The organism is Bradyrhizobium sp. Ken51, from assembly GCF_055807435.1.
The window spans coordinates 221,189-269,863 of record NZ_JBVVPB010000007.1 but is presented as its reverse complement, the minus strand read 5'-3'; the positions used below and the strand labels follow the sequence as shown (position 1 = coordinate 269,863).

Sequence of the window (48,675 nt, the reverse complement as noted above, 5' to 3'; positions counted from 1 at the left end):
TTGAGCGCGGCCCAGAACTCGCGATAGGCCGTGCCGTCGCGCTCGGCCTGTGGCACGAAGAGGCTGTGATGCTTGCCTTGGATCTCGGTCAGCGAATAGCCGAGCGCGTTGCAGAAATTCTCGTTGGCGGTGACAATGGTGCCATCGAGCGTGAACTCGATCACGGCCTGCGCACGGCTGATGCCGGCGATCTTGGAAGCGTCCGCCATGCTGCGGATCTTCTTCCCGGTGATGTCGGTCGCAATCTTGGCGACCCTCACCGTCTTGCCGTTGTCGTCGAGCACCGGATTGTAGGATGCTTCGATCCAGACCTCACGGCCGCCCTTCGCGATCCGCTTGACCTCGCGCGCCTGATACTCGCCATGGTTCAATGCGGCCCAGAACGCCTTGTACTCGGCGCTATCACGCTGGTCGGCGGGAACGAACATGGAATGATGTTTGCCCTGGATTTCATCGAGCCGATAGCCGAGGGCGTCGAGAAAATTCTTGTTAGCCGTGATGATCGTCCCATCAAGATTGAATTCGATCATGGCTTGCGACCGGCCGATTGCCTCAATCTGAGCTTGTGCATCGACACGGGATTTACGACCGAACATTTCATCGCTCCGAAATTGATGGCCCGTTTGCAGCGCGTGGGCTTGCAAGCGATCGCAGAATTCATGATCTCGCTCGGAATCTCACGAGGACCGACCGTTCGTCGGCTCCGCGACCCAGCACATGAACGAGCTATACGAATCGAATTATCAGAGTATTTGTCCGATCGAAGACACAATGGCCGGATTCCGCCAACGCGATTAGCCGGACAGAAACTTCCCGACCTTTGCTGACTCGCCGAACAGGCCATCGGCTTTGAATTGCGAAGAAAGGCCTAAAGATCGTTCTCGATAGTCGGCAATGCGGCCGGCAACGATCGATCACGAGTCCGTGGTCCCGAGGATCAGGTATGCGTATGGGGATCGGACAATTGGTCGCAGCCGACATGAGCGCGTTCATGCCTCCTCGAGTGATCCAGCCACGTCCGACAGCCGTTTCATTCAGTCTCGCATTGGCAGCGCCGGGGAGGCGATACGCTAGTCTCTGCGGGGAGGAATCTGATTTGGGCGGCGTCTCTTATCTCGACCGGTATCCTTTGCTTCAGTCGCGCGACAGCGAGTTCGCGCGCGACCGCCTGTTCGCCGAATATGGCGCCGACCGCTTCGACAAGCACGGCGGCGAGTTCGGTATCCACGCCAATTTTGCTCGCTTGCAATCGATCGGCCTCGCGTTCTGCGGCTACGACGGTGCGGCGTCGCTCTCCTTTCCAGAATCGCAGATTCTCCGCCAGTTCTTCTCCATCCAGGGGGCTGCGAGCTTCAGGACCAATGGGAGCAGCGAGCTGATTGAGGCCTTCAGTCCGATCATCTCCGGAGACGCCAGGCTGGATCTCGAGTTTGCGCCGGGCTATCGCCAATTGGTGCTGAGGATCGATGCCGGCGCACTCGAGCGGTTGCTCAAGACAATCCTGGGCGATGATAGCGACACGGAGCTGCGTTTCGCCCCGGGCGAAGCTGATCCGTCGGTGATGACTCATGTTCGTCAGGACGTCTTTAGATTCGCGGAGGAGTTGGACAGGTTCGGCCAGGATTACTCCCCCATAGCCATCGGCGAACTTGAGCGGGCGCTGATGGTTCGAATTCTTCTGGCGCACCGGCACAATTTCACTGACCGGTTTCAGGGCCCGGCACCGGGCGCCAACCGATCCGTCATCGACATCGTCGAATCCTACATCGAGGCTCATTGGGACGAACCAATCGATCTGGAGAAGATGGCCGCAATCGCCAACGTCAGCGTGCGGACGATTTATCGGGAATTCTCCCTGGCGGGGCGGGGATCACCGGGTCAGTTCGCGCGGCGCTTCCGGCTGCAGCGGGCGACGGAGCTCTTGCGCCATCCCGATGAGCAGACCAGCGTAGTTGCCGTCGCGTTCAAATGTGGCTTCCAGAATCTTGGGCGCTTCGCATCGGAATATCGGCGAGCGGTCGGTGAGCTACCATCCGAAACCTTAAAGAATGCGAGACGAAGGCAGTGACGCGACGACGCAGTTCCTGAATTCGCAGCAAAGCGCTGTCGCAAGCGGCGAACCTCAACCCTTGCCCATCGCCGCAATCGCATCCGCGATCTCGATCGTGCGCCGCGCCATGTCGGCGTGCAGGCGCTCCACCATGGCGCCGTCGAGACGGATCGCGCCGCGCGAGACGTTCTCCGGCAATTCGAACGCGGCGATGATCTTTCGGGCGCGCGCGACTTCCTCTTCGGGCGGGGTGAAGATCGCGTTGCAGGCTTCGATCTGCGCGGGATGGATCAGCGTCTTGCCGTCAAAACCGAGATCGCGGCCTTGCGCGCATTCGGTGGCGAAACCGTCGGAGTTGGCGATGTCGCTGTAGGGGCCGTCGAGGATTTCGAGGCCATGGGCGCGCGTTGCCAGGATGCAATGGGTGATCATCGGGACCATCGCGGCGCGGCCGGGCAGCATCTTGATGCGCGTCTCGCGCGAGATGTCGTTCGGGCCGAACACGAAGCCTGACAGGCGCCGCGCGGGATCGCGCCCCGCGGCCGCCAGCTCTTCGGCATGCAGCACCGCGCGTGCGGTCTCGATCATGGCCCAGACCTTCACGGTCGGCGCCGCGCCGAGTTCGGCGAGGCGGCGACCGATCGTGTCGAGGTCCTCCACGCTTGAAACCTTTGGAACCAGGATGCCGTCCGGCGAGGCCTTCGCCGCCATCGCGACATCGTCGGCCCACCACGGCGTGTCGAGACCGTTGGTCCGGATCAGGATCTCGCGCTTGCCGAACCCTTTGGCGGCGATCGCGGCGGCGATGCCGTCGCGCGCCACGGCCTTGGCATCGGGCGCGACGGAATCTTCCAGATCAAGGATCAGGCCGTCGGCGGCGAGATTACGCGCCTTTTCCAGCGCGCGGGGGTTGGAGCCGGGCATGAACAGATGGCTGCGGCGCGGGCGGGTCATGCAAGCGTTCCTTCCGTTTCCTCGTCTCACTTCCGACCGAAGCGGATAGCATCTGGCCTGCCTATTCGAAAGGCTTGTTCGCCCCAGCGGTATATGATTAGGCATAAGCCATGACCACATTCCCAGAGCATTTGCTGGAAGGCTACAAGGCCTTCGCCACCCAGCGGCTGCCGACCGAGCAGACCCGCTACCGCGAGCTGTCGGTGAAGGGGCAGTTCCCTGAAGTGATGGTGATCGGCTGCTGCGATAGCCGCGTCTCGCCCGAAGTGATCTTCGACGTCGGACCGGGCGAACTCTTCGTTGTCCGCAACATCGCCAATCTGGTGCCGGTGTATCAGCCCGACGGCAACGCGCATGGCGTCTCGGCGGCGCTGGAATATGCCGTGACGGTGCTGAAGGTGAAGCACATCGTGGTGCTCGGGCACGCCCAGTGCGGCGGCATCCGCGCCTTCGTCGACAAGATCGAGCCGCTCACGCCGGGCGACTTCATCGGCAAATGGATGCAGATGTTCATCAAGCCGGGCGAGGTGGTGGAGCAGCGCGACCACGAGACCATGGCGCAATTCGTCGAGCGCATCGAAAAGGCCGCGGTGTTCCGCAGCCTGGAAAACCTGATGACCTTCCCGTTCGTGCAGAAGGCGGTCGAGAGCGGCCAGATGCAGACCCACGGCGCCTATTTCGGCGTCGCCGAGGGATCGCTGTTCGTGCTGGACAAGGACGCGAAGGAATTCAGGAACGCGCGAAGCGTGGCTTGCATCCGTGGTTCGTAGGGTGGGTTAGCCGAAGGCGTAACCCACCGCTTCTGTCGCCGCGGAGCCGAAAGAGGTGGGTTACGCCTTCGGCTAACCCACCCTACGGCGGCGGAGTTACGCCGCCTTCTTCTTCGCGCTGATCAGCTTGCGGTTGATCAGGACTTCCGCGATCTGGATCGCGTTGAGCGCGGCGCCCTTGCGTAGATTGTCCGACACGCACCACAGCACGAGGCCGTTCTCCACCGTCGCGTCCTCGCGGATGCGGCTGATATAGGTGGCGTCCTCGCCGGCGGCTTCATACGGTGTGGCGTAGCCGCCAGGCTCATGCTTGTCGATGACGAGGCAGCCCGGCGCCTTGCGCAGGATGTCGCGCGCTTCGTCCACGCTGATCGGATTCTCGAACTCGATGTTGACGGCCTCGGAATGACCGACGAAAACCGGCACGCGCACGCAGGTCGCGGAGAGCTTGATCTTGGGATCAAGAATCTTCTTGGTCTCCGCCATCATCTTCCACTCTTCCTTGGTGTAGCCGTCCTCCATGAAGACGTCGATCTGGGGAATGACGTTGAAGGCGATGCGCGCGGGAAACTTGTTATTGACCAGCTCCTGGTTGGTGTAGACGGCCTTGGTCTGCGAGAACAATTCGTCCATCGCATCCTTGCCGGCGCCCGACACCGATTGATAGGTCGAGACCACGACGCGCTTGATCGTCGCCTTGTCGTGCAGCGGCTTGAGCGCGACCACGAGCTGCGCGGTCGAGCAGTTCGGGTTGGCGATGATGTTCTTCTTCTTGAAGCCGGCGGTCGCGTCCGCATTCACTTCCGGTACGATCAACGGCACGTCCGGATCCATGCGCCAGGCCGAGGAATTGTCGATCACGACCGTGCCGGCGGCGCCGATCTTCGGCGACCATTCCTTCGACACCTCGCCGCCGGCCGACATCAGGCAGATGTCGACGTCGGAGAAGTCGTAATGCTCGAGCGCTTTGACCTTCAGCGTGCGGTCGCCGTAGGAGACCTCGACGCCCATGCTGCGGCGTGACGCCAGGGCCACAACCTCGTCCGCGGGGAATTTGCGCTCATCGAGGATGTTGAGCATTTCCCGTCCGACATTGCCGGTCGCGCCGACGACTGCGACTTTGTAACCCATCGTTCACTCTCCGACGAAAAAGCTCGTTCCTGAAGCTGAGGCTTAAACAGGAAGAGCAGCGCTTCTATGCGAGAACCGGCCTCAAGACAACGTTGGACCATGCCTTAGGGACGTGAATGCAGTCGCCCGAGGCCAGCTCGGCCGCAAACCCCACCCAGATCCATCTGGCGCTTGCAGCCTTCGCCGACGAGGTCGTCGGCACGCTGGCACGCTTGTTCGCCTATGTGGGGGCTTTGGTGCTGTTTGCCATCCTCGGCCTGGCGGCACTCGGCCAGCTGCCAAACTTGCGCGACGACGAGCCGGCGCTGAAACCGAATTGGAGCGTGGCCGACCGGTCGCCTCCGGCCTTCGCCCTCAGCCGGCTCGATTCGTCAGAAAAAACAGCCTCTTACACCATCCTCAGGCACCCCGAAGGCGGCCGCAGGGACGTGATGCGCTGGGCGGGCGAGGCGGACGAGGCCGTGGCCGAGCTCGAGATTTACCGGGAAGGCGGCGAATTCGACGTGGCGCGTCCGGCAACGATGGACCTGGCCGTCCGGATGGGACTGGGCACCGCGAACCCGCTGGAGCAAGCCGGCCTGATCGACACGAAGTTCGGCCCCGTCGCCCTGTTCCGGCCGACCGGCATCCCGGAAGGCACGCGGGCCTGCCTCGGCTACCTCAAGCGCAGCGAGGAGCCGGCGCTCCAGATCTCCGGATTTTCCTGCCAGGGCGACAGCCTGCCCGCCCGGCGCGCGGCGATCGCCTGCACGCTGAACCGGCTGACGCTGTTGACCTCGGGCAACGAGCCGAAGCTGGCCGAATTGTTCGCCCATGCGGAGCTGAAGCGCCGTCCCTGCGCACCGCCGGGATCGTCGGACTGGCTGCTCGGCGCCGCCAATGCGCAATTGCGCGGAGCGCTTTGACCGGCATCAAGCTCAAGTGGCTGTATCCATGCAACTTTTGCCGGCGCGCACGATTATTCAGCGCTGGTGTGACCCAATAGACCTAGTTGCAGCCGCCCCGGCCGGGTTAGTATGAGGGTGAAATTGATTGGCGGCTTGCCGCCTGAAGGGGACGTGATGAGCTCGAATTTCTCTGCCGCGAACAAACTGGCGATGTGGCTTGCGGCCGGCGCCGTGATTGCCATGTCCTCAGCCTTCGCGACACCCGCCTCGGCCGATACCAAGAAGCAGCGCTATGACAACGGCCGTCCCTATTACGGTCCGAGCGGCCCCAACGCGACCTATCAGCAGGGCCGCACCCGCATCTATGTGAGCAAGCGCTCCTGGCTCGACGGCGGCACCGAGGTCAATCCGGGCGACCGCAAGTTCTCCGACTACGCCTTCCCGCCGGCGGTGGGCTATCCGACCTTCGCGCGCGAAAATCTCAACCGCCCGATCGATCGCCAGCCGCTGAGTACGCCGCAGGATGTTGGCGGCTATCCGCAGAATTTCCCGCTGTACTGAGGCGGACATATCGACCGAATCAAAATGGCCGGGCTCGCGCCCGGCCATTTTTGTTTCGTGCCACACCGTCATTCCGGGGCGGCTCGAAGAGCCGAACCCGGAATCTCGAGATTCCCCGGTGCGCAATTGCGCACCTGTGGTCTGGTGCTACGCACCATCCCGGAATGACGGCACTCATGTTACGCGTGCAGCTTCTGCAATTCCTTCAGGATCGCTTCGCCCATCTGCGTGGTCGAGGCGGCAGTGGTGCCTTCCGACTTGATGTCGGCGGTGCGCAGGCCGCTGGCCAGCACGGCGGCGATCGCGGCGTCGACCTTGTCGGCGAGCGCGCCCATGTCGAAGGAGTAGCGCAGCGCCATGCCGAAGGACGAGATCATCGCGATCGGATTGGCGAGGCCCTGGCCTGCGATATCAGGCGCCGAGCCGTGCACGGGCTCGTACAGCGCCTTGCGCTTCTTGCTCTTGACGTCGACCTCGCCGAGCGAGGCCGAGGGCAGCATGCCGAGCGATCCCGTCAGCATCGCAGCGATGTCGGACAGCATGTCGCCGAATAGATTGTCGGTGACGATGACGTCGAACTGCTTCGGCCATTTCACCAGCATCATGCCGCCGGAATCGGCGAGCTGATGCTCGAGCGTGACATCGGGATATTCGCGCTTGTGGACCTGGGTCATGACCTCGTTCCAGAGCACGCCCGATTTCATGACGTTGCGCTTCTCCATCGAGGTCACCTTGTTCTTGCGCTTCTTCGCAAGCTCGAAGGCGACGCGGCCGATGCGCTCGATTTCATAGGTGTCGTAGACCTGGGTATCGATGGCGCGCTTCTGGCCATTGCCGAGATCGGTGATGGTCTTGGGCTCGCCGAAATAGACGCCGCCGGTGAGCTCGCGCACGATCATGATGTCGAGGCCCTCGACCGCCTCGCGCTTGAGGCTCGAGGCCTCCGCGAGCGCCGGGTAGCACACGGCGGGACGAAGGTTGGCGAACAGACCGAGGTCCTTGCGCAGACGGAGCAGGCCGGCTTCGGGGCGCACCTCGTAGGGCACCGCGTCCCATTTCGGGCCGCCGACCGCGCCGAAGATGATCGCGTCGGCGTCCTTGGCCTTGGCCATATCGCCTTCCGAGATCGACACCTTGTGCGCGTCGTAGGCCGAACCGCCGACGAGGCCGGTGTCGGTCTCGAACTTGGCGATTCCGGCCGAATTGAGCCAGTCGATCAGCCGCTTCACCTCGCCCATCACCTCGGGGCCGATACCGTCGCCGGGAAGCAGCAGCAGTTTGTGGGTCGCCATGGTCGTTCTTCCTCCGTTTCGTCATGGCCGGCATAGCCGGCCAAAGGACGGCGTCGCTTCCGCTCGCCTATGTCCCGGCCGTCCACGTCCCTGCTTATGGCGCGAAGAACGTGGATGCCCGGCACAAGGCCGGGCATGACGGCATCTCGTGAATTTCGGCCGGAGTGCTAGAGCGGCGTTGCGTGCTTGGCAAGACACCATTGCCGCTTCGGTTCTGTGCAAGGCGGGCAGGGCCTGCCACACTGCGCATGCCGGAGTACCCCCTTGCACGCACCTGACTTCCCCCCGCCCGCCCACCCCGCGCGGCTGATCCTGACCCTGTCGCTGGCTGCGACGGTCGGGCTCGGCATCGGCCGCTTTGCCTATGCCCTGGTGCTGCCGGACATGCGGGAGGACCTCGGCTGGTCCTACTCGGCGGCCGGTTTCATGAACACCATCAACGCCGTCGGCTATCTCGTCGGCGCCCTGGTGGCATCCCGGTTGATCGAACGGGTCGGCTGGTCGGCCGCGATCCGCGGCGGAACCCTGGCCTGCGTCGCGGCGCTTGCGACTTGCGCGCTGACCGGGAATTTCGTTGCGCTGAGCCTGGCCCGTCTCGTGCTGGGCGTTGGCGCCGCAGCCGGCTTCGTCGCCGGCGGCGCGCTGGCCGCTTCCATCGCGCAGTCGCGGCCGGAGCGGGCCAATTTCCTGCTCAGCCTGTTTTATGCCGGGCCCGGCATCGGCATTCTCGCCTCAGGGCTGATCGCCCCGTTCACGCTGCAATATTTCGGGCCGGGCTCGTGGTGGGTGGTGTGGTGGGCGATGACCCTGCTGTCCGTTGTGATGACCGTGCCGCTGTTCCTGGTCCGCATCGAGAGCGGCGTGCGTTTCTCGCAAGGCAGCCACGGCGCTTTCGAGATTCTTCCGGTGCTGATCTATCTCGCCGGCTACTTCCTGTTTGGCGCGGGCTACATCGCCTACATGACCTTCATGATCGCCTATGTGCGCGACGGAGGCGGCGGGGCCGCGGCGCAGGCGGCGTTCTGGAGCCTGATCGGCTTGAGCGCCTTCGTCACGCCGTGGGCCTGGCGCCGCGTGCTCGCGCTCGATCGCGGCGGACTGGCCACCGCCATCATCCTCGGCACCAACGCGCTCGGCGCCGCCCTGCCGATGCTCGGGCATTCGCCGGCATGGCTCGCGGTGTCAGCCGTCGTGTTCGGCGTCGCGTTCTTCGCCGTGGTCGGCTCGACCACCGCCTTCGTGCGCTTCAACTATCCGCCCGAGGTGTGGCCGACCGCGATCGCGGCGATGACGATCTCGTTCGGCGTCGGCCAGACGCTCGGCCCGATCGTGGTCGGCGCGATCACGGATGCGCTGGGGAGCCTGAGTTACGCGCTGAATGTGTCTGCAGCGCTACTGGCGCTGGGCGCTCTAGCAGCGCTGTGCCAGCGGAAGGTGGGGCCCGCCAAAAAAACGGTTCAGTAGGGTGGGTTAGCCGAAGGCGTAACCCACCACGTCTGTCGCCGCGGAAACCAAAGAGGTGGATTACGCCGAGCAGATGCGCTTCGCGCATCTGCAGGGCTAACCCACCCTACTGCAGCTTCGCCGGAGCGACGATCAGCTCCCGCTGAACGAATTGTACCCCTGGTCTTCCCAGTAACCGCCCTTGTAGTCGTTGGTGACTTCCATCGACACCACGTATTTCGGGTTCTTGAAGCCGAGCTTGGTCGGCACGCGGATCTTCATTGGAAACCCATACGCGCGCGGCAGGATTTCGCCGGCGTATTTGAACGTCATCTGGGTCTGCGGATGCAGCGCAGTGCGCATGTCGAGCGGAGAGTTGTAGCCGTCCTTATCGGCACACTGGAACCAGACGTATTTGGCGCGGGTTTCGGCGCCGATCAGCTTGAGGAAGTCGCGCATCGGCGTGCCGGTCCAGCTGCCGATCGCGCTCCAGCCCTCGACGCAGATGTGACGGGTGATCTGTGTGACCTGCGGCAGCTTGTACAATTCCGGAAGCGTCCATGACTTCTTGTTGTCGACGAGACCGCGAACTTCGAGCTTCCAGTCGGCACCGTCGACATCGGGCGCGTCGTCGAGATCGTAATAGGCGTTGAACGGAAACGGTTTTGTGATCGCGCTCTCAGGAAACGTCGGCGCCAGGGCGTCGGGATTGAAGATGAAATCCTGCACGGCATCGTTGAACTTCGAGACACTCTTCAGCATCTCCTCGGCGGAGGAGGAGTCGATCACGTCGCAGCCGGTGAGCAGCGTCAGCGCCCCTAAGCTGGCGCCGCCCGCGATGAAGCGGCGGCGGCTGACCTCTGGCATCGTCTTGATGGAGTCCTTGATCAGCAGCCGCTTGTCGACGCCGGGGATCAGGAATGAGCGCTTGGCCATGGTTCTTGCTCCGCTCTAGCGGCCGATGATCATCGCACGCAGGCTCTTCGGCACCAGCAGCGCGAGTAAAACGTGAATGACGAGGAAGGCGCAGATGGCGGCCATGCAGAAGAAATGGATGTAGCGCGCGGTTGGATAGTCGCCGAACAGGCTCACGAGCCAGTGCAATTGCACCGGCTTCCACATCCCCAGCCCCGACAGCACGATGATCACGCCGACCAGGATGATGCCGGCATAGAGCGTCCGCTGCACGTAATTGTAGACGGTGAGATCGGCATGGCCGAGCTTGAAGGTCAGGGCAGCCCTGACATCATGGAGCACGCCGGACGGGGTGATCGGCAGCAGTTTCTTGCGGAAGCGGCCGGTGGCGAAACCCGTGACGAGATAGGCAAGGCCGTTGATCATCAAGAGCCACATCGCCGCAAAGTGCCAGAGCAGGCCGCCGCCGAGCCAGCCGCCGAGCGTGTACTCGCGCGGAAAGCTGAAACCGAACAGCGGCGAGGCGTTGTAGATCTGCCAACCCGACAGGATCATCAGGATCATGGCGAGGGCGTTGATCCAGTGCATGACCCGGACCCAGGCCGGCTGGATCACTTTGACCGGGGTGGCGCTGACCTGCTCGTCGGTGACAGTGAGGCTCGACATGGCGGTTCCGTCCTGAACATCGTCTGACAGCAATTATACGCCGATGCGTCCGCTTTCGTTACGCCCTGCCCGGCATCGAATCCATACCGGCGGTCTATCGTGGTCACAATAAAGCGAGCCGGGTGCCCCCGGCTCGCCATTTCGTCGCATCCGGCTCGGGGATGAAGCCGGACTGCGCGGTGTTACGTCGCCGGCATCAGCACGGTGTCGACCACATGGATCACGCCGTTCGACTGGTTGACGTTGGAGATCGTCACCATCGAGGTGCCGCCCTTGGCATCGACGATCCAGACCTTGCCGTCCATCTTCTTCACCGTCAGCTCCTCGCCTTCGGCGGTCTTCATCTTCTTGCCGTCGATGAGATCGGAAGCCTCGAGCTTGCCGGGCACAACATGGTAGGTCAGGATCCTGGTCAGCGTCGCCTTGTTCTCAGGCTTGACCAAGGTATCGACGGTGCCGGCCGGCAGCTTGCCGAAGGCGGCGTTGGTCGGCGCGAACACCGTGAACGGGCCCTTGCCTTCCAGCGTCGGCACCAGGCCGGCCGCCTTCACCGCCGCCACCAGCGTGGTGTGGTCCTTCGAGTTGACGGCATTCTGGACGATGTTCTTGGACGGGAACATCGCGGCGCCGCCGACCATGACGGTCTTTTCCTCGGCGCGAACAGGCGCGACGACGGTCGCGGTGATGGCCAGCGCGCTGAAAGCTGCAGCGGTAAGATAGGCAATGCGCTTCGACATGGAGAGTCTCCCGATTGGATGGTGACCGGCGGTCGCCGGCGTTGGTTGGGCAACAACGGTGGCTGCGACCTGTGAGCGTGAAGCAGCAGCGACGTCGTTGGCTCGAATTACGGGAGGGTTTGCGAAGCGGTTTCGGATTAAACTTCTTTGTGATGCGTGAAACTAAGTGCGGGTTTGCTCGTGGGGTGAGGCGAGCGCACCACACACTCCGCTGTCGTCCCGGACAAGCGAAGCGACGATCCGGGACCCATAGCCACAGGGAGACATTTGGCGAAGACTCGGAGTGACCGTCTAGCGCGACAACTTTTCCCTGTGGTTATGGATCCCGGGCTCGCGACTTCGTCGCGCCCCGGGACGACGAGGAGAGATTGCGGCGGCGCGCTACACCTCAATCCCTGTTGTGCGGCGTCTGAATGAACCCGCGATTATGCGTCGGGCTGATCAAGAGCTCGTTGATGCACACTCGCGCCGGCATGCTCGCGATGAACGCGATGGTGCGGCCGAGGTCCTCGGATTGCAGCATCCTGGCCTGCTCCTCCTCACTCGGCACCACCGGGCGCAGCTTCAGGATCGGGGTCGCCACCTCGCCCGGCATCAGGCAGCAGGCGCGCAGACCGTTGACGCATTCGTCCATGTTGAAGGAGTGGGTCAGAGCCAGCACCGCATGCTTGGTCGTGGTGTAGGCGGGGCCCGGCATTTTCGAGACGTGGCGGCCGGCCCATGACGAGACGTTGATGATGGAGCCGTCCTGCTGCTTGCGCATCGTCGGCAGCACTGCGCGCATGCAATAGAGCACTCCGTTGAGATTGACCTGGACCAGTTGGTCCCAGCCCTCCAGTTCCATGTCCTTCCAGCTGCGCTTGGGGACATTGATGCCGGCATTGTTGACCAGCAGGTCGATCCGGCCGTGCTTCGCGACGATTTGATCGGCCGCCTTCTGGGCCGCGGCGGCGACGGACACGTCCAGTGCGATGGCCTCGGCGGCCCCGCCCGCCCCAGTGATCTTCGCGACCACGGTATCCAGGGCGTCCTTGCGCCGGCCGGAGACCACCACCGTCCAGCCGTCGGCCGCGAGCGCCTCGGCGCCGGCCTCCCCGATCCCACTGCCCCCGCCTGTCACCCAGGCCACGCGTTTCCCGTTTTTGGTCATGCAAACTGTCTCCGTTGCTTCATCGGGGCGGTTTTTGCTAATCCAGCCCTCGGTTTTGACCGGCTTTGTATGACGAGCCTTGCTTATGAGCCTTGCGGTCAATCCTTGCGGTCGAGGAAATCTTGCATGAACCAAGCTGCCAACGCCAATCTGTTTTCCCGCCTGTTCGACGGCCTCGACGATCCCAAGCGCCTCGCGATCGAGACGCATGACGGCGAGCGCATCAGCTATGGCGACCTGATCGCCCGGGCCGGACAGACGGCCAATGTGCTGGTCGCGCGCGGCGTGAAGCCCGGCGACCGCGTTGCGGTTCAGGTCGAGAAATCCGTGGCCAACATCGTGCTGTATCTGGCGACGGTGCGGGCCGGCGCGGTCTACCTGCCGCTCAACACCGCCTATACCCTGAACGAGCTCGACTATTTCATCGGCGATGCCGAGCCCTCGCTGGTGGTCTGCGATCCCGCCAAGGCGGAGGGCCTCGCCCCCATCGCCGCCAAGGTGAAAGCGACAATCGGGACGCTCGGGCCTGACGGCAAGGGCTCGCTGAGCGAAGCCGCCGACAAGGCGAGCAGCGAATTCACAACCGTGTCGCGCGCAAACGACGATCTCGCCGCGATCCTCTACACGTCCGGCACCACCGGCCGCTCCAAGGGCGCGATGTTGACCCACGATAATCTGGCGTCGAACTCGCTCTCGCTGGTCGGCTTCTGGCGTTTCACCGACAAGGACGTACTGATCCACGCACTGCCGATCTACCACACCCACGGCCTGTTCGTGGCGACCAACGTGACGCTGTTCGCGCGCGCGTCGATGATCTTCCTGCCGAAGCTCGACCCGGATCTGATCATCAAGCTGATGGCGCGCGCCACGGTGCTGATGGGCGTGCCGACGTTCTATACCCGCCTGCTCCAGAATGCCGCGCTGTCCCGCGAGACCACAAAGCATATGCGGCTGTTCATCTCGGGCTCGGCGCCGCTGCTGGCCGAAACCCATCGCGAATGGTCGGCGCGGACGGGGCATGCCGTGCTCGAGCGTTACGGCATGACCGAGACCAACATGAACACCTCGAACCCCTATGACGGCGAGCGCGTGCCCGGTGCGGTCGGCTTTCCGCTTCCCGGCGTCTCCGTGCGCGTCACAGATCCCGAGACGGGCAAGGAGCTGCCGCGTGACGAAATCGGCATGATCGAGGTCAAGGGCCCCAACGTGTTCAAGGGCTACTGGCGCATGCCGGAGAAGACCAAGGCGGAATTCCGCGACGACGGCTTCTTCATCACCGGCGACCTCGGCAAGATCGACGCCAAGGGTTACGTCCACATTCTCGGTCGTGGCAAGGATCTCGTCATCTCCGGCGGCTTCAACGTCTACCCCAAGGAAATCGAGAGCGAGATCGACGCCATGCCCGGCGTGATCGAATCCGCCGTGATCGGGGTGCCCCACGCCGATTTCGGCGAGGGCGTCACGGCCGTGCTGGTCTGCAACAAGGGCGCCGATGTGACCGAGGCCGCGGTGCTGAAGGCACTCGACGGCCGGCTGGCAAAGTTCAAGATGCCCAAACGCGTCTTTGTAGTCGACGAGCTGCCGCGCAACACCATGGGCAAGGTGCAGAAAAACGTGCTGCGGGATATTTACAAGGATCTTTACGCGAAGAAGTAGGGGCTGTTGTTCGCAGCACTCTCGTCGTCATTGCGAGGAGCCCTTGTGACGAAGCAATCCAGACTGCCGCTGCGGAAAGACTCCTGGATTGCTTCGCTTCGCTCACAATGACGGAGTTTGGGGCGCTCACTGCCCGCCTAACAAACTCAGCACAAACCGGCTGCCGACAATAAACAGATAACACCCGAACGCCAGTTCCAGCGTCCGCTTCGACATCGCGTGCGCGGCTCTCACGCCAAGCGGCGCGGTCACGAGGCTCATCGGCATTACCAGGACCGCACCGATCAGGGAGACGTAGCCAAGCGCGAACGGCACTTGCAGGGCTGCAACGCCGGGATAGCTGGCCGCCGCAGGCCAGCCGGCGTAGATGTAGCCGAGCGCGCCAGGGATCGAGATCAGCACTGCGAGCGCCGACGATGTCGCCACTGCCTGATGGATCGGGCGACCGTAGAACGTCATCAGCAGATTCGAAAACAGGCCACCACCGATACCCATCAAGGTCGACAGAATGCCGACGCAGAAACCGTAGAATCGCATCAGCGGCCCCTTTGGCAAGTCATCGCCGAGCTTCCAGCTCTCGCGCGCGAAGATCAGCCGCACCGCGGCCGACCAGGCGACGGCGACGAACACGATCTTGAACAGCCGCTCCGGCGCGTAGCGCGCGACCACGCTGCCGGCGACGACGCCGATCAGGATCGGCAGCCACCAGACCCGGAGGATCGCAAGATCCACGGCGCCGCGCTTGTAATGCGCCTGGAACGAACGGATCGAGGTCGGAATGATGACGGCGAGCGAAGTGCCGATACAGAGCGGCATCCGCACCTCGAGCGGCACACCGGCGATGCGGAAGCACTCGTAGAACACCGGCACCAGAATCGCGCCGCCGCCGATGCCGAACACGCCGGCCAAAAATCCGGAGAGCGCGCCGGTTGCGATCAGCAGCAGCGCGAGTTCGACGATCTCCTTGATATCAAGTCCTGCAATCACCCCTGACCTGCCCCGGCGATGGCTCGCAACTCCTCCGATGCATCGCTCGGACAGCTGGCCGCAATGCTCTAGGCGATCTGATTTGTCGGGTCGACCGGTGGGTTGCCGTTCTGGGGTGGGATGCAGGCTGCGCATATCCGCCCGTCTCGCGAAAAATCGGTACACTTGGCGGAAATTGGCGATTGCTCGCCCACATCCCTGCCGGTTCGAGCGTCATGAACCGACTGGTTCGAACCCTGGCCGGCCCGCGGCGGCTTAGAGCCGTTCCAATAGTAATTTCAATGCGTCTCGGCTCTCGTACAAAATATGAATTTAAGTTCTTTCTTTCGTCGGTGCGCCATCGCCCTGGTATACCAAGCCGCTGATTGGCCTTGTTACATCAAGGGCCTAGAGCTGAACCCAGGTTCGATTGATGGCGATTTGGTGATTGCGCAGGTGAAATCGACTCCGTAAATAGAGCCGACCTTTCGCGATCCCCGCGCGCCCCATGCTGGGCCGCAATAAAGCAATCGAAGCCCATGACCGCACGGATCGACCGACCGCTTTCGCCGCACATTCAGACCTACCGTTGGACCCTGACGATGGCGCTCTCCATCGTCCATCGCGCCACCGGAATTGCCCTCTACGCCGGAACGCTGCTTCTGGCCTGGTGGCTGATTGCGGCGGCCTCCGGCCCCGCCGCCTATGGCCACGTCCAGGCCTTCACCGGCAGCATCATCGGCCGGCTGATCGTGTTCGGCTACACCTGGGCGCTGATGCACCACATGCTCAGCGGCATCCGGCATTTCGTCTGGGACCTCGGCTACGGCTTCAAGGCCAACGAGCGCGAAGCGTTGACCTGGGGCGCGTTGATCGGCGGCATCGTGCTGACCGTCCTCGTCTGGATCATCGCCTACGCGATCGGAGGCGGACGATGAGTTTCGACGAATCCCACGGCTCTCCGAAGGGCTCCTCCATGCGCACCCCGCTCGGCCGCGTCCGCAATCTCGGCGCGGCGCATTCGGGCACGTCCGATTTCTGGCGCCAGCGCATCACCGGCGTCGCCATGACGCTGCTGATGATCCCGGTGATCGTGATCGTGATGATGCTGCTCGGCCGCAACCAGGCCGGCGCCGCACAGATCCTCGGCTCGCTGCCAATCGCGGTGATCCTGCTGCTCTTCATCTTCGCCAGCGCCTGGCACATGAAGATCGGCATGCAGGTCGTGATCGAGGACTACATCCATAACGAGAAGCTGAAGCTCATCTCGATCATGCTCAACAACTTTTTCTCGTTCGCCGTGGCGCTGGCCTCGACCTACGCGATCCTGAAACTTTCCTCCGGAGTGTAAGCCATGGCCACAGACACCAATGGCAAGGCCAACGGCGCTCCCGCCACCAACGGCAAAGCCTATCCGATCGAAGACCACACCTACGATGTCGTCGTGGTCGGGGCCGGCGGCGCGGGCCTGCGCGCCGTGGTCGGCTGCAGCGAAGCCGGTCTTCGGACCGCCTGCATCACAAAGGTGTTTCCGACCCGCTCGCACACCGTCGCGGCGCAGGGCGGCATCTCGGCGTCCCTCGGCAACATGCACAAGGACGACTGGCGCTGGCACATGTACGACACCGTAAAGGGGTCCGACTGGCTGGGCGACCAGGACGCGATCGAATACATGGTGCGCAACGCGCCCGAGGCGGTCTACGAGCTCGAGCATTGGGGCGTGCCGTTCTCGCGCACCGAAGACGGCAAGATCTACCAGCGCCCGTTCGGCGGCATGACGCTGGACTACGGCAAGGGCCAGGCGCAGCGCACCTGCGCCGCCGCCGACCGCACCGGCCACGCCATGCTGCACACGATGTACGGCCAGTCGCTGCGCCACGCGGCCGAGTTCTTCATCGAGTTCTTTGCCATCGACCTGATCATGGACGACCAGGGCACCTGCCGCGGCGTCATCGCGCTCAAGCTCGACGACGGCACGCTGCACCGCTTCCGCGCCCAGACCGTGATTCTGGCGACCGGCGGCTATGGCCGCGCCTATGCGTCATGCACCTCGGCGCACACTTGCACGGGCGATGGCGGCGGCATGGTGCTGCGTGCCGGCCTGCCGATGCAGGACATGGAGTTCGTGCAGTTTCACCCAACCGGCATCTACGGCTCGGGTTGTCTCGTCACCGAAGGCGCGCGCGGCGAGGGCGGCTATCTCGTCAACTCGGAGGGCGAGCGCTTCATGGAGCGCTATGCGCCCTCCGCGAAGGATCTGGCCTCGCGTGACGTCGTCTCGCGCGCGATGACCATCGAGATCCGGGAGGGGCGCGGCGTCGGCAAGAAGAAGGACCACATCTTCCTGCATCTCGACCATCTCGATCCTGCGGTACTGGCCGAACGCCTGCCGGGCATCTCGGAATCCGCAAAGATCTTCGCCAATGTCGACGTGACGCGCGAGCCGATCCCGATCGTGCCGACCGTGCACTACAACATGGGCGGCATCCCCACGAACTATCACGGCGAAGTCCTGACCAAGAAGGACGGCGACGACAACGCCATCATCCCAGGCTTGATGGCGATCGGCGAAGCCGCTTGCGTCTCCGTGCACGGCGCCAACCGCCTCGGCTCCAACTCGCTGATCGATCTCGTCGTGTTCGGCCGCGCCGCGGCGTTGCGCCTCGCCGAGAAGCTCACGCCGAACGCCAGCCAGCCGGAGTTGCCGGCGAACTCGTCCGATCTGGCGCTCGGCCGGCTCGACCACTACCGCTACGCCTCCGGCGGCACGCCGACAGCCAAGCTGCGCGAAGGCATGCAGCACGTGATGCAGAATAATTGCGCGGTGTTCCGCACCGGCGACATCCTGAGCGAAGGCCAGAACCTGATCGAGAAGGTCCACAGCGGCATCACCGACATCGCCGTGTCCGACCGCTCGCTGGTGTGGAATTCCGACCTGATCGAGACGCTCGAATTCGACAATCTGATCGCGCAGGCGGTGGTGACGATGAACTCGGCCGCCAACCGCACCGAGAGCCGCGGCGCGCATGCCCGCGAGGACTTCTCCGACCGCGACGACAAGAACTGGATGAAGCACACGCTGGCCTGGCTGGAAGATTCCGGCAAGGTCAAGATCGAGTACCGCCCGGTTCACGACTACACCATGACCAACGACGTCCAGTACATCCCGCCGAAAGCTCGCGTTTACTAAACGGCGCGCGTGTCCTGAGCGAACAGCGAAAGCTTTATCGAAATGGTTGAATTCGCACTTCCGAAGAACTCCAAGATTTCAGGCGGCAAGACCTGGCCGAAGCCCGCGGGCGCGACTGAAACTCGCGAATTCCGCGTCTATCGCTGGAATCCCGACGACGGCAAGACTCCGAGCGTCGACACCTATTACGTCGACACCCAGGATTGCGGGCCGATGGTGCTGGACGGCCTGATCTGGATCAAGAACAACATCGATCCGTCGCTGACCTTCCGCCGCTCCTGTCGCGAAGGCGTCTGCGGCTCCTGCGCGATGAACATCGACGGCCAGAACACGCTGGCCTGCACCCGCTCGATGCACGACGTGAAGGACGGCGCGGTGAAGATCAATCCGCTGCCGCACCAGCCTGTCGTGAAGGACCTCATCCCCGATCTCACCAATTTCTACGCGCAGTACGCTTCGGTCGAGCCGTGGCTGAAGACGACTTCGCCGACGCCGCAAAAGGAATGGAAGCAGAGCCACGAGGACCGCGAGAAGCTCGACGGCCTCTACGAGTGCATTCTCTGCGCCTGCTGCTCGACCTCGTGCCCGAGCTATTGGTGGAACAGCGAGCGCTATCTCGGTCCCGCCGCGCTGCTCCAGGCCAACCGCTGGGTGTCGGATTCGCGGGATGAGGCGACCGGCGAGCGGCTCGACAATCTCGAGGACCCGTTCCGCCTCTATCGCTGCCACACCATCATGAACTGCGCCAAGGCCTGCCCGAAGGGCCTCAACCCGGCGGAAGCCATCGCCGAGCTCAAGCTCAAGATGGTCGAGCGCCAGATCTAGGCGTCATTCATGCTGCGATCCCCGGCCGGCACGGCCGGGGCATTCTACGGCAGGCTCCTGTTCGAGTAGATTTTGCCTCCGCCCCTGCACGGGCAAGCCGGCAGGTTGCAACCTCTGGTTCCAGCTACAAGCCGCTTCCTTCCCGGCGCGAAACTCAAGTAAGCTCTCCGGCGTGGGACCGGAGCGACCGTGCAGGGCGCACAACGCAATTCGCTGAGATTGCTGCAGTGGATGATGGCTGCGTCCCTGGCGCTGCCGATTGCGCTGTTCGCAATCGCCTCCTCGATCTCCTACAGCTCGACAAAAGATATCGCCGACCGCGAGATCCAGCGCACCCTCGATGTCGCGCATGAGCATGCGCTCAAGGTGTTCGAGACCATCGACCGCAGCCTCGCCGAGATCAACGAGGTGGTGCGCGGCATGCCCGACGAAATTATCCGCTCGCGCGAACCGGCCCTGCACCGCCGCCTGAAGCAGCTGACCGATTCGCTGCCGCAGCTCAAATCGGCATGGATCTTCGATGCGGACGGAAAGTCGCTGGTCAACAGCCTGGCCTCGCCGCCGCCGGCGCAGAGCTTTGCGGACCGTGACTACTTTGCGGCCCATGTCGACCAGACCATCGGCAGCTACATCGGTATTCCCCTGACGCCGCGCCAGCCTTATCAGGGCGCGCGCTTCTTCGGGGTCAGTCGTCGCCGCAGCTCCGATGACGGCAGCTTCATCGGCGTGATCCAGGCCTCCGTCCTGCCGGAATATTTTGAGAACTTTTACGCCAGGATCGGCTCCGATCCCGGCAGCTTCCTCGCGATGGGACGCACCGACGGCGTGGTGCTGGCGCATCTTCCGCGGCTCGATCGCGACATCAGGCTCGATCCTAACGGGCCGGTCGGCCAGAGCATCGCAGCTCAGCCCGAGCATGGCCTCATCACCATCGCCTGGCCATCGGACGAGGTCGAGCGGCGCATCGGCTACCGACGCATCGCCGAATACCCGATCTATGTCAGCGCGGGCTTGGAGACCTCGGCGATCCGCGCGCGCTGGTTCGCTACCATGGGCCAGCATCTGGTGTTCGGCATTCCCGCCACCGCGTTGCTGTTTCTGCTGCTGGCGTTCGCGTTCCGGCGCACCCAGCATCTCCAGGCCGAGGCCGCCGCGCGGCGCGAAGCCGAGGAGGCGCTCAAGCACAGCCAGCGCCTGGAGGCACTCGGGCAGCTCACCGGCGGCGTCGCGCACGATTTCAACAACCTCCTGACCGTGATTCGCGCCTCCGTCGACCTGCTGAACCGGCCGCAGCTGAGCGAGGAGCGCCGCCAGCGCTACATCACCGCCATCGCGGACGCGGTCGGACGCGCGGCCAAGCTGACCTCGCAGTTGCTCGCCTTTGCACGGCGCCAGACCTTGAAGCCGGAGGTGTTCGACGTCGGCGCGCGAATGCAGTCGCTGCACGACATGCTCGCGACGCTGCTCGGACCCGCGATCGAAATCGCGATGCGGCTGCCGGCCGAGCCCTGCCTCGTCAATGCCGATGCAAGCCAGTTCGAGACGGCGTTGATCAACATGGCGACCAACGCGCGCGATGCCATGCACGGTAAGGGCAGGATCGTCTTCAACGTCGAGGCCGCGGCGACCATTGCGAACACGCGGGCTCCCGTCTCCGGCAACCATGATCTTTCAGGCAACCATGATCTTTCAGGCAAGCATGACCTTGCTGACAAACACGGCTTCATCGGCATTGCCGTCAGTGACACCGGTATCGGCATTCCGGCTGCGCGGCTCGAGCGCATCTTCGAACCGTTCTTCACCACCAAGCAGGTCGGCCAGGGCACCGGTCTCGGCCTGTCGCAGGTGTTCGGCTTCGCCCGGCAGTCCGGCGGCGAGGTGACGGTCACCAGCAAGGTAGGCCAAGGCAGCACCTTCTCGCTCTATCTGCCACGCGTGGCGCCGCATTTGCTGCCGCAGCGGCAGGCACCGAACACGGCCCCGGCCATAGCCGGCAGCGGCATGTCAGTGCTGCTGGTCGAGGACAACATCGAGCTCGCCAATTTCGCAGCGGACGGCCTCACCGAGCTCGGCTACAGCATCACACTGGTCGACAATGCAACCGACGCCCTCGCCGAGCTGGTCATGGATTCCGATCGCTTCGATGTCGTTTTCTCGGACATCGTGATGCCTGATATGACCGGGCTCGATCTCGCGCAGGCGGTCCGCGACCGCGGCATCGGCGTGCCGATCGTGCTGACCACCGGCTACAGCGAGGCGCTGTCCCAGGACGGCAAGATCGATTTCGAGCTCGTGCAGAAGCCCTATGCGATCGATCAGCTGTCGCGCGTGCTGCACCGGGTCGCACGGCTGCGCCGGGTGCGCGACGGCGCCGCTGAATGACCCGGCACTGGGAACTCGTAGGAACCTTTTGATTTATCTTGCGTTATCCGGCCATGCAAAAGCCGGCCGCAAAGCGCGAAAAGAGCAAGAAGCCGCCCATCGTCGAGATCGTAGGCGAGGCCGGCGAGGAAGTGGCTCCGCCGCCGCCCGAGCTGGTCGAGCCCGATCCGGAGCTGTCGCCGGAAGAGGCCGAACAGGCCCGCAAGGACTATCTCCTCACCCGCTTCTGGATCAGCGCGCGCGGCTTCTGGGGCCGCAACGGCGACCGGCTGGCGTGGCTTTATTCCATCGGCCTCGGCGTACTGATCGTCCTGACTGTCGGCTTTCAATACGGCATCAATGTCTGGAATCGGGCGATCTTCGACGCGATCGAGAAGCGCGAGGCGTCCACCGTCTTCCATCTCACCGCGGTGTTCTTCCCGCTCGCGATCGGCAGCATCGTGCTCGGCGTGGCGCAGGTGTTCGCGCGCATGGGCATCCAGCGGCGCTGGCGAGCCTGGCTGACGGCAAGCGTGCTGACCCGCTGGCTCGGCAACGGTCGCTATTACCAGCTCAATCTCGTCAGCGGCGACCACAAGAATCCGGAATACCGGATCGCGGAGGATCTGCGCGTGGCGACCGATTCGCCGGTGGATTTTCTCGCCGGCGTGACGTCCGCGCTGCTGTCGGCCGCGACCTTCATCGTCGTGCTCTGGACCATCGGCGGCGCGCTCACCGTCACGCTTGCGGGATCGTCGGTGACCATTCCCGGATTCCTGGTGATCGCCGCGATGCTTTATGCGGGAATTGCATCGGGCTCGATCCTGGTGATCGGCCGCCAATTCGTGCAGGTCTCTGAGGACAAGAACCAGGCCGAGGCCGATTTCCGCTACACGCTGACGCGCGTGCGCGAGAACGGCGAGAGCATCGCGCTGCTCGGCGGCGAGGAGGAAGAGCGCGACGGCATCGACCGCAATTTCACGAATGTACTGCGGCAATGGGCGCGGCTCGCGGGTCAGCACATGCGCACCACGTTGGTGTCGCAGGGATCGAGCCTCGTTGCGCCGGTCGTGCCGCTGCTGCTCTGCGCGCCAAAATTCCTCGACGGCAGCATGACGCTGGGGCAGGTGATGCAGGCGGCTTCCGCCTTCACCATCGTGCAGAGCGCGTTCGGCTGGCTGGTCGACAATTACCCGCGGCTCGCCGACTGGAATGCCTGCGCGCGCCGCATCGCCTCGCTGATGATGTCGCTCGACGGCCTTGAGCGCGCCGAGCAGGGCGACGGCTTCGGACGCATCAAGCGCGGCGAGACCAGTAACGACGCCATGCTGGAGCTGACGGACCTCTCCGTCACGCTTGACGACGGCACGGCCGTGGTCGGCGAGACCGAGGTGGTGGTTGAGCCTGGCGAGCGGCTGCTGGTTGCCGGCGAATCCGGCACCGGCAAGAGCACGCTGGTGCGCGCCATCGCCGGGCTCTGGCCATGGGGCGGCGGCAGCGTCAATTTCCGTCCCGACCGGCGGCTGTTCATGCTGCCTCAGCGACCCTACGTGCCCTCCGGCTCCCTGCGCCGTGCGGTCGCCTATCCCGGCGCGGAAGACGACTGGACCGTGGAGGAGATCGGCGAGGCCCTGCACAAGGTCGGTCTCGACCATCTCAAGGAGAAGATCGAGGAAGAAGCACCCTGGGACCAGACCCTGTCCGGTGGCGAGAAGCAGCGCCTCGCCTTCGCGCGGCTCTTGCTGCACAACCCCGACATCATCGTGCTGGATGAGGCGACCTCGGCGCTCGACGAGAAGAGCCAGGACAAGATGATGAAGATGGTCACCGACGAGCTGCCGAAGGCGACCATCGTCAGCGTCGCGCATCGTGTCGAGCTGGAGGCCTTTCACAGCCGCAAGATCGTGCTGGAGCGCCGCAAGGGCGGCGCAAAACTCGTCAGCGACATCGACCTGATCCCGCGCAAGGGCAAGCGCAAGCTGCTCGGCCGCTTCCTGCGCCAGCGCAAGGCGCCGAAAAAGGCGGCGTGACGTTCTCTCCGTCGTCCGGGACAAGCGAAGCGCAGATCCGGGACCCACACCCATAGCGAGCAGTTTGGCGAATACCCGGAGTGGGAGCCTCGTGTCACACTTCTGCCTGTGGTTATGGGTCCCGGGCTCGCTTCGCGCCCCGGGACGACACTGAGATTGGAGTCCCCGGCAAAACCGGCTATGCATGCGCCGCTTGCAATGAGGACTCCCGCTTGACGCCCGACAATGCCCCTCCGTCAGCGCCGTTCGGCGCGTTTGCGCCGAACGCGGCGCAGGCCGCGATCATTCGCCTCGCGACACAATCGGGGCTGAAGCGCGGCGCGTTCCGGCCGTGGATGTCGCGGCTGGTGAACCTGCTGCGCGGTGGTCCCGTCGACGTCCAGTACCAGGGCGCATCGTTTCGCTTCTATCACCAGGGCAGCGCGACCGAGCGCGGCGCGCTGTTCAATCCCGACTATAATCTCGACGAGCTCGACTTCCTGCGCCAGCACACTCCGGAGGGCGGCGTGTTCGTCGACGTCGGCGCCAATGTCGGCACCTTTGCGCTGGTGATGGCGCGACAGGCCGGAGCATCAGGGAAAGTAGTTGCCATCGAACCGCATCCGATGACGTTTGGACGGCTCTCGTTCAACCAGGCCGCATCGAAAGCGACGCAGGTGCGCCTGGTGCAGGCGGCTGCCGGCGACAGCGACGGCGAGCTGATGATCGAGAGCGGCGGCGGCAATCTCGGCGCCACGCACGTCGTCACCGGCACAGCCAGCGCGGAGGCGATCAAAGTGCCCTCGCTGCGGTTGACGCGCATTCTCGACGAGGCCGGCGTCACGCGCGTCGATTCGATCAAAATCGACGTCGAGGGCTTCGAGGATCGCGTGCTGATCGGCTTCTTCCGCGACGCGCCGCAATCGCTATGGCCGCGCGCGGTGGTGATCGAGCATTTGTCACACAAGGAATGGCGGGAAGATTGCATCGCTGACATGGTCGCGCGCGGTTTTGTGGTTGCGCGCAAGACGCGGAGCAATACGTTCCTGTCGCGCTGACGACGAACGACGGAGTTACGATGATCGACCATATGGGCTTCCCGGTCTCCGACTATGAGCGCGCCAAGGCGTTCTACGCCAAGGCATTGGCGCCGCTCGGCTACAGCCTGATCATGGAGGTCACGCAGGAGCAGACCGGACACGATCCGGCCGCCGGCTTCGGCGCCGAGGGCAAGCCGGATTTCTGGATCGGCGGCGAGGGCGCGCTGAACAAGCCGGTGCATGTCGCGATCCTGGCAAAGGACCGCGCCACGGTGGACGCGTTCTACAAGGCGGCGATGGCGGCGGGCGGGCGCGACAACGGGCCGCCCGGCATCCGTGCGCACTATCACCCGACCTACTACGGCGCCTTCGTGCTCGACCCTGACGGCCACAACATCGAGGCGGTTTGCCACGCGCCGGAATAGATAAGTTCCATCCTTCGGCCGGAACCTCGTTCCGCGCGAGCCGTTGTCGTCCCTTGCAAGAAGGAGCACGACATGGCCAACGACAATGCCCGCGACGTCGACCGCGTATGGGATCTGATGAAGTCGATCGGATTTGCGATGCTGGTGACGCGCGATGGCGACAAGCTCCGCGCGCGGCCGATGAGCGCCTATCTCGATCGCAACGCGGACACGATCTATTTCCTCACCGACGCGCGGCGTCACAAGGACGAGGAGATCGCGCGCAATCCGTCCATCAACCTGTCGTTCGCGGATGCGGGCAGCCAGAAATACGTGTCGCTGACGGGCACCGCCGTCGTCTCCAACGACCGTGCGAAGATCAAGGAGCTGTTCTCGACGCCCGCCAAAGCATGGTGGGATTCTGCGGAAGATCCCAACATCCGCGTGCTCAAGGTCACGCCTGACGATGCCGAGTTTTGGGACTCGCCGGGCACCGTGATCTCCTATGTGAAGATGGCGGCCGCGGCAGTGACGAACACGCGGCCCGATTTCGGCGACAACCGCAAGGTCTCCATGTAATGCCGATCGAGCCGCCCGAGATTCCGCCGTCAACGCCGGGCACGCCGACCGAGCCGCCGCCGGGGATTCCGCCGGGCAATCCGCAGCCTGAAATCGCGCCGCCGGTGCGCGAGCCCGGCTCGCCAGCACCGCCCGACGAATTGCCGGGCCGCATGCCTGAAGAGATTCCATCACGCGGACCGAACGGCCCGCTCACGCCGAATCCCGCGACGGACGCAAGTCCGCCGCGGGATCGCGCATGAGGCGACGCATCACATCCGAGGCAATTGCAACCTGCGTCTGAATGCGCAATGAACGTCACCATAGTGAGGTGATTTGCGTGCAGAAATAAATCGGGCCGCGTCCGCTTCGCCCGCCACAATCCGGCCTAACGCGTAGCTGTTCATCCCAACACTTCGTCAAAGAACCTTCCGGGGAAGTTCACCATCATGACCAACCTTCGTTTCGTGCTGCTTGCCACCACGGCTCTGACCGCGATGCAATTCGCAAGCTCCGCATCGCATGCGCAAAGCGCGCCGCCGCTCGTCGTCGCGCAGGCGCAGCCACAAGAGACCGGCCCTGACGGAAAACCGAAGCAGCCGCCGAAGGGACCGCCAGCGGCCGCGCCGCCTGCGGCGCCCGCGCGCCCGGCCGCACCGCCGCCCGCAGCTGCACCGCCCCATCCGCCCGCGGCACCCCCTCCGGCTGCCGCACCGCCGCGTCCAGCGGCACCGCCGCCGCCTCCGCCGCCACCTGCAGCCCGTCCGGCACCGCCGCCGCCCCCACCACCGCCTGCCGCCCCGAAGCAGCCTGCGCCGCCCCCGGCTGCGGCTCCGCAACAGCATGCGCCCCCTCCGGCACCGCCTGCCGCGCGCCCGGCTCCCACGCCGCCAGCACCGCCGCCCGCCGCAGCTCCGCAGCAGCACGCACCAACACCGCCGCCCGCGGCTCGCCCAACGACTCCGCCGCCGCCGGCAGCAACTCCTCAGGGCCGTCCCGCGCCGGCGCCCACGGCGACACCGTCACCTGCGCCTGCGGCACCAACGGCGAGACCGGGCGCGCCCGCGCCGGCCGCCACCCCTGCACCTACAAACACACCTTCACCGACAGCGACTCCTGCGCCGACCGCGACGCCGGCTCCGGGCAGCCCGCCCGCCGGACGCCCCGGTACGCCCCCGCCAGGTCGTCCCGGCGCGCCTCCGGCCGCGGGATCACCAACACCGGCTCCGGGTGCCACGCCCGCTCCAACGCCGACACCGGCGCCAGGGGCCACCCCGACGCCGCCCGCCGGGCGTCCCGGTCCCGCACCGGGCGCAACGCCCGCGCCCGGCGCAACCCCCGCTCCGACAGCGACACCAGCTCCCGGCGGCGCTGGCACGCCGCCGCCTGGGCGCCAGGGTGGAGCTCCTCCTGCTGGCGCACCCGCTGCCGGAGCTCCGCCGACCCAGCCGCAGGCAGGTGCCCCGCCCCAGCCACCGGCTCCCCCCGCCGGCGCTGCGGCACCGAGCACCGTCCCGGGCTCCGCGGCCGCAACGCCTCCGCCCAACAGGGCGCAATACGCGCCGCCGACGGTTGCGCCGGCCTTCCGAACCGCGCCGACGGTCGCAGCACCGCTGCCGCCAGCACCACGTCCGCCGCAGCGTGACCTCACGCCGCTCGCGATCGGTGCTGGCGTGGTGGCCGGCGCCGTGATTGGAGCCACCATCGCCGACCTCCACAATCAGCGGCGCGAATCCGTCGAAGGCGGTCGTACCGTCTACACCGAGCCGGACCGCATCATCATCCGCGATCCCGGTGGGCAGACCTACGTCCGCGGCAACGATCTCTATCGTTTCCGCTATGGCGCCCGCGACATCCGCACCGAGACTGTCGGAGCCGATACCCGCACCGTGGTGATCCGTCCCGACGGCAGCGAGATCATTACTGTTGTCGGTCCGGACGGTCGGCTGCTGCGGCGAATTCGCAGGGATTCTCGCGGCCGCGAGCTCATCATCATCGACAACAGCTATCGCGATCCGCAGTCGGTCGGCGGCTTCTATGTCGACGCGCCGCCGCCGGTCGTGAACATTCCCTACGACCGCTATATCGTCGATGCCCAGGAGGCGTCGCCTGACGTGATCTACCAGACCATGCGGGCACCGCCGGTGCAGCGGATCGATCGGCGTTATACGCTCGACGAAATCCGCTACAGCCCCAATGTTCGCATGCAGATGCCCAGCATCGACGTCAACTCGATCACCTTCGAGACGGGGTCGTGGACGATCCCACCGGATCAGGCGGCGAAGCTACAAGTGATCGCCGACGGTCTCAATCAGGCGATCCAAGCCAACCCGCGTGCGGTGTTCCTGATCGAGGGACACACTGACGCGGTCGGCAACGACGTCGACAATCTGTCATTGTCGGATCGTCGCGCGCAGTCCGCGGCCGAATTGCTGACACAGCAATTCAGTGTGCCGGCTGAGAACCTGACCTCGCAGGGCTATGGCGAGCAGTACCTGAAGGAGCAGACGCAAGGGCCGAGCGCGATCAACCGTCGCGTCACCGTCCGCAACATCACGCCGCTGCTCAACGGTGGGCAGGCTTCGCTGCCGCCGCCCCCTCCCGGCACCGCGCCGCCGCGGTAGCGGCACCCATAAATGCAAAATGGCCGGGAGCAATCCCGGCCATTTTTTTTTCGTCATTGCGAGGCGCGAAGCGACGAAGCAAATCCAGACTATCGCTGCGGAAAGATTCTGGATTGCTTCGCTTCGCTCGCAATGACGAATGAGGCAGCAATCCCTGAGCGCATCAGCTCTTGTCGCTCTCCAGCCGGAAGATCTGCGAGCCTTCGCTGCCCGAGAGCAGGCCCGTGTCGCTGTAGAGCTTCAGCTTGGCGCGGGTGTCGTTGATGTCGAGGTTGCGCATGGTGAGCTGACCGATGCGATCGGCCGGCGTGAACGCCGCGTCCTCGACCTTCTCCATGCTGAGCCGCTCCGGCGCATAGGTCAGGTTCGGGCTTTCCGTGTTGAGGATCGAGTAGTCGTTGCCACGGCGCAACTCGAGCGAGACTTCGCCGGTGACGGCGCGGGCCACCCAGCGCTGCGCGGTCTCGCGCAGCATCAGGGCCTGCGAATCGAACCAGCGGCCCTGATATAGCAGGCGACCGAGACGCATGCCGCTGATGCGGTACTGTTCGATGGTGTCCTCGTTGTGGATGCCGGTAACGAGGCGCTCATAGGCGATGTGCAGCAGCGCCATGCCGGGCGCTTCATAGATGCCGCGGCTCTTGGCCTCGATGATGCGGTTCTCGATCTGGTCGCTCATGCCGAGGCCGTGGCGGCCGCCGATCGCGTTGGCTTCGAGGAACAGCGCGACGGGATCAGAGAAGGTCTGGCCGTTCAGCGCGACCGGCTGGCCTTCCTCGAAACGCACCACGACCTTCTCGGCCTTGACGCTGCAGTCGTCACGCCAGAATGGCACGCCCATGATCGGGTTGACGATCTTGATGCCGCTGTCGAGGCTCTCGAGATCCTTGGCCTCGTGCGTCGCGCCGAGCAGATTGCTGTCGGTCGAATAGGCCTTCTCGGCACTCATCTTGTAGGCAAAGCCCTGCGCCGTCATGAACGCCGACATCTCGGCGCGGCCACCGAGCTCATCGATGAACTGCTGGTCGAGCCAGGGCTTGTAGATGCGCAGGCCCGGATTGGTCAGCAGGCCGTAGCGATAGAAGCGCTCGATGTCGTTGCCCTTGAAGGTCGAGCCGTCGCCCCAGATGTTGACGCCGTCCTCCTTCATCGCCGCGACCAGCATCGTGCCGGTGACGGCGCGCCCCAATGGCGTGGTGTTGAAATAGGTGATGCCGCCGGTGGAGATATGGAAGGCGCCGGACTGGATCGCGGCGATGCCTTCATGGACGAGCTGCGTGCGGCAATCGACCAGCAGCGCTTTCTCCGCCCCGAACTCCATCGCCTTGCGCGGAATCTCATTGTAGTCGGCTTCGTCGGGCTGACCGAGATTGGCGGTATAGGCGTAGCAGCGCGCGCCCTTCTGCTTCATCCAGAGCAGCGCCGCGCTGGTATCGAGGCCGCCCGAAAAAGCGATGCCGACTTTCTCACCCTTGGGCAGGCTTTTCAGGATCGTGGTCATGGGGCTTCCAATCGGTCTCGAAGGGCTGATGTCGTTTCACGGCTTGACCGCGCGAATATCAAATTTCGCGGGGCTCGGCACCCCTTTAATGGCTCAAACGGACGGCTCGGCACTCGTCTTGCGGCCGAACAGGCGCTGGCGAAGCCGGTAGGCGGGCATGTTCAGCCGGGTCAGGGCGGCATCGACCGCCTCGTCCGAAAACCGGGTCCGCGGCCAGCGGTAGATCAGCGCGTAGGCAAACCAGATCACGACGAAGGTGACGAGGCCGGCGATCGACACGTCGGTGAAGAAGTGGCCGCCAAAGGCCATCCGCAGCCCGCTGGTCACGAGGCCGAACACCACGGCTCCGGCATAAGCGAGCGGCCGCCACGGCGGCGGTGCCAGTGCGGCGGGCGCCAGCGTCCAGAACGCGGTCGCGCCCTCACCCGAAAAGAACGAGCAGTTGCGCGCGCAGCCACCGCGCGGATCCCACCACGGCACGAATTGCTGATCGCCGGCAAACTGCGTCACGACCACCGGGCGCGGCCGGCCCCAATAGGTCTTGAAGGCGAGATTGGTGAGGATGCCGGCCGACATGATGATCGTGACCAGCAAGAAGACGATCGCGCGCCCGGATACCATCAGCGGGCGGTCGGGCCGGACCATCTTGACCACAAGCGCGACCAGCGCAGGCAGCACGAACGCCCACGCAACCCACATCGCGGCATCGCGCGCGAAGCTCGCCCAATCGTTCAGCTTGAGCGGAAACGTCTTCGTCGCGGGGTCGAAGAACAGCGCGGCGAGCTTGAGATCGAGCTCGGGATAGAGGCCGAAAACGACGCCGATCACGAGCCACAGCGCCAGGGCGATGAAGAGTCCAGTCCGGTTCATGGCGCGCGGTTTAGCCGAGTGGGAAGGGGATGAAAACCCTTGGGACCGTCATTCCGGGGCGGTGCGCAGCACCGAACCCGGAATCTCGAGATTCCCCGGTGCGCAATTGCGCACCTGTGGTCTGGTCCTTCGGACCATCCCGGAATGACGGCGCAAGCTACCGCGCATCCGGTCTTGAATTCGACGGCAGTGGCGGAGGCGGATTGCGCGGCAGCGGCGGATTGCGCCAAGCGCCGGCATTGCGGCCGGCGATCAGCCAGTAGACGACACCGGCGACAATGCCCGCGCCGGTCATGATCTCCAGGTGCCGCCGCACGATGCCTTCGAATTGCAGCGTGTCGGAATGAAACGGGACCAGGCCGAGATAGCAGGCGAGCCCCACGACGCCGCCGCCCACGGCATAGGCGAGCGCGCTGCGGATGTAGAGCGCCTCGGTGATCGCGACGATCACCGCCGCCGGCACCAGCGCAAAACCGGAGACGAAGATGAAGCCGAACCCGAGCACGATATCGATCGTGCCCTGGTCGACGGGACCGGCGCCGAGATCGGCGAACTCCGGAAACAACAGCGCGACAACGACGATCATGCCGCCGATGAAGCAGGCGGCCAGAAAGCCGATGAAGATGACGATGAGGCGGCCGATCAGGGACATGACGTCACCCTCGCCGTCATTGCGAGCGTAGCGAAGCAATCCAGTCTGCCTCTGCGGAAAGACTCTGGATTGCTTCGCTGCGCTCGCAATGACGAGGATGCGAGAGCACGTGCGCGCATCAGCTCAGTCCGTCATCGCCATGGCGCGTAGCGTCTGGCGTTCCCTGGCGGAGAGTTTTTCGGTCTCCGACTTGAGCTGGCCGCAGGCGGCGAGGATGTCGCGGCCGCGCGGCGTGCGCACCGGCGAGGAGTAGCCGGCGTTGAAGACGTACTCCGAGAATTTTTCGATCTGGTCCCAGTCCGAGCATTCATAGGCGGTGCCGGGCCAGGGGTTGAACGGGATGAGATTGATCTTGGCGTGAATGCCCTTGAGCATCTTCACCAGCAGCTTGGCGTCGTCGAGCGAATCATTGACGCCCTTGAGCATCACATATTCGAAGGTGATGCGCCGCGCGTTCGAGGCGCCCGGATAATCGCGGCAGGCCTGCAGCAATTCCTTGATCGGATATTTGCGGTTGAGCGGCACCAGCTCGTTGCGCAGCTCGTCGCGCACCGCATGCAGCGAGATTGCGAGCATCACGCCGATCTCCTCGCCCGCGCGCACGATATTCGGCACCACGCCCGAGGTCGACAGCGTGATGCGGCGGCGGGAGATGCCGATGCCTTCATTGTCGCCGACGATGAGCAGCGCGTCGCGCACCGCGTCGAAATTGTAGAGCGGCTCGCCCATGCCCATCATGACGATGTTGGTGACACGACGCGTACCGTCCTCGCGATCGGCCCAATCATTCAGACGATCCCGCGCGACCATCACCTGTCCGACGATCTCGCCGGCGGTGAGGTTGCGCACCAGGCGCTGCGTGCCGGTGTGACAGAAGGAGCAGTTCAGTGTGCAGCCGACCTGAGAGGACACACACAGCGTGCCGCGATCGGTTTCGGGGATGTAGACGCACTCGACTTCATGCGCCCGCTCGACATTGTCGCCGCTCGGCAGCCGCAGCAGCCATTTGCGGGTGCCGTCATTGGAGATCTGCTCGGCCACGACTTCGGGCCGGTCGACGGTGAAATGTTGCGCGAGATCGGCGCGAATGCCCTTCGAGACCGACGTCATCTCTTCGAAATTCTGGGCGCCACGGAAATACATCCAGTGCCACAGCTGCTGCACGCGCATCTTGCGTTGCGCCGGTGCAACGCCGATCTCGCCGAGGCGATCGGCAAGCTCGGTGCGCGACAGGCCAATCAGCGAGGGTTTCGCCGGCGGCACATAGGTTTCGAGCGGAGTCTTCTCCACCAGTGTTGCGTTGTGCGGCTCGGTCATCGGTTGCCTGAGATTGCTGCTGCTGTCTCGTCATGCCCGGGCTTGTCCCGGGCATCCACGTTCTTGTCCGCCCGTAGCCAGCGCGTGGATGGCCGGGACAAGCCCGGCCATGACGGCTGTACCTTTGGAATAGCCCTATATAGCAACCGGAACCGCCGATTGCGACCTTATCGACCGCAGCCTTAACGCCTGCAATCCTGGGAGATCCGGTCAAGCGCCTGGGCGAGGCCCTTCAGCGAAAAAGTGTCGGTCGTCTCGGTCCCCTTGGACGAGACGCCCTTGACCACGAGATCGGCGGATTTGCGCATGGCCTCGACCATCCGCTCTTCCTCGGCCGCGTTCTTGATCCAGAGACCGTCACCCTGCGAGTACATGGCGAAAGCGGCGCCGCCGACCTCGACCGAGGATTCAGAGCCCGGCTTCAGCGCGTAGCCGATCATGACCGAGACTTCGTTGTTGACCTTCTCCGCCGGGCGGGTGGAGACGAAGGCATAGGCAGGATCGCGCGGCCGATTCGGCGGGTTGGTTTTCGACGACGACGGCTTGGCCAGCGCGAAGCAGACCTTTTTGCCATTGGGCGCGGCCGAATAGGCGCCCCAGGTGCCGAACTGACCGATCAGGGTTGGCTCGGCGCCGCCCGCAACCGCCGCGTGCGGGGCCGTCGGCTTGCTCTCGGGCTTTGCAGCTGTCTTTCCGGTCGTATTGGCCGCCGGCGCAGCCGATTTCGGCGCGGCCTCTTTCGGTGCAGTTTTGGGCGCAGGTTGCGCCGTCTGCGCCCGCGCGGAATCGGTGATTCCACAGGCCGCCACGCCCGTCATCAAAGCTAAAATCAGCACCCGCCACATGCTGGAGTGGTTCCCTCAATATTGTGACTGGAAGATGGCCCGGCCGCGCGTTGTCCCCGAGCAGGGATAGCCGGGAAAGTCCAATTTGGGAAGGCAGTTAGCGAAGGGCCGCGGCGACTAGGCCCTGGATCGTGCCGCGCGCTGCTCCGCCCATTGCGCATCGGTCCAGCGCAACAGATCCTCGGCGCCGGAGCTGCGCAAATGCGCGCCACCGTCGATCACCACCATCTCCCCGTTGATGTAGCCGGCACGGTCGGAAACCAGGAAGCTGGCGAGGTCGGCAAGCTCGCGGTGCTCGCCGGCGCGTCCCATCGGGTTGCGCGCGGCCCACCCTTCGTCGCGACCCTCGGGGCGGAGCTGACCCGAGGCGCCCGCGGTCGGGAACGGTCCCGGCGCGATCGCGACGGTGCGAATGCCCTTCGGGCCCCATTCCACCGCGAGACTTTTAGTCATCGCCAGCACGGCCGACTTCGCCATCGCCGACGGCACGGTGAAGGCGCGGCCGGTGATGGTCGAGGTCGAGAGGATCGAGAGCACGACGCCGTCATGCTTGCCGTCGATCCAGCGCTTGCCGAGGGCAAGCGTGCAATACATCGCACCATGCAGCGTCGGCGCGAGGATCGCATCCGCGGCGCGGAATGAGAGATGCTCGCTCTGCGCAATGAAAGTTGCAGCCGCATTGTTGACGAGAATATCAAGCGGCGCCTCGCGCCAGATGGCGTCGATCATCGCTTCGACGGCGGTGCCATCGCGGATATCACAGGCGATCGTCGTGACCTTGCCGCCGGTCTCTTTGCGCATCTCGCTCGCCGCCGCCTCGAGCCGATCGAGCTTGCGGCCGCAGATCACGAGCTCGGCGCCGAGCACGAGGAATCGGTGCGCCATCGCAGCACCGAGACCCGAACCGCCACCGGTGACGAGGATTCGCTTGTCCTTGAGCAGGCCTGTTTCAAACATCGTTTGAATCCTCCGTTTCTTTCTTTCCGTCATTGCGAGCGCAGCGAAGCAATCCAGGCTATTTCCGCGGCACGGATTCTGGATTGCTTCGCGGAGCCTGTCATCGGGCCCCGCTTCGCGCGGACCCGTTGGCTCGCAATGACGAGGATAGGGCCGAATGCAATTTCAGACAAAGAAACCGGATTGTGGGACCGCGCTAAATCCGGCAGAACCAGCCCAACGATAAATCTGCCTCGAAACGCCAAGTGCTCTCAAGAAGGTGCCGCCATGAAAGCCATCCTCTGCTCGCAATATTGCCAGCCCGACGATCTCGTTCTGGCCGACGTGCCGGACCCAGTGGCCGGTCCCGGCGAAGCCGTGATCGCGATCAAGGCTGCGGCGCTGAACTTCTTCGACATCCTGATGATCCAGGGCAAGTACCAGATCAAGCCGCCGTTCCCGTTCTCGCCGGCGGCCGAAGTCGCGGGCATGATCGAGAGCATCGGTCCCGGCGTGACCGATCTGAAGGTCGGCGATCGCGTCGTCGCCTCCTGCGGCCACAACGGCGCGCGCGAAAAGATCGCGCTGCCGGCCGCATCGATCGTGAAGATCCCCGACAATCTCGATTATGATCGCGCGGCCGGCATCATCATCATCTACGGCACCGCGCTGCATGCGCTGGAAGATCGCGCGAGCCCGAAGCCGGGCGAGACGCTCGCGGTGCTCGGCGCCGCCGGCGGCACCGGACTTGCCGCGTGCGAGCTCGGCAAGCTGATGGGCCTGAAGGTGATCGCCTGCGCCTCGTCGGACGAGAAGCTCGAATTCGCGAAGGCGCACGGCGCAGAACTCACGCTCAATTACGGCAAGGAAGATTTGAAGGAAGGCTTGCGCAAGCTCACCGGCGGCAAGGGCGTCGACATCATCTTCGATCCCGTGGGCGGCGCCTATGCCGAGCAGGCACTGCGCTCGATTGCATGGGAAGGCCGCTTCCTCGTCATCGGCTTTGCCGCCGGCGACATTCCAAAGATGCCGCTGAACCTCGCACTGCTGAAAGGCTGCGACATCCGCGGCGTGTTCTGGGGCGCATGGACGCGGCTCAACCCGGAAAAAAATCGGGCCAATCTCGAGAAGCTGGTGAAGTGGACAGCGGAAGGAAAGATCTCCTCGCATGTCGATCGCGTCTTCCCGCTGGCGCAGACGGCGGATGCGCTCAAGGTGCTCGCGGGACGTCAGGCCATGGGCAAGGTGATTTTGCATCCGTGAGGGTGCTGGCGACAGAGCAAGGTCGCCGCTACGCACTCAACTGTCGTCGCCCGGCTTGACCGGGCGATCCAGTACTCCGTGACGAGTGTTGTTGAATCGATAAGCCGCGGCGTACTGGATTCCCCGCCTTCGCGGGGAATGACAGCGGAGTGTATGGCTACTGCGTGGCTTCCACATCCACCTCATCCACGCCGCGCTTCAGCGCGGCGCGGGCGGCTTCGCGATGCTCATTCGTGATGTGGCTGGCGACCATGCGAATGGCGGTGGCGAGCACGGCGGCGTCATCGGTGAAGCCGAGGATCGGCATCACGTCGGGAACGAAATCAAACGGCAGGATGAAATAGGCGATCGCCCCGAGCAGCGACGCCTGGACATGGCGCGGCGTCTGGCGGTCGAAGGCGCAGTAATAGGCGGCGAGCAGATCCTCCGCGAACGGCAGTTGCGCGGCGACGCGCTTCAGCTTGCGCCAGAAGCGGCGGCGCACGCTGTCACGATCTTCCGCAAGCCGGTCGGCCGGCTCGAAACCGACGCTGTGTTCGGCAGCCATGTTCGCAACTCCCCGTTCCAGCCGGGGTGGCAGATCGCCGCATCCCCTGCTGATCACAAGATGGGGACGCGGCCGGTCCCCGCAAGACGTCAGCCTGGTGTCAGCTTGGCGATGGCGTTCATCGCCCTGGCGAGCTCGATGTCGAGCGCGGTGACGCCGCCGGCGTCATGGGTCGACAGCACCACCTCCACCGTCTTGTAGACATTGCGCCATTCGGGGTGGTGGTCCATCTTCTCGGCGACCAGTGCCGCGCGGGTCATGAAGCCGAACGCCTCGTTGAAATCCTTGAAGACAAAAGTCTTCCCGATCGCCTCGCGTCCCTGAACCTCGGTCCAACCAGGTAGTCCGCCCAGCGCCTGTCCGCGCGCCTCCGCCGAGAGCCGTTCTGCCATTGTCGCCTCCGTCCTTCAGGGGAACTTTACCCTAACACCCCGCCGACGCCCCGGGTTCACGGGATTAGACCCCATCCGCTAACCATGACGGAGATGTAACCCTGCCGGACAAGAAATTTGCTACACTTGCGGGCGTAAATCGCCGGCCAAGATGAAACTGAGCCTCAAGCGACTGTTCGGGAGATCGATGACCGGGGGATTGGACCTGGCCGAAGCGCCCACCCCGCCCTCGCCGCGATCATCGGCGCGGAAGACGGCGCTCGTGACTCTCGCGCTGGTGCTCGCGATCGTTGGCGCGCTCGCCGGCGGCTACTACTTTGCCATGCGGTCGGAGACGCTGAAGATCGCGGTCGGCCCCGCCAACAGCGATGATGTCAAGGTCGTGCAGGCACTGACCCAGGCCTTCGCGCAGCACAAGAGTTCCGTGCGGTTGCGTCCGATCCAGACCGACGGCGCCACCGCCAGCGCCAATCTGCTGGCGGAGGGCAAAGCCGACCTCGCCATCGTGCGCGGCGATCTCGACGTGCCGAAAAACGCGCAAGCCGTTGCGACCCTGCGCAAGAACGTCGTGGTGCTGTGGTCCGTACCTGGCAAGGGCAAGAAGAAGGGCGCGAAGATCACCAAGATCGCGCAGCTCGCCGGACATCGGGTCGGCGTGGTTGGCCGTACCCAGGCCAACGTCAATTTGCTCAAGGTGATCCTGCAGCAATACGGCGTCGATCCCGCCAAGGTCGAGATCGTGCAATTCCCGGCCAATGAAGTTGCCGAGGCGATCAAGTCCCAGAAGGTCGATGCCTATCTCGCGGCCGGTCCCGTCAACAGCAAGATCACTTCGGACGCGATCGCCACTTCCGCCAAGGAGTTCGGCGCGCCGACTTTCCTCGCGATCGATTCTGCCGACGCGATTGCGCAAAATCATCCGGTCTATGAAGCGGCCGAGATTCCCGCGGGCACTTACGGCGGCTCGCCCGATCGTCCCGATGACGAGGTCAAGACCATCAGCTTCTCGCACCACATCGTGGCGCGCAAAGCCGTCTCCGAGACCACCATCGCGGCGTTCACGCGTCAGCTTTTCGCCGTGCGCCAGCAATTGGTGACGGAATTCCCGCTGGCGGCGAAGATCGAAACGCCCGACACCGACAAGGATGCGGTGATTCCCGTGCATCCGGGCGCCGCCGCTTTCGTCGATGGCGAAGAGAAGACCTTCCTCGACAAGTACAGCGATTACATCTGGTGGACCCTGATGGCGCTCTCGGCCATGGGCTCGATCGGCGCCTGGTTCGCGGGCTATCTGAAGAAGGACGAGCGCGACAACAACAGCCATCTGCGCGAGCGGCTGCTCGACATGATCACCGCCGCTCGAAAGAGCGAGACCACCGAAGATCTCGATCAGATGCAGACCGAGGCCGACGAGATCCTGCGCGACACGCTGCGCTGCTACGACCACGGCGCGATCGAGGAAGGTGCTCTCACAGCCTTCAACATCGCACTCGACCAGTTCCATGCGGCGGTTGCCGACCGTAAGGCGGTGCTGTTCAGCCTGCCGCAGAACCTGCAGCGCGCCGGTGCGCAATTCCGGGCCGCCGGCAGCGCGTAATCGCGTAATCGCTGCGTCACATTGTCTCCATATAGCGTCGGGCTTCACCGTGGCGGCCGCTCTGGGCGATCGCCTCACGCGATATCGAGACCATCCCATGAACATCAAATTCTCCCGTCGCCGTTTCCTGACGACCAGTGCCGGCGCGCTCGGCGCGGTCGCAATGCCCCATCTCTCCCGCGCGGCCGACCGGCCGGCGGTGACCCATGGCTTGCAGTCGGGCGACGTCACCGTCGACGGCGGCGTGGTCTGGGCGCGCACCGATCGGCCTGCGCAGATGCTGGTCGAAGTGGCGACGACGGAGTCGTTCAAGGAGGCCCGCGCACTGCCGCCGATCGCGGCGCTGCCCGAGAGCGACTTCACCGCGAAGATGCTGATCGAAAACCTGCCTAGCGGACAGGACATCTTTTATCGCGTCCGCTTCCGCGATCTCTCGCACACCGCGGTGGAGGGCGAGCCGGTGACCGGCCGCTTCCGCACCGCGCCCGCCGACCGCCGCGACGTCAGCTTCGTCTGGGGCGGCGACGTCGCAGGACAAGGCTGGGGCATCAACCCCGATGACGGCGGCATGTTCACCTTCTCGGCGATGCGCAAGCACCGTCCGGATTTCTTCCTGCACTCCGGCGACACCATCTATGCCGACGGCCCTATCCAGTCCGAGGTGAAGCTCGCGGACGGTAAGACCTGGAAGAACGTCACGATTCCCGAGAAGGCCAAGGTCGCCGAGACGCTGGACGAGTACCGCGCCGCGCACAAATACAATTTCACCGACGACAATCTTCGCGCCTTCAATGCCGAAGTGCCGATTTTCGTGCAGTGGGACGACCATGAGGTGACCAACAACTGGTCGCTGTCGAAGGAGCTGCCGGCGACCTACAAGGAGCGCGACATCACGCTGCTTGCGGCCCGCGCAGGCCGTGCCTTCCACGAGATGTATCCGATGCGCGAGAGCATCGTCGAGCCCGGCCGCGTCTATCGCCAGATCTCCTATGGTCCTCATCTCGACGTGTTCGTGCTCGACGAACGCAGCTATCGCGGCCCGAACGGCCCTAACCTCGAAACCGCTTACGGCCCGGCCAGCTATTTCCTCGGCCCGAACCAGATCGCCTGGCTCAAGCGCGGCCTCTTGAGTTCGCGCGCGACCTGGAAGGTGATCGCCTCCGACATGCCGCTCAGCCTCGTCGTGTCGGACACGCCGAAGGGTGGATCGGAAGCCATTGCGCAGGGCGACGGCCCGGTGCGCGGCCGCGAGCTCGAGATCGCCGACATTCTGCGTTTCATCAAGATGGCGCCGGTCAGCAACACCGTATGGCTGACGGCGGATGTGCATTACGCCGCCGCGCACTATTACGATCCCAACAAGGCGCAATTCCAGGATTTCGAGCCGTTCTGGGAGTTCGTGTCGGGCCCGCTTCACGCGGGCACATTCGGTCCGAACGCGCTCGACAATACGTTTGGGCCCGAGGTGCGTTTCGTCAAGGCGCCGGGGAAAGACAACCAGAACCTGCCGCCGTCCGCCGGCATGCAGTTCTTCGGTCACGTCAAGATCGACGGCGCTTCCGGCCAGATGACGGTGACCTTGCGCGACCGCGCCGACGTGGCTCTGTGGTCGACCACGCTCGATCCGAAGCCGGCCTGACGCCGTATCGCTAGTCTGCCGCGCGTACGTGGAGCGCCGCCTCAAGCGCGTCGCTCGAACACGGCTTCTGCAGACGCGGCTGCGTGGCGAATTCCGGCGGGATGCGCGCGTCAGCGCCGTAGCCGGTGACGAAGACGAACGGAATTTTCAGGGCCGCGAGCCGTCCGGCGACCGCAAAGCTGGTCTCGCGACTCAATCCGACGTCGAGCAAGGCGAATTCGGGGGTGCGCGCCGCGATTGCGGCCAGCGCCTGCGCCACTGAACCTACCGTGCGCACGCTCTTCACGCCAAATCCGAGCAGGCGATCTTCGAAGTCGATCGCGATGATCGGATCGTCTTCGACGATGAGAACATCGGCGGGACAGTTTGAACCATCGGAAACGGCGGGTGCCATCATCGTAACTTGGAGCATGAGGTTTCTCTGACTGGGATACCGGGTCACGACGCCTGCACCCAGCGCGGAGGGTTCCCGGAACGAAACCACCACATCACAGTTGTCAGGTCTGTCCACTTGTGCACACAGGACCTCGACGGAACTCGCTAATGTGGAGGCGGATGGGGAGTTTAAGATGGACGCGCGGACTAGCAACGCCACCGAGATCGACAGCCGGCCGACCAACAATCTGCTGCGGCGCTTGAGCCCGGCCGACTTCGCCCTGCTTGCGCCACATGTCATGCTCGAAAGCGCAGCGGCGAATGAACTGCTCTACAACCCCGGCGACGACGTTCAGGTCGTCCATTTCCCCTGCGGACCGTCGCTAGCGACCTTCCTCGTTCCCAATGAGGACGGCCGCGACGTCGAGACCATCCTGGTCGGTCGCGAAGGCGCGGTGGGCGGCATCGTCAGCGAGGGCTATCTGCCGGCCTATACCCGGATCTGCGTGAAATTCGGCGGACCGTTTGCGCGCATTCACGTCGGCAAGCTGGAGGCCGCCAAGCAGCGCTCGCCCTCGTTGCGTCATGTCTTCGCTCGCTACGCCGACTGCATGCTGGCGCAGATCTTCCAGTCCACCGCCTGCAACGCCATTCACTCGATCGAGCAGCGCACCGCCAAATGGATGCTGGCGGCGATGGAGCGGACCGGCGACGAAAGCAGCGTGCCGCTGACCCACGAACAGCTCGCGACGCTGCTCGGCGTCGGCCGCAGCTATGCCAGCCGCGTGCTCCAATCGTTCAAGGCGGAGGGCGTGCTCGACACGCGGCGGGGGTCGATCCTGGTCCGCAATCGCGAGGGCCTGCGCCTGCGCGCCTGCCTGTGCAACGAGGCCGTGAAGTTGCACTTCGAAGAGGTGCTGCGCGGCGTCTATCCGACCGAAGAGCGGCAAGCCGGCTAGCCGCCTGCCTCGCTCCTCTTCGGGGATAAGAAGCGGCCGCACTATCCCGCCGGGCGGGAACCTGGGCTAATGTCCCCACATGAGCGGGGCTTTCCTTCACACTCTCTTCGACGTCGGGGCTTGGCTGGCTGCGGCCGTGGCGCTCTACTGGCTGTCACGACAGGGCTTGCGGTTTCCGCCGCAATCCTTCGAGCGGTCCTACCTCGCCGCTTTGGTGTTCGGTGCGGGCCTCGGCGCCTATCTGTTCGGCTCCGCCAATCTATGGCTGTCGGGCCAGAGCGGCATTGCGCGCTCGGTCGAGGGGGCGCTCGCCGGCGGCATCGTGGCGATCGAGCTCTACAAATGGTCCGCAGGGATCGCAGTACGAACCGGCGCCCGGTTTGCTTTGCCGCTGGCGATCGGCATCGCGATCGGCCGGCTCGGCTGCTATTTCGCGGGCCTCGACGATTTCACCTACGGCACGCCGACGGCATGGCCCTGGGCCCATGATTTCGGCGACGGCGTCCTTCGCCATCCCGTGCAGCTCTACGAAAGCGTCGCGATGGGGGTATTCGCGCTGCTCTACGTGGTGGCGGTCTTGAACCGGAGCGCGTTTGTGATCACCAATGGTTTCTACCTCGTCCTCGTCTACTATGGCGCACAGCGCTTCCTGTGGGAATTCCTCAAGCCCTACGGCACGCTGATCGGCCCCTTCACGCTGTTTCACCTGCTGTCGCTCTCCATCCTGCTCTACGCCGTCGTCATGCTGACGACGGCGCCCAAAGCGAGACCCATGCATGAACGCGCCGTTGCGTAAGTCGCGCCCCTATATCTTCTGGGGCCAGACCCAATCTCTCTGCGAGACCTGCCTGAAGCTGGTGCCGGCCAAGATCCAGATCCTCGACAACGAGGTCTGGTACGAAAAGCGCTGCAAGGAGCATGGCGTCCAGTCCACGCTTGTGTCGACGGACGCAGCCTATTGGCGCCTGTGCAAGGATTTCATCAAGCCCGGGGACCGGCCGCTCGCCTTTCAACGGCATACCGAATTTGGCTGCCCCTATGATTGCGGCCTGTGCCCCGACCACGAGCAGCATTCCTGCCTGGCCCTGATCGAGATCACCGAGCATTGCAATCTGACCTGCCCGGTGTGCTTTGCCGATTCCTCGCCGGCGCGGACCAGCTTCACGCCGCTGGCCAAGATCGAGCGAATGCTGGACGCGCTGGTCGCGAGCGAAGGCGAGCCTGACCTGGTGCAGATCTCCGGCGGCGAGCCGACGCTGCATCCGGATTTCTTCGCGATCCTCGATGCGGTGCGCGCGCGCCCGATCCGCCATGTCATGATCAATACCAACGGCCTGCGCATCGCCCGCGAAAAAGATTTCGTGGCGCGGCTCGCCGAGAACAAGCGCGGGCTCGAGGTCTATCTCCAGTTCGACTCGCTCGAACGCGACGCGTTGATCAATCTGCGCGGCGCGGATTTGCGCAAGATCCGCCAGCAGGCGCTGGAAAATCTCGAGCATTACGGCGTCTCGACCACGCTGGTGGCAACCATCAAGCGCGGCGTCAACGATGCCGAGATCGGCGACATCGTCCGCCACGCGCTCACGTGGAAGTGCGTTCGCGGCGTCACGCTGCAGCCGGTGCAGGACGCCGGCCGCAACGAGAGTTTCGACAAGAACACCGATCGCATCATGCTGTCGGAGATTCGCAAGCGCGTGGTCGAAACCGGCGTATTCGGCGACAAGGACATGATCCCGCTGCCCTGCAACCCCGAAAGCATCTCGATTGGTTACGGCCTGCGCAACGGCGAGAAAGTGCTGCCGCTGACATCGCTGATCCCGCAGGAGCAACTCGTCGCATTGTTGCCCAATACGATAAGCCCGGAGAAGCATCCGGCGCTGAGGGAGAAATTCATCGATTTGTTTTCGCTGTCCTCGGGACCGCTGAACACGAGCGACCGCGTCTGCGAATTGCTGTGCTGCCTGCCGAGCTTCGAGGTACCGCAAGGTATCACTTATGAGAACGTATTCCGCGTCACCATCGTGCAGTTTCTCGACCGCTTCAATTTCTGCGTCGGCAACGTCAAGCGCAGCTGCATCCATTTCGTCACCGAGAACGGCGCGATCATCCCGTTCGACACCTACAATCTGTTCTACCGGAACGGAAAGATCGACGGCATCCGCGCCGAACTGGCGGCGCAGTCAACCGAAGGAGTCCTGCAGGCATGAGCATCAGCGACCCGCCGCCGCCAGCCCCTCCGGGACCGCCTCCTGCCCCGACGAACAAGCGCAGCGGCTGCCTGACCGCGGTCATGGCGATCTTCGGGATCCTCCTGCTGCTGCCCGGTGCCTGCGCAATCCTGTTCGGCGGCATTTCGATATCCGACAGCGGCCGGATCGGCTCCGACGTCGCCCCGCTGGTGTTCCTGGGCCTGGTCGTGGGGCTGGGCGGGGTCGCCCTGATCTGGGCCGCCATCAAGGGCCGGCGCGGCTGAGCCCGGCTTTTCGCCTAACCCCCGGGAATCCCCGGACAAAATTCAATCAACCAATGGCCAAAGAACACATTGTTTTTTGGCCGTTTTTGCCTATATTGCGCCGCAACGCGTAGGGTGCCCGGTCGATATGCCGGGCTTTCCCTTTTGGGCGGAAAGCGCCCCGTTTCCAGTCTTCAAGCGTTGTTTCGAGAAGAGGTCCCGGTCTGACCGGCGAGATCGCGCTTAACCCATTGTCCGACCGCAAAGAAGCCCACTCATGAACCTTCGCAACATCGCCATCATCGCCCACGTCGACCACGGCAAGACCACGCTCGTCGACCGCCTCCTCCAGCAATCCGGCACCTATCGCGAGAACCAGAAGGTGACCGAGCGCGCCATGGACTCCAACGATCTGGAGCGCGAGCGCGGCATCACCATCCTGGCCAAGGCGGCCTCGGTGCAGTGGAAGGACACCCGCATCAACATCGTCGACACCCCCGGCCACGCCGATTTCGGCGGTGAGGTCGAGCGTATCCTCAACATGGTGGACGGTGCGCTGGTGCTGGTCGACGCCGCCGAGGGCCCGCTGCCGCAGACCAAATTCGTGGTCTCCAAGGCGCTCAAGGTCGGTTTGAAGCCGATCGTCGTGATCAACAAGGTTGACCGTCCCGACGCGCGGGCGACCGAAGTCATCAACGAGGTGTTCGACCTGTTCGCGGCGCTCGACGCCAGCGAGGAGCAGCTCGACTTCCCGATCCTCTACGGGTCGGCCAAGCAAGGCTGGATGGCCGAGAGCCCGGATGGGTCGCAGGAAGCCGGCATGCAGCCGCTGTTCGACCTGATCGTGCGCCATGTCGCGCCGCCGACCGTCGAGGAAGGCCCGTTCCGCATGATCGGCACCATTCTGGAAGCCAACCCCTATCTCGGCCGTATCATCACCGGCCGGATCTCCTCGGGCTCGATCAAACCGAACCAGGCCGTGAAGGTGCTGGGCGCCGACGGCAAAACCATCGAAACCGGCCGCATCACCAAGATCCTCGCCTTCCGCGGCATCGAGCGCACTCCTCTCGACGAAGCCGAGGCAGGCGATATCGTCGCGATCGCCGGCCTAACCAAGGGCACCGTCGCCGACACCTTCTGCGATCCGTCGGTCGACACCCCGCTGGTGGCGCAGCCGATCGACCCGCCGACCGTGTCGATGTCCTTCATCGTCAACAACTCGCCGCTCGCCGGCACCGAAGGCGACAAGGTGACCAGCCGCATGATCCGCGACCGCCTGCTGCGCGAGTCCGAGGGCAACGTTGCGCTGCGGGTCGTCGAAGCCTCCGACAAGGATGCGATGGAAGTTTCGGGCCGCGGCGAATTGCAGCTCGCGATCCTGATCGAGACCATGCGCCGCGAGGGCTTCGAGCTCTCGGTGTCGCGTCCTCGCGTCGTATTTCAAAAGGATGAGGCCACCGGCGCCACCCTGGAGCCGATCGAGGAGGTCGTCATCGACGTCGACGAGGAGCATTCCGGCGTCGTCGTGCAGAAGATGAGCGAGCGCAAGTCCGAGCTGATCGAGATGAAGCCGTCCGGCGGCAACCGTCTGCGGCTGGTGTTCTACGCGCCGACCCGCGGCCTGATCGGCTACCAGGGCGAACTGCTCACCGACACGCGCGGCACCGCGATCATGAACCGTCTGTTCCACAGCTACGCGCCGTACAAGGGCGAGATCCAGGGCCGCCGCAACGGCGTGCTGATCTCCAACGACCAGGGCGAAGCGGTGGCTTACGCGATGTTCAAGCTGGAAGATCGCGGCCCAATGATGATCGAGCCGGGCTGGAAGGTCTACAAGGGCATGATCGTCGGCGAGCATACCCGCGACAACGACCTCGAAATCAACGTGCTCAAGGGCAAGCAGCTCACCAACATCCGAACCACGTCGAAGGATGAAGCGGTGCGCCTGACCCCGCCGATCCGCATGACGCTGGAAAAGGCGCTGGCCTATATCGAGGACGACGAGTTGGTGGAGATCACGCCGAAGTCGATCCGCCTGCGCAAGCGGCACCTCGACCCGAACGAGCGCAAGCGCGCGGAAAAGTCCAAGGAAGCGGTGGCTTAGGCTACCGCTCTCAACGCTGTCATGCCCCGGCTTGACCGGGGCATCCAGTACGCCGCGGCTTATCGGTTCAATAACAAATGTCTCTGGAATACTGGATCACCCGCCTGCGCGGGTGATGACAGCTGTGCTTGCGGCGGCTTCAGCACTCTTCGCGAACATGCTAGAGCCCGCCCATGAGCTCCCTGCCCTCCTCCGTCGACGTCGCGATTATCGGTGCGGGCGCCGCCGGCCTCGGCGCGGCGCATGCGCTGGCAGGCTCCGGCTTCGCCGTGATCGTGCTGGAGGCGCGCGACCGGCTCGGTGGCCGGGCCTGGACGGTGCAGGCCTCGCCCGACGTCACCTTCGACGTCGGTTGCGGCTGGCTGCATTCGGCGGACAACAACTCCTTCGTCGCGATTGCAAAACAGCTCGGTTTCGAGGTCAACAAGGACCTCCCGCCCTGGCGCGAGCGCACCTATGGCAACGCATTTCCGAAAGCCGAGCGCGATGATTTCATGCACGCGATGGACGCCTTCTATCAGCGGCTGTGGGAGGCGGCCCAGAAGGGCAAGGATGTCCCCGCCAGCCTGAGCCTGGAGCCCGGCAATCGCTGGAACCCCATGATCGACGCGATCTCGACCTACATCAACGGCTGCGAACTGAAGGACATGTCCACACTGGACTGGCACGCGTATGAGGACAGCGACCTCAACTGGCGCGTCCGCCGTGGCTACGGCGCTCTGATCGCGGCCTATGGCGCGCCCTGCCCGGTGGCGCTGAACTGCAACGTCACGCTGATCGATCATTCGGACAAGCGCATCCGCATCGAGACATCGCAGGGCACGCTGAGCGCGGACAAGGTGATCGTCACCGTGCCGACCAATCTGATCGCCAACGAAGCCATCCGGTTCTCGCCTGCCTTGCGCAACAAGGTCGACGCCGCGGCCGGCCTGCCGCTCGGCGTCGACGACAAGATCACGCTGGCGCTCGACGATGCCGAGGCCTTCCCGAAGGAAGGAAACCTGCGCGGCGCTACCATGCGCACCGACATGGGCACCTATCATATCCGCCCGTTCGGCCAGCCCTGCATCGAAGGTTTTTTCGGCGGCAGCTTTGCGCGCGAACTGGAAGATGCCGGCGACGGCGCGATTGCCGCGCAGGGCATCGACGAGATCGCAGGCTTTCTCGGCAACGACATCAGGCGAAAGCTGAAGCCGCTCTACGAGTCCCGCTGGGCGCACGACCCCTTCGCACGAGGCTCATACTCGCACGCGCTGCCGGGCCACGCCGGTGATCGCGCCGTGCTGGCGGCACCGGTGAACGGGCGGCTGTTCTTTGCGGGAGAAGCGACGTCGCCGAACTTCTTCACGACGGCGCATGGAGCGAGGGACTCAGGGGAGCGGGCGGCGAGGGAAGTGGTGGCGGCAACCGACAGCAAGTAACTCGGCTTGACGGAACATACCATGAACAACTATACATTCTGGGACGAATCGATGACAAGCTGTCAGTTGATTGTCCCAAGATGAAAAGTCATGCCCCGCTCGCATCATTCGGTCGAATTCGAAGCCCTTCGACTGAAGACGGGGCTATCCAAGGCTGAGACGGCCAATCTTCTTGGCGTTACGGAGCGGACGGTCATCCGATACGAAAATGGCGATTCTCGCCCTTCTCCAATGGCGCTCAAATGGCTGCAAGAGTATCTGGACCGATTGCCAGAGAGGCGACGTCGGCCAGCGGCTTTCAAGTTCATCGACTTGTTCGCGGGGATTGGCGGCCTGAGGATTGGCTTTGATGCCATTGGTGGGCAGTGCGTATTAGGGCCATCTTCGAGCCAAGTTTCGCTGCCGCAAATCGTCCGATGCCTTTCGATCCCATCATCCGTCGGTTCCGCAAAGCCGAACGGCGCGTGGTTGTCTTCGATGCGGTAGCCGGCTCCATCCACTTATTCTCGATATCGGCGAGTGTCATACCCACACCATCGTCGGTGAATACTATCCTGCCTTTTCCGATCTGCAGCGGGGGTATGAATTTAATCAAGGCGAACGAGGCGTCGGCATCGTATGAGTTCTTCACCAACTCAATCACTGCAGCCTCTGGCCCGCTGATTAGTTGGTCGCCAATCGTTCTGATGATTCGTGCGCGAGGCCGAAATCGAAGCTTTCTTTCATCGTCTGTCATATTGAATCCAGCCTACGAAACTTGAGGAGTAACAATAGATAAGCGACTTATCTATTCTACTTTTGATTGCATCAAACGCAAACCGACGCTGTGGGACCTGACTATTCTATCACCCGTGCCCTTAAATCAGTATCCGGCACGAAGCACGCATCGTACTTGCCGAAAATGCGATAGCGATTGCGCGCAATGAGGCTGTACACCGGGTCGCGCAACGCTTTCGGCACGGCGAATAGCGCGTGGACCCAACCCCAGCCTTGGAGATTCGACAGCACAGTCAGCGCAGCGTCCGACTTCATGAACACCTCGCCGCCATGAACCACGGCATTGGTGTCAGGATCAGCGGGATCGATGCCGAAGGTGCGCGCCAGCCGGGCGCCATAATCCGACTGGATCGGCGTGAAGCGAAATCGCTTCGCCGTGTCGCGCGCGGCGACGAATCGGACCCAGCGCGAGCAGAAGATGCAGACGCCGTCGAACAGGATGACGTCATCGTCAGGCCATTTGCCCATCAGCGATTGTCCAACATCAGGAAATACAGCGTCATGGCTTTTTGCCAGCCGGCTTCAGCGCGCGATCGAGTTCTGCACTCGCGGCTTTGACGCCGGCCTCGCTTTCGATCATCCAATGCCCCTCGCTACCCACCGCCGGCAGCGCACGGAAGTCGACCTTGCCGCCGCTGCGCCGAAACCCCTCGACCAACGCAAGCGAAAATGCCGGTGCAAAGTAGCTGTCGTTGGCCGCAACGAGCCACGTGACGGGGATGCGCGCGGCCTTGCCGAATTCAGCCGCCGCCGCGAGAAGCGTATGCGGCGAGCAGATCCGGTTCGGCTCGTCATTGGCATGGCCGCCGCGGCCCGGCGCAATGGCGATGATGGCGGAG

General features: G+C 64.1%; 47 protein-coding genes and 1 pseudogene (1 of these 48 running past the window's edge). 27 read left to right on the top strand and 21 right to left on the bottom strand.

Features of this window, described 5'->3' with window-relative positions; genetic code table 11:
- A partial coding sequence (locus AC0L27_RS15405; RefSeq protein ID WP_473319594.1) for a PAS domain-containing protein occupies positions 1 to 596 on the bottom strand: 596 nt, incomplete at its 3' end.
- 500 nt (positions 597 to 1,096) lie between these two features.
- On the opposite strand from AC0L27_RS15405, the gene AC0L27_RS15400 reads away from it, so the two are divergent.
- Positions 1,097 to 2,068, top strand: a complete 972-nt coding sequence (locus AC0L27_RS15400; protein ID WP_354209683.1) for a helix-turn-helix transcriptional regulator — start codon at positions 1,097 to 1,099, stop codon at positions 2,066 to 2,068.
- Positions 2,069 to 2,122: 54 nt separating this feature from the next.
- On the opposite strand, the gene AC0L27_RS15395 is transcribed toward AC0L27_RS15400, so the two are convergent.
- Entirely contained in the window at positions 2,123 to 3,004 is an 882-nt protein-coding gene (locus AC0L27_RS15395) for an HpcH/HpaI aldolase/citrate lyase family protein (RefSeq protein ID WP_354254712.1), read from the bottom strand.
- Between the two features lie 110 nt (positions 3,005 to 3,114).
- Between AC0L27_RS15395 and AC0L27_RS15390 the strand changes: the two genes are divergently transcribed.
- The gene (locus AC0L27_RS15390) at positions 3,115 to 3,774 is read left to right on the top strand and encodes a carbonic anhydrase (RefSeq protein ID WP_354209685.1); all 660 of its coding nucleotides are present in this window, start codon (positions 3,115 to 3,117) and stop codon (positions 3,772 to 3,774) included.
- Between the two features lie 96 nt (positions 3,775 to 3,870).
- On the opposite strand, the gene AC0L27_RS15385 is transcribed toward AC0L27_RS15390, so the two are convergent.
- Positions 3,871 to 4,905: an aspartate-semialdehyde dehydrogenase gene (locus AC0L27_RS15385; protein ID WP_275174609.1), complete on the bottom strand. Its 1,035-nt coding sequence runs from the start codon at positions 4,903 to 4,905 to the stop codon at positions 3,871 to 3,873.
- Positions 4,906 to 5,021: 116 nt separating this feature from the next.
- Here AC0L27_RS15385 and AC0L27_RS15380 point away from each other — a divergent pair, with 116 nt between their 5' ends.
- Both AC0L27_RS15380 and AC0L27_RS15375 read left to right on the top strand, forming a co-directional pair.
- Positions 5,022 to 5,810, top strand: coding sequence for a hypothetical protein (locus AC0L27_RS15380; protein WP_354064737.1), 789 nt, complete (start codon positions 5,022 to 5,024; stop codon positions 5,808 to 5,810).
- A gap of 156 nt (positions 5,811 to 5,966) precedes the next feature.
- Positions 5,967 to 6,353 (top strand): hypothetical protein, encoded by a 387-nt coding sequence (locus tag AC0L27_RS15375; RefSeq protein WP_199198455.1) that lies wholly within the window; start codon positions 5,967 to 5,969, stop codon positions 6,351 to 6,353.
- 179 nt (positions 6,354 to 6,532) lie between these two features.
- On the opposite strand, the gene leuB is transcribed toward AC0L27_RS15375, so the two are convergent.
- Positions 6,533 to 7,645, bottom strand: a complete 1,113-nt coding sequence (gene leuB / locus AC0L27_RS15370) for a 3-isopropylmalate dehydrogenase (RefSeq protein ID WP_085348446.1) — start codon at positions 7,643 to 7,645, stop codon at positions 6,533 to 6,535.
- 264 nt (positions 7,646 to 7,909) lie between these two features.
- Between leuB and AC0L27_RS15365 the strand changes: the two genes are divergently transcribed.
- Complete coding sequence (locus AC0L27_RS15365; protein ID WP_354209686.1) at positions 7,910 to 9,109, top strand: YbfB/YjiJ family MFS transporter; 1,200 nt, start codon at positions 7,910 to 7,912, stop codon at positions 9,107 to 9,109.
- Between the two features lie 132 nt (positions 9,110 to 9,241).
- Here AC0L27_RS15365 and AC0L27_RS15360 read toward each other — a convergent pair whose 3' ends face one another.
- From AC0L27_RS15360 to AC0L27_RS15345, 4 genes are all read right to left on the bottom strand, one after another.
- Complete coding sequence (locus AC0L27_RS15360) at positions 9,242 to 10,024, bottom strand: molybdopterin-dependent oxidoreductase (RefSeq protein ID WP_473319593.1); 783 nt, start codon at positions 10,022 to 10,024, stop codon at positions 9,242 to 9,244.
- A 15-nt stretch (positions 10,025 to 10,039) separates the two neighbouring features.
- Positions 10,040 to 10,669, bottom strand: a complete 630-nt coding sequence (locus tag AC0L27_RS15355) for a cytochrome b/b6 domain-containing protein (protein ID WP_354209688.1) — start codon at positions 10,667 to 10,669, stop codon at positions 10,040 to 10,042.
- Positions 10,670 to 10,851: 182 nt separating this feature from the next.
- On the bottom strand, positions 10,852 to 11,406 hold the full coding sequence (locus AC0L27_RS15350) for a fasciclin domain-containing protein (protein WP_354209689.1): 555 nt from the start codon (positions 11,404 to 11,406) through the stop codon (positions 10,852 to 10,854).
- Positions 11,407 to 11,794: 388 nt separating this feature from the next.
- Positions 11,795 to 12,556, bottom strand: coding sequence for an SDR family oxidoreductase (locus tag AC0L27_RS15345; protein ID WP_027514954.1), 762 nt, complete (start codon positions 12,554 to 12,556; stop codon positions 11,795 to 11,797).
- Between the two features lie 126 nt (positions 12,557 to 12,682).
- Here AC0L27_RS15345 and AC0L27_RS15340 point away from each other — a divergent pair, with 126 nt between their 5' ends.
- Complete coding sequence (locus AC0L27_RS15340; RefSeq protein ID WP_354209690.1) at positions 12,683 to 14,212, top strand: malonate--CoA ligase; 1,530 nt, start codon at positions 12,683 to 12,685, stop codon at positions 14,210 to 14,212.
- Between the two features lie 126 nt (positions 14,213 to 14,338).
- On the opposite strand, the gene AC0L27_RS15335 is transcribed toward AC0L27_RS15340, so the two are convergent.
- Entirely contained in the window at positions 14,339 to 15,199 is an 861-nt protein-coding gene (locus AC0L27_RS15335; RefSeq protein WP_354209692.1) for a sulfite exporter TauE/SafE family protein, read from the bottom strand.
- A gap of 518 nt (positions 15,200 to 15,717) precedes the next feature.
- Between AC0L27_RS15335 and sdhC the strand changes: the two genes are divergently transcribed.
- From sdhC to AC0L27_RS15280, 11 genes are all read left to right on the top strand, one after another.
- Positions 15,718 to 16,116, top strand: a complete 399-nt coding sequence (sdhC, locus tag AC0L27_RS15330) for a succinate dehydrogenase, cytochrome b556 subunit (protein ID WP_354209693.1) — start codon at positions 15,718 to 15,720, stop codon at positions 16,114 to 16,116.
- Entirely contained in the window at positions 16,113 to 16,529 is a 417-nt protein-coding gene (sdhD, locus tag AC0L27_RS15325; protein ID WP_275174734.1) for a succinate dehydrogenase, hydrophobic membrane anchor protein, read from the top strand. Before sdhC ends, sdhD begins: the two co-directional genes overlap by 4 nt.
- A 3-nt stretch (positions 16,530 to 16,532) precedes the next feature.
- Positions 16,533 to 18,368 carry a succinate dehydrogenase flavoprotein subunit gene (gene sdhA, locus AC0L27_RS15320; RefSeq protein WP_354209694.1) on the top strand — a complete coding sequence of 612 codons (1,836 nt, stop codon included), beginning with the start codon at positions 16,533 to 16,535 and terminating at the stop codon, positions 18,366 to 18,368.
- 42 nt (positions 18,369 to 18,410) lie between these two features.
- Positions 18,411 to 19,193: a succinate dehydrogenase iron-sulfur subunit gene (locus AC0L27_RS15315; protein WP_354209695.1), complete on the top strand. Its 783-nt coding sequence runs from the start codon at positions 18,411 to 18,413 to the stop codon at positions 19,191 to 19,193.
- Between the two features lie 189 nt (positions 19,194 to 19,382).
- Positions 19,383 to 21,575, top strand: a complete 2,193-nt coding sequence (locus AC0L27_RS15310; RefSeq protein WP_473319586.1) for an ATP-binding protein — start codon at positions 19,383 to 19,385, stop codon at positions 21,573 to 21,575.
- 53 nt (positions 21,576 to 21,628) lie between these two features.
- Positions 21,629 to 23,584, top strand: a complete 1,956-nt coding sequence (locus AC0L27_RS15305) for an ABC transporter ATP-binding protein/permease (RefSeq protein WP_354209697.1) — start codon at positions 21,629 to 21,631, stop codon at positions 23,582 to 23,584.
- 212 nt (positions 23,585 to 23,796) lie between these two features.
- A complete protein-coding gene (locus AC0L27_RS15300; protein ID WP_354209698.1) occupies positions 23,797 to 24,621 on the top strand; it encodes an FkbM family methyltransferase in 825 nt (274 codons plus the stop codon).
- Positions 24,622 to 24,641: 20 nt separating this feature from the next.
- Positions 24,642 to 25,028, top strand: a complete 387-nt coding sequence (locus AC0L27_RS15295) for a VOC family protein (protein ID WP_354209699.1) — start codon at positions 24,642 to 24,644, stop codon at positions 25,026 to 25,028.
- 72 nt (positions 25,029 to 25,100) lie between these two features.
- Positions 25,101 to 25,586 carry a pyridoxamine 5'-phosphate oxidase family protein gene (locus AC0L27_RS15290; RefSeq protein WP_354209700.1) on the top strand — a complete coding sequence of 162 codons (486 nt, stop codon included), beginning with the start codon at positions 25,101 to 25,103 and terminating at the stop codon, positions 25,584 to 25,586.
- Positions 25,586 to 25,828 (top strand): hypothetical protein, encoded by a 243-nt coding sequence (locus AC0L27_RS15285; protein ID WP_007604217.1) that lies wholly within the window; start codon positions 25,586 to 25,588, stop codon positions 25,826 to 25,828. The genes AC0L27_RS15290 and AC0L27_RS15285 overlap by 1 nt, the downstream gene beginning before the upstream one ends.
- 186 nt (positions 25,829 to 26,014) lie before the next feature.
- Positions 26,015 to 28,189: an OmpA family protein gene (locus AC0L27_RS15280; protein ID WP_473319579.1), complete on the top strand. Its 2,175-nt coding sequence runs from the start codon at positions 26,015 to 26,017 to the stop codon at positions 28,187 to 28,189.
- Between the two features lie 163 nt (positions 28,190 to 28,352).
- Here the strand turns inward: AC0L27_RS15280 and argG are convergent, their stop codons facing one another.
- The 6 genes from argG to AC0L27_RS15250 form a co-directional block, all read right to left on the bottom strand.
- A complete protein-coding gene (gene argG, locus AC0L27_RS15275; protein WP_354209702.1) occupies positions 28,353 to 29,690 on the bottom strand; it encodes an argininosuccinate synthase in 1,338 nt (445 codons plus the stop codon).
- A 93-nt stretch (positions 29,691 to 29,783) separates the two neighbouring features.
- Positions 29,784 to 30,560, bottom strand: coding sequence for a phosphatase PAP2 family protein (locus AC0L27_RS15270; RefSeq protein ID WP_275169131.1), 777 nt, complete (start codon positions 30,558 to 30,560; stop codon positions 29,784 to 29,786).
- 157 nt (positions 30,561 to 30,717) lie between these two features.
- Positions 30,718 to 31,212: a hypothetical protein gene (locus AC0L27_RS15265; RefSeq protein WP_275169157.1), complete on the bottom strand. Its 495-nt coding sequence runs from the start codon at positions 31,210 to 31,212 to the stop codon at positions 30,718 to 30,720.
- A 123-nt stretch (positions 31,213 to 31,335) separates the two neighbouring features.
- The gene (rlmN, locus tag AC0L27_RS15260) at positions 31,336 to 32,529 is read right to left on the bottom strand and encodes a dual-specificity RNA methyltransferase RlmN (protein ID WP_473265613.1); all 1,194 of its coding nucleotides are present in this window, start codon (positions 32,527 to 32,529) and stop codon (positions 31,336 to 31,338) included.
- Positions 32,530 to 32,711: 182 nt separating this feature from the next.
- Positions 32,712 to 33,374, bottom strand: a complete 663-nt coding sequence (locus tag AC0L27_RS15255; RefSeq protein ID WP_275169127.1) for an invasion associated locus B family protein — start codon at positions 33,372 to 33,374, stop codon at positions 32,712 to 32,714.
- Positions 33,375 to 33,491: 117 nt separating this feature from the next.
- Positions 33,492 to 34,331, bottom strand: coding sequence for an SDR family oxidoreductase (locus AC0L27_RS15250; RefSeq protein ID WP_473319576.1), 840 nt, complete (start codon positions 34,329 to 34,331; stop codon positions 33,492 to 33,494).
- Between the two features lie 267 nt (positions 34,332 to 34,598).
- Between AC0L27_RS15250 and AC0L27_RS15245 the strand changes: the two genes are divergently transcribed.
- On the top strand, positions 34,599 to 35,573 hold the full coding sequence (locus tag AC0L27_RS15245) for an NADPH:quinone oxidoreductase family protein (protein WP_473319575.1): 975 nt from the start codon (positions 34,599 to 34,601) through the stop codon (positions 35,571 to 35,573).
- Positions 35,574 to 35,730: 157 nt separating this feature from the next.
- Here the strand turns inward: AC0L27_RS15245 and AC0L27_RS15240 are convergent, their stop codons facing one another.
- Positions 35,731 to 36,120, bottom strand: coding sequence for a YkvA family protein (locus AC0L27_RS15240; RefSeq protein WP_354209706.1), 390 nt, complete (start codon positions 36,118 to 36,120; stop codon positions 35,731 to 35,733).
- An 89-nt stretch (positions 36,121 to 36,209) separates the two neighbouring features.
- Positions 36,210 to 36,512: a 4a-hydroxytetrahydrobiopterin dehydratase gene (locus AC0L27_RS15235; protein ID WP_354209707.1), complete on the bottom strand. Its 303-nt coding sequence runs from the start codon at positions 36,510 to 36,512 to the stop codon at positions 36,210 to 36,212.
- A gap of 151 nt (positions 36,513 to 36,663) precedes the next feature.
- Here AC0L27_RS15235 and AC0L27_RS15230 point away from each other — a divergent pair, with 151 nt between their 5' ends.
- A complete protein-coding gene (locus AC0L27_RS15230; protein WP_354209708.1) occupies positions 36,664 to 38,109 on the top strand; it encodes a TAXI family TRAP transporter solute-binding subunit in 1,446 nt (481 codons plus the stop codon).
- Positions 38,110 to 38,206: 97 nt separating this feature from the next.
- On the top strand, positions 38,207 to 39,748 hold the full coding sequence (locus tag AC0L27_RS15225; RefSeq protein ID WP_354209709.1) for an alkaline phosphatase D family protein: 1,542 nt from the start codon (positions 38,207 to 38,209) through the stop codon (positions 39,746 to 39,748).
- Positions 39,749 to 39,758: 10 nt separating this feature from the next.
- Here the strand turns inward: AC0L27_RS15225 and AC0L27_RS15220 are convergent, their stop codons facing one another.
- Entirely contained in the window at positions 39,759 to 40,160 is a 402-nt protein-coding gene (locus tag AC0L27_RS15220) for a response regulator (protein WP_354209786.1), read from the bottom strand.
- Positions 40,161 to 40,317: 157 nt separating this feature from the next.
- On the opposite strand from AC0L27_RS15220, the gene AC0L27_RS15215 reads away from it, so the two are divergent.
- The 7 genes and pseudogenes from AC0L27_RS15215 to AC0L27_RS15185 form a co-directional block, all read left to right on the top strand.
- Entirely contained in the window at positions 40,318 to 41,082 is a 765-nt protein-coding gene (locus tag AC0L27_RS15215) for a Crp/Fnr family transcriptional regulator (protein ID WP_354209710.1), read from the top strand.
- Between the two features lie 79 nt (positions 41,083 to 41,161).
- Positions 41,162 to 41,878 (top strand): prolipoprotein diacylglyceryl transferase, encoded by a 717-nt coding sequence (locus tag AC0L27_RS15210; protein WP_354209711.1) that lies wholly within the window; start codon positions 41,162 to 41,164, stop codon positions 41,876 to 41,878.
- Positions 41,859 to 43,289 carry a radical SAM protein gene (locus AC0L27_RS15205; RefSeq protein WP_354209712.1) on the top strand — a complete coding sequence of 477 codons (1,431 nt, stop codon included), beginning with the start codon at positions 41,859 to 41,861 and terminating at the stop codon, positions 43,287 to 43,289. The genes AC0L27_RS15210 and AC0L27_RS15205 overlap by 20 nt, the downstream gene beginning before the upstream one ends.
- On the top strand, positions 43,286 to 43,555 hold the full coding sequence (locus tag AC0L27_RS15200) for a hypothetical protein (RefSeq protein WP_275169109.1): 270 nt from the start codon (positions 43,286 to 43,288) through the stop codon (positions 43,553 to 43,555). Before AC0L27_RS15205 ends, AC0L27_RS15200 begins: the two co-directional genes overlap by 4 nt.
- 256 nt (positions 43,556 to 43,811) lie before the next feature.
- Positions 43,812 to 45,638, top strand: a complete 1,827-nt coding sequence (gene typA / locus AC0L27_RS15195) for a translational GTPase TypA (protein WP_354209713.1) — start codon at positions 43,812 to 43,814, stop codon at positions 45,636 to 45,638.
- A gap of 173 nt (positions 45,639 to 45,811) precedes the next feature.
- The gene (locus AC0L27_RS15190) at positions 45,812 to 47,059 is read left to right on the top strand and encodes a flavin monoamine oxidase family protein (protein ID WP_354209714.1); all 1,248 of its coding nucleotides are present in this window, start codon (positions 45,812 to 45,814) and stop codon (positions 47,057 to 47,059) included.
- Between the two features lie 90 nt (positions 47,060 to 47,149).
- Positions 47,150 to 47,422: pseudogene (locus AC0L27_RS15185) on the top strand (helix-turn-helix domain-containing protein); the annotation flags it as partial.
- Here AC0L27_RS15185 and AC0L27_RS15180 read toward each other — a convergent pair.
- The 3 genes from AC0L27_RS15180 to AC0L27_RS15170 form a co-directional block, all read right to left on the bottom strand.
- Positions 47,364 to 47,795, bottom strand: a complete 432-nt coding sequence (locus AC0L27_RS15180) for an ATP-binding protein (RefSeq protein ID WP_473319569.1) — start codon at positions 47,793 to 47,795, stop codon at positions 47,364 to 47,366. The pseudogene AC0L27_RS15185 and the gene AC0L27_RS15180 overlap by 59 nt on opposite strands.
- A 101-nt stretch (positions 47,796 to 47,896) precedes the next feature.
- The gene (locus AC0L27_RS15175; RefSeq protein ID WP_354209716.1) at positions 47,897 to 48,304 is read right to left on the bottom strand and encodes a thiol-disulfide oxidoreductase DCC family protein; all 408 of its coding nucleotides are present in this window, start codon (positions 48,302 to 48,304) and stop codon (positions 47,897 to 47,899) included.
- A gap of 31 nt (positions 48,305 to 48,335) precedes the next feature.
- Positions 48,336 to 48,675: the 3' portion of an alpha/beta hydrolase family protein gene (locus tag AC0L27_RS15170; RefSeq protein WP_473319566.1), read on the bottom strand. The gene runs 548 nt beyond the window's last position; 340 of the gene's 888 nt are visible here — the last part of the coding sequence; its start codon lies off the right edge, out of view; its stop codon occupies positions 48,336 to 48,338.

What these genes read in the sequence shown, in the direction of transcription:
- AC0L27_RS15395 (WP_354254712.1), bottom strand. Translation starts at nt 3,004, where the DNA reads ATGACCCGCCCGCGCCGCAGCCATCTGTTCATGCCCGGCTCCAACCCC.
- AC0L27_RS15390 (WP_354209685.1), top strand. Translation starts at nt 3,115, where the DNA reads ATGACCACATTCCCAGAGCATTTGCTGGAAGGCTACAAGGCCTTCGCC.
- AC0L27_RS15385 (WP_275174609.1), bottom strand. Translation starts at nt 4,905, where the DNA reads ATGGGTTACAAAGTCGCAGTCGTCGGCGCGACCGGCAATGTCGGACGG.
- AC0L27_RS15380 (WP_354064737.1), top strand. Translation starts at nt 5,022, where the DNA reads ATGCAGTCGCCCGAGGCCAGCTCGGCCGCAAACCCCACCCAGATCCAT.
- AC0L27_RS15375 (WP_199198455.1), top strand. Translation starts at nt 5,967, where the DNA reads ATGAGCTCGAATTTCTCTGCCGCGAACAAACTGGCGATGTGGCTTGCG.
- leuB (WP_085348446.1), bottom strand. Translation starts at nt 7,645, where the DNA reads ATGGCGACCCACAAACTGCTGCTGCTTCCCGGCGACGGTATCGGCCCC.
- AC0L27_RS15360 (WP_473319593.1), bottom strand. Translation starts at nt 10,024, where the DNA reads ATGGCCAAGCGCTCATTCCTGATCCCCGGCGTCGACAAGCGGCTGCTG.
- AC0L27_RS15355 (WP_354209688.1), bottom strand. Translation starts at nt 10,669, where the DNA reads ATGTCGAGCCTCACTGTCACCGACGAGCAGGTCAGCGCCACCCCGGTC.
- AC0L27_RS15350 (WP_354209689.1), bottom strand. Translation starts at nt 11,406, where the DNA reads ATGTCGAAGCGCATTGCCTATCTTACCGCTGCAGCTTTCAGCGCGCTG.
- AC0L27_RS15345 (WP_027514954.1), bottom strand. Translation starts at nt 12,556, where the DNA reads ATGACCAAAAACGGGAAACGCGTGGCCTGGGTGACAGGCGGGGGCAGT.
- AC0L27_RS15340 (WP_354209690.1), top strand. Translation starts at nt 12,683, where the DNA reads ATGAACCAAGCTGCCAACGCCAATCTGTTTTCCCGCCTGTTCGACGGC.
- sdhC (WP_354209693.1), top strand. Translation starts at nt 15,718, where the DNA reads ATGACCGCACGGATCGACCGACCGCTTTCGCCGCACATTCAGACCTAC.
- sdhD (WP_275174734.1), top strand. Translation starts at nt 16,113, where the DNA reads ATGAGTTTCGACGAATCCCACGGCTCTCCGAAGGGCTCCTCCATGCGC.
- sdhA (WP_354209694.1), top strand. Translation starts at nt 16,533, where the DNA reads ATGGCCACAGACACCAATGGCAAGGCCAACGGCGCTCCCGCCACCAAC.
- AC0L27_RS15315 (WP_354209695.1), top strand. Translation starts at nt 18,411, where the DNA reads ATGGTTGAATTCGCACTTCCGAAGAACTCCAAGATTTCAGGCGGCAAG.
- AC0L27_RS15305 (WP_354209697.1), top strand. Translation starts at nt 21,629, where the DNA reads ATGCAAAAGCCGGCCGCAAAGCGCGAAAAGAGCAAGAAGCCGCCCATC.
- AC0L27_RS15295 (WP_354209699.1), top strand. Translation starts at nt 24,642, where the DNA reads ATGATCGACCATATGGGCTTCCCGGTCTCCGACTATGAGCGCGCCAAG.
- AC0L27_RS15290 (WP_354209700.1), top strand. Translation starts at nt 25,101, where the DNA reads ATGGCCAACGACAATGCCCGCGACGTCGACCGCGTATGGGATCTGATG.
- AC0L27_RS15285 (WP_007604217.1), top strand. Translation starts at nt 25,586, where the DNA reads ATGCCGATCGAGCCGCCCGAGATTCCGCCGTCAACGCCGGGCACGCCG.
- AC0L27_RS15280 (WP_473319579.1), top strand. Translation starts at nt 26,015, where the DNA reads ATGACCAACCTTCGTTTCGTGCTGCTTGCCACCACGGCTCTGACCGCG.
- argG (WP_354209702.1), bottom strand. Translation starts at nt 29,690, where the DNA reads ATGACCACGATCCTGAAAAGCCTGCCCAAGGGTGAGAAAGTCGGCATC.
- AC0L27_RS15270 (WP_275169131.1), bottom strand. Translation starts at nt 30,560, where the DNA reads ATGAACCGGACTGGACTCTTCATCGCCCTGGCGCTGTGGCTCGTGATC.
- AC0L27_RS15265 (WP_275169157.1), bottom strand. Translation starts at nt 31,212, where the DNA reads ATGTCCCTGATCGGCCGCCTCATCGTCATCTTCATCGGCTTTCTGGCC.
- rlmN (WP_473265613.1), bottom strand. Translation starts at nt 32,529, where the DNA reads ATGACCGAGCCGCACAACGCAACACTGGTGGAGAAGACTCCGCTCGAA.
- AC0L27_RS15255 (WP_275169127.1), bottom strand. Translation starts at nt 33,374, where the DNA reads ATGTGGCGGGTGCTGATTTTAGCTTTGATGACGGGCGTGGCGGCCTGT.
- AC0L27_RS15250 (WP_473319576.1), bottom strand. Translation starts at nt 34,331, where the DNA reads ATGTTTGAAACAGGCCTGCTCAAGGACAAGCGAATCCTCGTCACCGGT.
- AC0L27_RS15245 (WP_473319575.1), top strand. Translation starts at nt 34,599, where the DNA reads ATGAAAGCCATCCTCTGCTCGCAATATTGCCAGCCCGACGATCTCGTT.
- AC0L27_RS15240 (WP_354209706.1), bottom strand. Translation starts at nt 36,120, where the DNA reads ATGGCTGCCGAACACAGCGTCGGTTTCGAGCCGGCCGACCGGCTTGCG.
- AC0L27_RS15235 (WP_354209707.1), bottom strand. Translation starts at nt 36,512, where the DNA reads ATGGCAGAACGGCTCTCGGCGGAGGCGCGCGGACAGGCGCTGGGCGGA.
- AC0L27_RS15230 (WP_354209708.1), top strand. Translation starts at nt 36,664, where the DNA reads ATGAAACTGAGCCTCAAGCGACTGTTCGGGAGATCGATGACCGGGGGA.
- AC0L27_RS15225 (WP_354209709.1), top strand. Translation starts at nt 38,207, where the DNA reads ATGAACATCAAATTCTCCCGTCGCCGTTTCCTGACGACCAGTGCCGGC.
- AC0L27_RS15220 (WP_354209786.1), bottom strand. Translation starts at nt 40,160, where the DNA reads ATGCTCCAAGTTACGATGATGGCACCCGCCGTTTCCGATGGTTCAAAC.
- AC0L27_RS15215 (WP_354209710.1), top strand. Translation starts at nt 40,318, where the DNA reads ATGGACGCGCGGACTAGCAACGCCACCGAGATCGACAGCCGGCCGACC.
- AC0L27_RS15210 (WP_354209711.1), top strand. Translation starts at nt 41,162, where the DNA reads ATGAGCGGGGCTTTCCTTCACACTCTCTTCGACGTCGGGGCTTGGCTG.
- AC0L27_RS15205 (WP_354209712.1), top strand. Translation starts at nt 41,859, where the DNA reads ATGAACGCGCCGTTGCGTAAGTCGCGCCCCTATATCTTCTGGGGCCAG.
- AC0L27_RS15200 (WP_275169109.1), top strand. Translation starts at nt 43,286, where the DNA reads ATGAGCATCAGCGACCCGCCGCCGCCAGCCCCTCCGGGACCGCCTCCT.
- typA (WP_354209713.1), top strand. Translation starts at nt 43,812, where the DNA reads ATGAACCTTCGCAACATCGCCATCATCGCCCACGTCGACCACGGCAAG.
- AC0L27_RS15190 (WP_354209714.1), top strand. Translation starts at nt 45,812, where the DNA reads ATGAGCTCCCTGCCCTCCTCCGTCGACGTCGCGATTATCGGTGCGGGC.
- AC0L27_RS15180 (WP_473319569.1), bottom strand. Translation starts at nt 47,795, where the DNA reads ATGACAGACGATGAAAGAAAGCTTCGATTTCGGCCTCGCGCACGAATC.
- AC0L27_RS15175 (WP_354209716.1), bottom strand. Translation starts at nt 48,304, where the DNA reads ATGGGCAAATGGCCTGACGATGACGTCATCCTGTTCGACGGCGTCTGC.